The organism is Arthrobacter sp. 2MCAF14, assembly GCF_052115645.1.
Taxonomy (GTDB): Bacteria; Actinomycetota; Actinomycetes; order Actinomycetales; family Micrococcaceae; genus Arthrobacter.
The window spans coordinates 57,672-114,674 of sequence record NZ_JBFRHB010000008.1 but is presented as its reverse complement, the minus strand read 5'-3'; the positions used below and the strand labels follow the sequence as shown (position 1 = coordinate 114,674).

Here is a 57,003-nt window from a genome sequence, read left to right as displayed (position 1 = left end):
ATCAGGGTTGGCAGGTGGTGGGATTGCGAGCAGTGGTGCAGTGCTTCCATGGCGGCGGGGTCGACGTTGGCCCCGGTGACGTCGATTTCCAGGGCCTGGCCTAGCCTGAGTGCGTTGGCCCGCCTCGCGACCGCGTAGAGGGCGTGAAGGCTGCGGGAGGTTAGGTGCCCCTGGGCTGTGATGCGGGTCCGGGCACTGTCGATGTCCATTTTTACGAGAAGCCGGATTTTTTCGGTCATGAGTCCTCCTCCGATCAGGAACCGCGACGCTGCGGCCCGGAACAAGACTAAACGGAGGATGTGATGCAGGCAACACCCGATTTCGCCGGCGCCGCCGACCGCTGTGCACCTTCCATTTGAGCTGTACCGAACGCTCTCCGTCGCATCCTTACACCCGGGCCGCGGCCGTGCTATATTTCTGCTACTTACTGATTGTTTAGTAAGTAGGGAAGGATCGGGGCAGCATGGAGAGACCAGTGGAGCCGGAGATGCGTCCTTCTTCTTCCCGTGTGGACCAGGAGATGCGGGATCGGATCTTGGCCGAAGCGGTAGGCTTGTTCCTGGCCAGGGGCTACAAGGGCGTGTCCATGAAACTGCTTGGCGAGGCCGTCGAGGTCACTTCTGCGGCCTTGTATTATCACTTTCCCAAGGGCAAGGAAGAGCTCTTCACCACGATGATCCAGACGGTTTTCGTGGACCAGGGGGTGGGCGGGATCGATCGGGCCCTTGCCGGGGCACAGGGCTTCCGGGAGCGGTTGACTCTGCTCACCTCGGCGCTGCTCGCTCTCCCTCTGGATGATCGTTTGAGTGTGCTGCTGCGCGATGCCAGGGAGCATCTTAAGGACCCGGAGCACCAACGGGTGATCCTGTCCTTGCTCGACCGGATCAGACGGCGCGTCACAGGTCTCTTTGAAGAGGCGCGCGATGCGGGCGAGATGCGCCCTGATCTGCCGGTCGGCGTTCTGGTCAGCCTCTACATGGGCATGCTGCGGGGGGCCAAGGGCGTGCAGACGTCCGATCGGGCGGTCGCTTTGGTCAGCATCCTCTTGGACGGTATCGCGAAACGGGAGCAATCCCCGGTGCCCTGGAGCGCGCACGGCAGCGGCCTGCTGAACGATCGGGCCTCTCTCGATGCGCCACCGGATCGGGACCGTCCATTCCCGGAAAGGAATGATGTTCCATGAATGCCATTGAGACACAGGGCCTGAGCAAGCACTTCGGCAAACGCGCCGCCGTCGATGGCCTGAGCATGTCCATCCCTGCCGGGTCCATCGCGGGCTTCGTGGGCCCCAACGGGGCAGGGAAGACGACCACTCTCCGCCTGCTCCTGGGACTCGTGCGCCCCGATGCCGGCGGCGCTACTGTCCTGGGCTCGCCCCTGACCGAGCCTGGTCGTTACCTTCCGCGGGTGGGGGCGCTCGTGGAGGCTCCGGCCTTCTACCCGAGTCTGTCTGGTCGGACCAACCTCCAGGTGCTTGCCCGTCTCGGCGGCCATCCCCGTTCCCGCGTGGCCGAAGTACTGGAGATGGTGGACCTCGCCGATCGGGCGCGCGATCGGGTCGGAACCTATTCCCTGGGCATGAAGCAGCGGCTCGGTGTGGCGATGGCACTGCTGCCCGATCCGGAGCTGCTGTTCCTCGACGAGCCGGCCAATGGCCTTGATCCGCTGGGCATCATCGGGATACGTGAGCTGCTGCGCCGCCTGCGTGAGACGGGGAAGACCATCCTGCTCAGCAGCCACCTGCTCGGAGAGCTGGAACAGGTCGCGGACTGGCTGGTGATGCTCCACGAGGGGAAAGCGTTGTTCTGCGGCCCGGCCGGGGACCTGCTGGCCCAGCGCGTCGAGCTCGTGGTCGACGCCGAAGACGCTGCCCGGCGTGAACTGGTGGTCAGGATCGCAGAGGGCGCCGGCTATGCGGTCACCGGGGACGAGCGCGCCGTGCGTATCGCCTGCCCCGCAAGCTTCGCCGAGACCCTGGACCGGCAGGCCAGCGAAGCCGGCGTGACCGATCTGGCCATCCGGGTCAAAGAGGGCAGCCTCGAACAGCTGTTCCTCGCTCTCGTGAAAGGAGACCGTCCATGACCTCCGTCATTCGCGCGTTTCTCAGCGAAGTGCTGAAATTCAGGCGCTGGAGTGTCCTGGCCGGTGCTGGGGCGATGGTGGCGGTGGGTACCTTCATCGCCTACCTGACCTTCCACCAGATCGCCTCCGGAGCCACCGGCAAAGAGATGACGGGCCTCATCGCCGCATTCGACACCCCGCAAGGACTGGTCGCCATCATCGGCCAGGCACGGTCCCTGATCATTGCGATTGCACTCGTTCTGGTCAGCGCCAATCTCGCGGCGGAATGGACCCAGGGGACGCTGCGCAACCTGCTGGTGCGTGCGCCGCACCGCCTGCGGTGGCTGGCGGGAAAGATGCTCGCCGTCGTGCTCTTCGTGCTGGCCTCGATGCTGCTCACCCTGATCGTCAGCGGCGCCTTCGTCCTCATCCTCGCCCGGGGGCAGGGCATCCAGACCCCGGCCTGGACCTCGGCGGAAGGGCTGCGGGTCTTCCTGGAGTTCCTCGGCAACGAGGTGCTCTGCCTGGTCGGGGTCAGCGCCCTGGGCATGCTCATTGCAGTGCTGACCCGTTCGGTGGTTGCCGCCGTGGGGATCTCCCTGGCCTACGTCCTGGTGTTCGAGGGGATCGTTGCCGTGGTCGCGCCGCAGGTGTCTCAATGGTTTCCCGGCCGGGTATTCAACACCATTGTGGGGGCGAGCGTGCCCCTGGTGGGCCCGACGCCTCCCCAAGGCTATCCGGAAGCCCTGGCAGCAGCCCTCCTTTGGATTGTCGGTCTTGTTGTGGCAAGCGCCACCGTGTTCCCGCGCCAGGACGTCAAGGCGTGACAGAAAGAGGGCACGCGATGCCCGAGCAGCAACCTGAACAGAACCCAGGGGTGAGCCAAGAGGAACATTTCTTCCAGGCCGGGGATGACGCTCCCCGTGCGGGAGGTGAGCTCTCCGGCGTCGTCGGCAACGAGCGGCTGACCGCCTTGATAGGTGCTGTGGTGCTGGTGTTGTCGGTGGCCGAGGTCGCCACCGTTCCGACGCTGGGCAGCCTGATGGTGGCGCACTTCTTCGTTGGTGTGCTCCTGGCGGGCCCGGTCGTGGCCAAGACTGCCAGCACCGGCCGGCGATTCGTCCGCTACTACACCCGGGATCCCGCCTACCGCCGCAAGGGTCCGCTCCGGGCGCTGCTGCGCGTGAGAGGGCCGCTGCTCGTGGCCTCGACGTTCACGCTGATAGGCAGCGGTATCGCCTTGGCCGTCACCGGACCTGCCTCCGAAATACTGATCCGGGTGCACATTGTCAGCTTCCTGGTCTGGCTCGCCACCATCGCAGTGCACGTCGTCGCGTACGTGCGGCGGGTACCCGGGCTGCTAGCCCAGGACTGGCGCAGCCGCCCCGGCCGGCAGAAGCGGGAGAACGCTTCCGCACCGGAGACACCGGGACACCAGATGCGGCTGGCGGTCAACGTAGTGGTGCTCGTGCCGGCCGCGATCGCTGCGGTGGTGCTTCTGCCGCCCGCCGCACCGTGGGTCGGGTGGCCTGGTCAGGCCGTTCGGCGCGAATCCCCGGATGTTTCCACGCACCCGGGGATTGGGTGCGGGCATGTAGCACTCTCCGGCGGCGCTTCAGCAAGCGCGGACATCTCCGGAGCCGTCAACCGTCAAGAAGTTGTTCCCGCCCGGCCCTGACGCGAAAACAAGTACACGTTACCCGTGCAATAGCGCCGGCCCGGGTGTTGACTTGAATCGGAATCAGTGTGGACCGGCCCGCCAACCGTTGGCCGGTTATCGGACGGGCCGGCGACGAAGAGAGCGTCCAGTTCCTGGAGCCTGAGCTCTCGACCCCCAGACGTCGCCGGCCCCTATCCTGCCCTGCGGATCGGCCGCTCCATAGCTGGGGCGAAGCGCCAATTTCCGGGGCGCATCGCGCGGCTGCAGAGAAGCACCCGGCGAGGATCGTCAGTTCTATTCAGTCTTCGGAAGGCTCGTCTGCGCCTTCTTGCGCTCGGACCTCTTCTTCGTAGGCGTATGGCCATTGGCGGCGCACCGCGAACTCGTCCCAGCCACCCTGCAGGCGGTTGTGCGCCCGATTTGCGAGGATCTCCAGGGACCGCACAATTTCCCCGGGCGGTAGCTCGGGCCTGCCGGCGAAGTACCCCAGCAATATATTCACGGCCGTCGCTTCCTGCGGTGTCATTCGAGCCATACGGTAACCGTAGAACGGGGGACCTGCTCAGGAAGCCTTCGTGGCCCCGGTTCGACCTTTTCTTCGACCGCCCGTTAGCCGATCCTCAACCGGATGACCGTGAGAAGCTGGGCGAATGATTCCGGAGCACACGATCCTCCCCGTCCGTGCCGGCACCGAGTCCGATTTCGATGAGGCATTCCGGGCCTGATCAGCGAGCAGCCGGGCTTCTGCGGTCTTTCGTTTTCACGCTCGAATCGAGTCCCCAAACCTGTACCTTCTCCTCGTTGAGTGGGATGCGGTCGAAGCCCATACTGACGGCTTCCGTGGATCCGCGGACTATGAGCGGTGGAAGGAGCTTCGGCACCATTTCCACGACCCCGTTCCCGGTCGTTGAGCACTTCACAACGGTGGGGTAGCCGATCCGCTTACGGGCATCAGGGGTGACATTTAGCGTCGCGAAACGCCGCCACTTAGCGCTGCGAATCACATCTGCAGACCCTCGAATTACATCCAGTCCCACCACTCTTTTTGTCGTGCCGCTTCTGCTATAGTCGCGCTACCATGAACACGCACGTGCAAAAACCTAAAACGTGGGCACGGGTTACTCGCTGGATTCACCACTATCGTATGGCGGCGTTCAGTCTTGCTGCAGGCGTGGTCATCGTCATTGCCGGTATCGTCGTGACGATCCTCCTGCAGGAGAGCCACGGTACCCACAACCCGGCGGCACAACTACAGGAGAGCCCCGGTACCCCTAACCCGGCGGCACAAAAGTACTATTCGCCGCTCACGGGTGAACAAGTCGCCGATGAAGCGGCGACGAAGCAGGCCGTCACCGCGATCATGATCGAGAATAGTCCGGATGCGCGTCCGCAATCAGGCATCAAGGACGCCGGTGTGGTCTACGAAGCAATCGCCGAGGGCGGCATCACCCGCTTCCTGACGTTGCATCAACAGGACAAACCCCAATTAATCGGCCCGGTGCGGAGCCTCCGCATCTATTTCCTTGATTGGCTCGCACCATATAACGCCAGCGTGGCGCACGTTGGCGGCAGCGCGGACGCTCTCGCTGAGGTGCGAAACGGCAGCTACCGCGACATCGACCAGTTCTTCAACGCCGACAGCTACTGGCGCTCGGCCGATCGCAACGCCCCGCACAACGTCTACACGAGTTTCGAAAAGCTTGATGCCCTTAACCACGCAAAAGGGTACAACGGATCGCGTTTTACGGGCTTTACCCGCATGGACGGCAAACCAAGCGAAGCGCCGACTGCAACAGCAATCACCATCGACTTCGGCGACGATCCGCTCTACAACACCACCTACGCCTACGATCGGACGACAAACACCTACGCCCGATCACTGGCCGGAACACGCCACCTCGACCGTGAAAAAGGGCAGCTGACACCAAGCGTCGTCATCGCCATGCAAATCGATATGAAACTGGCCCAACCAGATAACGGCCTCGAAGACATTACGACAACGGGGACCGGCAAAGCGACAATTTTTCAAAACGGGACCGCCGAGGCCGTCACCTGGCACAAAGCCGACCGGGCAGCCCAAATCAGCTTCACCGACGCCGCCGGAAGAGACGCACCATTAGTGCGCGGCCAAACCTGGATAGCCGCCATCCCCAACACTGGCGGGAGCGTCTCGTGGCAGTAAACAGCCAGCGGTCCACCGGTCGCAGCCAGGTAGCCGCTGAGGCCTGGGCACCTTGTGGGTTTGCCAGTCCCTGAGAGGGGCCTGTCTGTTCCCGACATGTGTTGTCGCCCGTAGGCATCGGTCCGCCAACGGGGCAACGGACACCCAAAATTTCCGGATCACGATCGCCGTATTTCCGCGGCCGCCCGATTCCCGCAAGTCCCGCCTGAGAAAATGCCCGGTGTGACGGGGGGATAAACGGTCCGTTCAAGACCATGACCGGACTCATCATCGGATATGCGCGATATGTGGGCATGGGACACGTCCAGCCCGGTGGGTGTCTCGCGGTTTCGTCGCGCGGAAATTGAGCTGAGACTTGACCGTCAAACGAAGTCAACGATCACACCTTAGCGCTACTTTTCTGCGGTATGGGTGGTTGGGTCCCCAAGTGGAACTATGGGGGATCCGCGCGTACGTCCCGGGGCGCGCACCGCGGTCGGGGCCCTTGATAGGGTCTCTTCTGCACGTTGACGGTCCCCTGTGCCGGGGGTAGTCTCGGCGCCAAGCTGACGCGCATTGGTTCGCGGTACGCGTAGCCGACCGGGACGGGGAATTGGCCATGCATCAGGCGTATCGGGTTATCTGTCACATCATTGCTGTTTGTGTCGTCATTCAGGCGGCCGCCATTGCGTGGGCGACGTTCGCGATGGGCCAATACGTACAAGACGGCAGGCCCATCACTGACAGCACAGACTTCGCGGGCTTCGACGTGCACCAGGTCGTGGGACAGTTCATCATCCCGCCGTTGGCCATCGTGCTGCTACTCATTGCGCTGATCGCCAAACTCGGCGTCAAGTGGGCGGCGTGGCTGCTACTGGCCGTCGTGATTCAGGTCGGCCTTGCCTTTGCGTCCTTCGCCGTACCCGGTCTGGGAATCCTGCACGGCATCGTCGCCTTCGCGGTTCTGGGGCTGGCCGAAGTTGCAGCCCGTGCCGTCGGCGCACGATCCGCTCCCGCCCGTGCAGCACAGGCTGGCCCCGTGAGGTAGGTTCACCTGCTGATGCGGCGCGCCGGGTAACTACCATTCTCGCTGGCCGGTGGGCCAGTCGTTTGGGCAAGGATATGAATACCCGTAGCCAGCCGCCTGGTCGGCTGTGAGTGGTTTCCGCATAGGCTGTAGCTATCGGTCGTACGCGAGCCCGGGTCTCACGCCCCCGCCCGGCAGGCGCCCGGGTCGACCGAAGTCCTGTTCTTCCAGTTCCCTGAGCCGTCGAGGTGAGGTCCGTGGCCAGCCCAAGCTGCACGGGCCGTCGTCTGGCGGCCGCTGCCCTCGCTTCATCGCTCGTACTTGCCGCATGCACGCCGGGGAGCGGGGTGACGGGCACCCCCACGATGCCCGGCGCAGGGGACTCCTATTACCCCGGCCTCGGCAACACCGGATACACGGCCGACCACTACGGGCTGAACCTGGACATCGACCCCGCACGCGGCTCGATCTCGGGGACTGCCACGATCGATGCCCACGCCACCGCCGACCTGCCGCGCTTCTCCCTCGACCTCGTGGGCCTCGACGTGCACGGGGTCAGCGTCGACGGGCAGGTCGCCACGCCGAGCCGGCAAGGGGACAAGCTCGTCGTCGTCCCGGCCCACCCACTGTCCTCGGGGGCGCACTTCTCCGTCGCGGTGACGTACAGCGGAACCCCGCAGCCCATCCCGGATCCGAGCGGCAACCGTACCGGGGCGGACAAGGTGGGCTGGCATCACGACGGCGACGAGGTCTACGTGGCGAGCGAGGTGTCCGGGGCGCGGACGTGGTATCCGGTGAACGACACTCCCCGGAACAAGGCCACCTATTCGTTCAGCCTCACCGTCCCCGCCGGCTTCACCGCGGTGGCGAACGGGACGCCGCGCGGCCAGACACCGCACGGATCGACCACGACTTTCGCGTGGGAGTCCACCGCGCCGATGGCAAGCTACCTCGCGGCCGTCGATGTGGGGCGCTTCGATCAGATCACCGCGACGGGACCGCACGGCCTGCCCATCACGGTCTACGCGCCGGCGGACCTCTCTGCCGCCGCCCGCGCCCGGTTCGCGCAACTGCCGGACATGATCGCGTACTTCGAAACCCTGCTGGGCCCGTACCCGTTCGACACCGCGGGCGCCGTCGTGGTCAGCACGAACTTCCGCTGGTCCCTGGAGACCCAGACACGCCCCGTCTACGGGAGCCAGGTGCTCACGATGAACACAGAGACCGCCGCGGAAGGCATCTCGCACGAGCTCGCCCACCAATGGTTCGGCGACTCCAGGACCCCCAGCAACTGGAGCGGCATCTGGCTCAACGAGGGCTTCGCGACGTACCTGAGCTGGGTGTGGCTCGAACATACCGCGCAGCGCGATTACCTCACGGGGCTCATGGAGAGCCAGTACGGCTACGAGCTCAACGCTCCCAACTACGCGACGCTCCTGAACCACACCGACCTGCCGCCGGATCAGATCCTGCCGGTCCTGCGCCGCCTGTTCCAACCCGGCGGCCACCCCGTGCCGGACGCGCAGATCCTCTCCGCCATGGGGCTGAACTCCCCAAGCGGGTTGACGTCCGCGAAGGCCCTCGGGCTGCTCGGGGTGAAACCCGGATCTGCGGATGTCGCGGGTTATCTTGAGGACGGTCGGTCTTCCGCGCCGGTATCGCCGCCCGCGACGGACCTCTTCACCGGCGGCGTGTACAACCGCGGGGCCATGACGCTCCAAGCGCTGCGGGTTCGGGTGGGCGATGCAACGTTCTTCCGGATCCTCAGCACATATGCGGCGGAGCACCGCTACGGGAACGCCACGACCGACGACTTCATCCACACCGCTGAGATCGTCAGCCACACGGCCCTGGACAGCTTCTTCCAAACCTGGCTCCGCGATCCGGCCGCACCGCCAATGCCTGCTCTCCTACCCACGCAGTGAGGCCCGCGGCGGAGGCATTCCGTCCTGTACTCGTCCGACAACGCCGGATTTCCGCACCGAACTGAGTCCAGCGGCCTCGCTGTTCCCTCAATGCTGAGGCCGGCCGGAAGGCCCCCCGGCCGGCACCAGGCCGCCTGCGCCCAGCGCCCCGCCACTTACGGCCAACAGAATCACGCCATATACCCCTGACAATCACAAAAAACGACAGAGCGACCCCCTCCCGTTCCTGTCCGGTGTCTTGGAAAACAATCCTTTGCTCAGACGCCCTTCAATGAAAACCGGCAGTCTCGCTTCTCTTTGGAGTAGCGTGCTGTTTCTATCCAACTGGGAGGGTACGTACGTCCGACTTTTTCCGACCTCAACGGAAGAGGTCAAGCACGAACTTGAAAAACTCCGCAGGCAGGCCCAGCGTGAGGTACTCGAAGCGCAGGCCGAAAAGCTTGAAACCCAAGAGCTCCTCTCGATTGCCCAGGCCGAGATTCAAGCCTATGATTTCGCGTTGCAGGAGCATCCAGTCCGGAATCTGCTCGAGAGTCCCCGACGAGCAGCAGGTGTACAGGTGGAAGAAAGCCGGCGGCGCATGGCCGCACCGGAGCAAAGTTGATCGATGCGAATGCGAAGAAGGAAGCCTTCCTTGCCGCGCACGCAAGGCTCTGAACCCTGCCTGGGCGGGAATTATGTCGGCGCGCCGTACGTTGCATGTCCGACCACCCGAGTAAGGAAAGGGATGCACCCTAGTGGCAACTGATTACGACGAGCTGCGCACCGAGGTCCAGGAATCACAGAACGACTCCCTCGAGACCCTCAAGTCAGCCAACGCACCCGACCCGCAAAGCGTGGTCCGCGAACTGGACGCGTCCGATGATATGGACACTACAGGGATCCCCGGCGGAGAATTCATCGCCGAGGAACTCGTCGTCCAGGTCGTTCCACAACTTAAGGACGAATTCACCTGCTACTCCTGCTTCCTTGTCCGGCACCGCTCCCAGATGGCACGCGAACAAGACGGCCACGCCTACTGCATCGAATGCGAGGGCTGATCCCCAAGGGGCACTCAAGCAGCACTCGGCTGAGCGGTGGAACGGACGCAGAAGCTCGCGGGCTGATGCCTCCCGCCCGAGCCTCAGCCTTTCTCGACGCAAACCGGGGGCGTTACTCAAATGGGTCCGGACATGGCAAGAGACCGGCCGGCGCACGGGCGGCTAGTCTCCTGATGGACCGTTTAGAGCGGCTGGCTGTTTTCCGCCTGGGGTCCCTTGGGTCCTCGGGTGATCCGTCCCGTGGACCGAGGCACCCGGCCCTCCGCCTCGCACCCTGAACACGGGCCACGACGGCGGAGGCTCATCCACAGGAACGGAGACCCAGCCATGACCGCAACCCTGGTCCACCCCACGCGGGTCGCCCCGACCGTCACCACCACGGCGACACTCGGCGCCGAAAAGCCCGGCACCGATAAGACCCGGGAGTTGGGTCGGGATTTGCACGGGTCTTGGTCAGCGTCACCACCAGCACCGTCATGGTTGCGGCCATCGCGACGCTCCTGTTCCTCGCCGTCGGCCCCCGCATCCTCGGCTACCAGACGTCCACGATGCTCGCGGGCTCGATGTCGCCGCTGATCAACCCGGGCGACGTGGTAGTCACCGTCCCCGTCCCGGTGAAGGACCTGAAGGTCGGGGATCATCATCGACCACATTCCGGTGGAGGACCAACAGGTCGAGACCCTCGGGGTGCACTTCGTTTTGAGGTGTGGCCTGTCCCCGTCTAGCCGGGGGAGTCCGTTCATGCGACTGTGGTGAAGTGAATTCCGGACTTGTTGACGCATCCGGGTGGGAAATGTCCCGCATAGACCCGGCTTGTCGACGGCTCTCGCGCGCCCTGGCCGGCTCGATCCTGCTGTCGGCCGCGTTTTGTCTTTACATCTTCTTCGCCAAGGAAACACGCTCCCTGTATGTGCACGAACCGTGGCAGGACGATCCCTACGATGCACTGATCTCGTTCGAGTTCGTGGTGCTTCCCGTTCTTACCGTTCTGTGCGCCTGTCGGTTCCTCGTCTGCGCAAGGCATGCCGCGGTGCCAGGCCGCCGCATCATGGACCTCATACGGGCGTGCTACCTGCTGAACGGCATCGTCGCGGTGACCGTCGCAGCGGAATGGGTGAGCGTGCTCCTTGGCACACACGCAGCCGACTGGACGCCGGTGACGGCCGGCGTGCTCGCTGTCCTGGCCGCGTTCAGCACCGCAATCCTGCTCATCCTTATCCTCCTGACGGTGGCCCGCATGGGGATCCGCACCCGGGTTCCATCCGCGGGACAACCGGACTGGCTCGCCGACGGTCTGCTCTTTCTCGAACTGATCGCCAGGGCATTCGGTCCGCCGGGCAAACCGGTGCGGGTCGTCATTGTCTGGACCAACCGCATCTCCTCCCGTTGGATCCGGCGTTACCCGCTGACTTTCCTCGCAGGCGTCTCGGCCGTCTTGGCGATCCTTGGCGGCGCCGTCCAGATCATCCAAGAAGGTTACGGGCCGGGTTTCGCAACCTACTTTCCCGCTGTCAACGGGGCCAGCTATTACGCGTTCTTCGCTATCGCCAACGCCTACCTCGGCCTGATCGCCACGGAACCCATAGCACACCATCCCGGACGGTTGGCGGCGATCACGGCGGCAGCCAGCATCCCTCCGGCCGTGGCCTTCCGGCAGTTCCTCGGCTGGATCGTCGGTGCCACCGGGGACCACGCAACAGCACCTCAGCTCTACCTCCTCACGGCACTCGTCGCAGCAACGACAGCCGCAGTGTCCGTGGTCATCGGCCTCATCGTCCGCCGGCTCGTACCAACTCAAGGTTCCTGACCGCCGGTAGAAGATCACTTTGCAGCTAGCAGGACAGCGCGGCCCCCGGATTGGTTCCGGTAACCTCTGATTAGCCCACACCACATGCCGCGTTTGGGCCGAAGCCAAAGACAGAGAGGCCACCGGTGTCATCTTTCCTGACCGGATCCGGAGACAGGGTCCCTGATACCACCCGGGCAGCGTTGAGCCCGGGTACGGGCAGGATGCACCGTGCCTGATCTCATGATGATGTTCGCAGGTCCGCGGTCTCCAATGACTCTGGCCCGCATGGTCGCTTCGTTGGGATTTCGGGATCCGGCATGGTCGGCGGGACCGCATTTTGTCGGACTCAAAATCGGCTTGGTCCTTGTGGCCGTAATTGTGATCCTCCGTGTCCGCCGGCGCGTTATGGTCCGGCTGCGGGGCTTGGGATGGTTGCGGGGCTGGGGGTGGCGGCGGATGGCGATCGCCTGCGGTGCAGCCGCCGTGCTGTTCTATGTAGCGTGGATCTTCTATCTGAGCGGCACGATGCCCTCAGTGACCGTCGCCTACAACTGGAATATGGCCTGGCTCGCACTGGACGGGTTCGAAGGTCTCACAGCGCTTCTAACAGCCGTGTTCCTGTTCAAAGGCAGTACCTACGCGGCGCTGAGCGCCGCCGCCTTCTCCACCAGCCTGTGCATCGATGCCCTTTTCGACGTCACGACCGCCGCCCAGGGGCCGCCGCTTCTCACGGCGATCCTGGAAGCTGTCCTCGTTGAACTTCCCTTCGCGGCCATCTCCGCTGTCCTTGCCGTGAAACTCCTCACCGCAGCCCCCCGCCCGTCAAGGGCATCTCAGGGATGAGGGTTGGCTGAGAGGACCGGAGACACTCGCGAAGCAACGCTGCTGGCCAGGAAACCGTAGCGTAGCCAGTAACTGCTGAGAGCAACCTTGGCCGCATCGTACGGGAGCGCGGGTTCGGGGGAGAAGGCTTCACCGTATGCCAAGCCGTCCTCTGCCAGGTGCATGGGTCAGGGGCCCTCTGCCCTGCCGGGGCGTTCCAGCGTTCGTCATTCCTTGCTGGCGCGAATGCGGCAAGGACCCCAAGCGCTCCGGGGTGCCTCCAAGCCGTCGTCTTCCAGGATCGGGGCGGCCTGCACGATGACCAGCGGGCAGGCACGGCCGATGGTGCGGATGATGGTGTCAAGGATTGTGTAGCCCAGGGTGGATCCGCGGAACGCGGGCTTGATCAAGATGCCGGAGACATACATGAGGTCGGGGCCTTCGCCGTCGTAAAGGCCAGCGTCGCCCATCACGTCCGGGCTCTCGTTGATCAGAATCTCCGCGAGGTTGGCCAAGTCCTGGTCGACAGCGTCGAGGGTGGTAAAAGAGGTCGGTCGCCGATGACGCGCCCCCTCGGGTTGTGAGCTCAAGCGGCCGGAGCGCGGGATGGCGGGACTGCGATGCTGTCTCCATGACATCGTTGCTCGAGACCATGGCCCGTTACGAGATGACGGCGTCGCGGGCCTTCCCTGGCGCCGGGCCCTAGTCTAATGTTCCATTCAGTCGTATTGGTGTGGGGGTGGGAACAATGACGGCGGCCGAAGTCGGGACAGTTGCATTGCGGCGCCCCATCGGCGCGGATGGCCTTCCGGGGCGAACCGCAACAGCGGTCGCGACGAGCCTTCTGATAGCTTGTCTGAGCTCTTGCGCCTACTCGCCGCAATCCGGGACAAGCCCGGCCGCACCGGCTGGCACCCCCTCGACAGCAGCCCAGCTCCAGAAGGTCATGGGTCCGAAGCCCGGAGGTACCGTAGTTGATGGTTCAGGAGGTATCGCCGGCCCCTCAGCCGCGTTCGAAGTCGGGTATAACTCCCTCGACAGGGGGAACTACTCTGTGACCGCCGCATGCGTAGGCGCACCGCAGGCCTTGCTGACTCTCTCCCAGCAAGGCTCGAGCAACAGCTCGAAGATGAATGTTTCCTTTCCGTGCGGGAGTCCGCACGGAGAGCAGATTTACCTCGTCGTCGGGCCCGTCTCTGCTCGGGTCACCCTTCCAGAGGGCACCTTTGGATCTACGGGCGCCCGGGCGGGGATCAGGATCACGAAGCACTCACCCTGAAAGATTCATCGGAATGGATCCTGTGTGCACTGAGGGGCCGGTTAACGGGCAACCGTGGTTGCTTCAGAGGTCCGCTGGCGTGCTCCGACGACTCATCCGCGTCCTGTCGCCAGCCTGAAGATTTCGGTTTCGACTTGCGCTCTCGTTCGACCGTACGGCTTTCCCCAGCTTGCGAGCAGGTCCAGGTATTCGCCGTAGGAATCGGTGCTTTTCTTTTCGAGGGGAACTCCGGCTGGGTCCTCGAGCCACCCGACGATCCTGTCGTCGAAGATCGGGGCGGCGTTCGGGTCCTCAGGGCCGTCGACGGCTGAGGTGAAGTGCAGCCACTTGGTGAAGTAGGAGGACCTGAGGTGGAGGATGCGGCCCTCGTTGTTCATTAACCGGAAGGCCTCCAGGGCCCCGTCTGCGCGCACAGACCTGGCCCCTGCTTCCAGCCGGTCTGCGACAGCGGGATCCACCGGTTCCGAGACCGCGTCGGCGCTCTTGGCGTTGGTCTGGGTGAGTATCCACCGGGTCCGCAGCGCACCCATGCCGGCGGTGGTGCCCCATCCCCAGACCATCGCCGCGATGAATGCGGGGAGGACCCGGCCGGCGTTCAGCTCGGTTGAGACCGCATCAAGGGTTGATTGCCGGCTCACCCGCTCGGGAAGACGGTGCAGGAGCGACAGAACGTCCGGAAGGTCGTGCATTTGGTCCAGCCGCGGCTGCTTGGTCCAAGGGAAGGGGCTCTGCGGCCGGGCTTCGCCGTCGAGTGCTTCCGCCAGTACGGCGGGGATGTGCGTTGTCATGGGCCAATCTTCACCCAGCGCAGGTACATTTTCCCGGCACACTGGGGCATGTCGCTGGCAAAGAAGTCAGCGAAACCCGCCGTTTTCAGCCCAAATGGGCCGTGACTTTCCCGGTGAGGGAAGGCGAGCGGACACTTTTGTGATTGAGCTTGAGGTCTACGCCATGGAGTCGGCAACCGTGCGTCCGGCTCTAACAATTTTGGAGTCCGTCTGACTGCCGCGGGACTGGCCCGGGTCCGGTTTTCTTGGGGAACGGCTGCGCAATGCCTCGGTCGTGGAGCTCGACGGCGATCACGCCCACCAGGCGCAAACGGAGCACCCGGCACTGAGTTTCGGCCGTGGACGCCGTGGATCGCCGGGATGGCTACGAGATCGTCGGGAGCTGAATTCCCTTACGGTCGGCCAGCTCCCTGAGCTTCTCCTCCTCGTCTATCGCGACTGCCACGTACGCGTGGATTCCATCGTCGTCCTTGCGCAGCGTGTACTCGTAGTCACTGTCGGTCAAGAGTTCATCGTCTGCGAAGAAATGCCACCGCACGCGCACCCGGATGATCCGTTTCGTCACATCGATACGCTCGATGATGGTGTGCTCAATGCGCGTGAGTCCGAACGACTTGTACAGCGGATAGGCCTGGGCGAGCCCCTGGGCCATCTCCTCACGGGAACGGAGTGTCCCAACAAATCTGTCGGTGATCATCGTTGCCGGTGTACCCCACTGGGCCGCCGATCGCACGGCATCGTATGAGGTCAGCGCGTCCTGGTACTCGGCCAGGAATGCTTCAACATCATAGCTATTCCGCGGAGCCATAATCCGACGCTAGTTGAACGACAGCTCACCGACAAGCCACCGGACAGACCAGACATACGGGAAGCGTCCTGTTGTCTGGTTGCCGGGACCATCAAGGGTGTCTACTGGGGTTGTCGGTGACCAGAGAACGGCGCTACGGTTTGGCCATGGCACGCATGGCCAAGCCTGAGGACATCGATGCGATCTGCGGCGCACTGCCCCAGGTCGAGTTCGGCTTCTCCTGGGGTGACCGACCGACATACAAGGTACCGCAGGGCCCTAAAGGGCGCGGCTTCGTGCTGTACCGTGCACCCCACCAGACCGCCATAGACCCGGACACGGGACAGCCGTACGCGGACCTTCTCGTGATCGTCGTCGCGGACGCCCACGTCAAGGCCGCCCTTGTCGAAGACCCATCCGTGCCTTTCTTCACGATCCCCCATTTCGACGGCTACAACGCCGTCCTTGTGCAGGAGTCCCGTCTGGGCGAGATGGACCGCGACCACCTCGAGGAGATCCTCCTCGAGGCCTGGGCCGCGCGGGCACCGAAAAGGCTGGTCAGAGAGTTCTTCGCGGCCCGATGACCGATCCTCTCCCGGTCTGAGGAACGCCCTGGTTGGTCCCGGGCCAGGTGTAGTCGCCGGTGAGGTTGATGTGTTCCCAGCCCGGGGTGAGAGGAACCGTAGGAGTTCCGGTCGATGTCAGCGCCGTCGCTGGTCAGGGTGGTGATGGTGCGGTCCGGTGTTCCAGAGAATGATGGGCGTCACCGAGGCTGGAGTGAGGGCGCATCATGGCCGCGACGGTAGAACGGGAGGACAGGGCCTGGTTTTGCTTGTTCTGCGCTGTGCGGATGAGGCGCCCGATGATTCGGTCGTGCAGATCGATGATTTCGTCGGTGACCTTGCTTTCTACGGCTATGGCAATGTGGGTGCGTATCGGCGCGAGGGTTCGGGCAAGGGGGAGCGGCCGCAGGTGAGTAGCCCCGGCGCATCGCGCGAAGGGCTGCTCGGCCGGGCCGACGCGGCGGGAGGCGCTAGGCCACCCGGTAGTGCATGTGCGTGACGCCGGGTGCGTCGATTACACGCGTCAGCTCCAGTTCGGCGTGTTCTGCGCCGAACAGTCGCCGTCCCCCGCCTAGCAGCACCGGGATCAGATGGATCTCCAGCTCATCGAGCAGGCCCTCGCGGAGAAGGGACTGGGCGAGCCCGGCCCCGTGCACCATCACGTCCCGGTCGCCGGCGACTGCCTTGGCCTCGCGGACCGCCGTGGCCGGGTCGTGCACGTAGTGGACCCAGCCGCTCTGCGGCTCGGGCAAGGGGCCACGGGTGGGCACGAAGATGGGCACGCCGTGGTGGTCGCCGCCCCAGTGGCCGGCGTAGTCAAAGGTCTTGCGGCCGACGAGGACCGCGCCGGTCGCCATTGACTCGGCGAGGACCTGCCCGCTGAGCCCCGGCGGGTCGAAGTGGGGATAGTCGGAGACGGGCTCGCCCAGCCACTCGTGAAGTCGGAGGCCGCCGGTTCCGAGCCCGTTGCCGGGGCCATCGTCGGGACCTGCGATGTAGCCGTCGAGGGACATCGACATGTACAGGATGGCCTTGGTCATGGTGATTCTCCAGCGGTGTTCTGTCAGTGATGCCGGGTGGGAAGGTAGATGAGTTCTTGGGTGCGGCCGTCGAACGTGCGACTCTCGATCAGCTCCAGGTCGAAGTCGGCCGCACCCTGGAAGATCGGCTCCTGTCCGGTATGACCGGAGATCACCGGGAAGATCGTCACCTGGAGCCGGTCGACGAGGCCGGCGGCCATCAGCGCCCGGTTCATCGACAGGCTGCCATGCGAGCGAAGCGGCACCTCGGACTCCTCTTTGAGTCGGGCGACGACGTCCACGGCGTCACCGCTCACGACGGTCGCGTCCGGCCAGTCGAGGGGGCCTTCCAGCGTCGTCGACACTATCGTTGCCGGCAGGCTCCTCATCCGGGTGACCCATGGGTCACGCACCTCGGACTCCGCCGTGCTCGAAGCCAGCATCTGCGCGAACGCCCGGTAGGTGTTTGCCCCGAAGACCATCCGCTGCTCCGCGCCGTACAAGGCGAGGCGGTGATCGAGCAGCTCGGGGCCTTGTTTGCCCCAGTAACCACCCCAGTCGCCGTGGGCGTTGTACGAGCCGAAGCCGTCGAGGGTGGTGAACACGTCCCAGGTGTAGCTGGCAGTCATGATGGTCTCCTGATTCTCACTTGGTGGGGTCGGGCGCGTACCGGGGGAGTCCGGCGGGCCGGTACGTCTGCAGGATGATTCCCTTCGGGAACGCCCGCGTCGCTGCCAGTTCGAGCGCCAGATCGGGGCCGTGTTCGGGGAACAGCCGCGCCCCCTGGCCGACGATCACGGGGCACACGAGCAGGGTGAGCTCGTCGACGAGGTCGTTTGCCAGCAGCCAGCGGGCGAGTGCGCCGCTGCCGTGCACCTGCAGTTCGCCCCCGGGCGCGGTCTTGAGCTCGCGGATCGCGCTGGCGAGGTCCCCGGAGTGCACGGTCGTGTTCGCCCAGGCCGGGTCGGTAAGGGTGGTGGATGCAACGTACTTGGGCCTGGTGTTCAAGGCCGTGGAGATCGGGTTGTCGCCCTGGTCCGAGCCCCAGGTGCCGGTTCCCCAGGACCAGGCGAACATCTCGTACGTGCGTCGGCCGAACAAGAACGCGTCGGCGCTCTGGTAGTAGTCGCCGACGTAGGCCAGCGACTCGTCGTCGAACAGCGGCCTGGCCCAGCCGCCTCTCTCCATGTCCGGGTCGAAGTCGGCATGACGTCCGCCGTTGGACTGGTAGACGCCGTCGACGGACACCTGGATTGTTGACCTTCAGCTCCATGGCAGTGGTTCCTCGTCTCATGGTGGCGGTCGCGTTGGGATGCGCGCCGGCTGATTGCTCGATATGTACCTTAACTCGATATGTACCTTAAGAAGTGAAGCACGCTTGACCTTAACTGGGTATGGATGGAGCCGTGGCTGACTTTGCCGCCAAGTAGGCGCTCGTCCTCCAGACGCTCCCGGCCTGATGTGCACCCCTGGGCCAGGAGTCGGTGCGGACTCTGACTGTCCTCAGGCCGTGCTTATGCATCGCGGGGGAGAGAGGGTGCATTGATACTCTGGGTGTGCTCAAACTGTCAGAAGGGGGACGGCGAAATGGGTCTTAGGAGTCTTTTTCAGCGAAGAGCTGCAATTGCGGCACCCGTGGTTCCTGTTGTTGAGGCGGCCGCCCCTGTCCCGGATGCGCCCGTGTCACCGGAGCTCCTGGAGGAACTGCGGGTAGCGTTGGCAGAACTCACTGAGGCTGCCAAAGCCTCGAAAGTGACAACTTCCACGTCTGCGCTCGGACGGGCCGGCCCTGGACGGAAGACGCGGCGGTGGTCAGAGCCGTAGCGGCCACGATCCGTGAATTCCCGGAGACGTACAGCCAGCAGACGACATAGGAGCCTGCTGTGCCTGGAGTGCAGCGGAAGCTCGAAGAGCCAGGATCCGGCCGGGATTTGGCAGGATGGACCCCGCACGGAAGCCATCGCATGGTCGGGCTCACCTGATGAGGGGTGGTTCTTGTTATGGTGTCTGGCCCGAGTAAAAGAGTCGGGACCGGCGACGGGCTGGGAGAGTGGCATGGGGGACACCATCCGCCTCGGCCGCCGCCGGCCTGATTTCATGTTTCGACGACGGATCAGAACGGCCGCGCGGCCCTGGATCGTGGTTGGCCGGGACTTCACTTACATCGGCGACGTCAATCCAGCGCGTCGGCAAGGGCATAACGTCCGAAATCGCTTAGTTGCGCGTCTCATCAGGTGCTTCCGGCGCGGAATTGCTGGCCAGCTCACTACTTAGATCCCGGATGAGGCCGCTCGCGGCAACCTCACGTGTCTGAGAAACTCCCGCCGCCGCGGCTTGTTTCGTCGGATACCTCACGGACAAGGCGATAATTTCTCCGTTACCGCCACGAAGCCTTAGTTGATATCCGCCCTCCGGGGCGTTTATGAGTTCGAAGTAACCGGCCATTATTTGTGATCAGACCCCGCGTAAAAAACTAGGAAACGCATCACGCCCCCGGGTGATTGACAATATTTGTCATTGAACATAACAACCCTATCACTTTGTCCTAAAGATCGGAGGTCCGCATTCAGGACGCCGGCAACGGTCATCCGCAGCTGCAGAGGAGAGACTGAGTGGACCTACCGGAAATTGATCAAGAGGGGAGGCGGCGATCCGTGAACTACGCAGAGCCGTGTAAGTCTAGCTCAGCAATCAGGGAGATTCTGCCTAGGACGACCCACCTCCTAAATCAACAATCACTCGTATGACCATGAGAACTTCGTGGCACCAAAGTTGTTATAGGAGGTGGGTACCAAAATACCCGGAATTACGTGGGTTCTGGCCTATTTGTGGTCATCTTCGTGGCACGATAACGACCCATCTCATTAGTAACGTTGGTGGCTCATTTTTCGCCGTGACGGACGTGGGGGAGTGTGAAGCGGGGGAGTGGAAAGGTAGTGGCCGACTTGCCGTCAAACATGCGCATTGAAGCAACGCCTTCCCGAGCCCGGCCGAGCTGCTGCCCGGGCTCACGGTGGGCGACATGCGAACGGAAGCGCGGACCTCGAAGCTGCAGTGAACGTCAGCAAGCATGCTCAGCCGGACACCGCGGTCTCCAACTGCAGCTGCGGGTATGGCCGAACGCTGAAGGACCGTCTCGCGAGGCGTTGTAGCTTAGCTTCGTACGTTCGAGTAGAGAAGCATATCCCGGCGCTCACCGCCGATTTCCTGAGACCCCCGGGTCTATGTCCTTAACCGTGTATGCGTGAAGGCATACGAGTGGACGACTTGCCGTCAAACGTGTGCTCGGCATTCCTCGCGCTGAAGCAGCCCCTGCCCGAGCTGCTGCCCGGGCTCGACGGCTGGAACGCTGGAAGCCTCGTTTCCGTTTGCGCCGGGATTACCGCTGGGGGCTCCTGGCCGTGTGCTCGCGATCAGCCTTCTAAGCAATGTTGGCCGCCCCTTTAGTCTGTCTGTGAGGGCTGTTGCTCCATTGATGCAATGAGGCGGTGGCTGAATTCTTGGGCCAGTTGGAGGTGCTCGGGTTTCATGGTGCAGGATCTCAGGACAGTCGTGTAGTCACTATCGACTACGACCCATGGATGGTTCCTCGCAAGCCACTTGCTGTTGACTCGGTACAGTGCCAAGTGCCAGCCGTCCCGGGCCATGGCCTCGAACGCATCTTCTGTTGCCGCAGATATTTGCCCGGTTGTAGGACGTCGAGGGAAGGCGCAAACGATGTCAAGTTCGGGTTCGACCACGAGTTCGGCACCGTCGGCGGCTCTGATGATGTCAGCTATTTGCAGCGCGGCCTTTCGGCCGTCGGCGATAATCGATCCCATTCCCTCGCGTGACAATCCCAGAGCTTCAACCGTGGTCCAAAATGCTGCCGCCGACGCTCCCGCTCTGGAGCACTCCAGACTGATCTCACCAAGATGAAGGTCAGAAGAAGTGAAGTAGGTGTAGGGGGAATTGTGCGAGTAGAGCTTGCCGACAGATGGGTCAGCGAAGAGCACAGATCCGCATCCGTACGGTTGAAGTCCGTGCTTATGTGGATCTACGACGATTGAATCCGCCCGGCGTATGGCCAGGAAGGGGGCAGGATCAACCAGCGGTTCGGGACCAGTTGACAGGAGGGTGTGAAATCCTCCGTACGCTGCATCGATATGTAACCGGGCTCCGAATTCGGCTGCCAGGTCCGCGGCCTCATGGACTTGGTCCAGTGCACCAAGACCGGTCGTGCCCAGAGTCACGACAACGGTGCCGACCCCGCCTCGCGCAAGCCTTGTCCGCAGATCCGCCATCGAAAGACGGCCCCGGTCGTCTTCCGGAACGGTCTCATGCGGGGTTCCGAGCAACCGGCACATGCGCTCGTGGGTGTAGTGGGCGTTCGTTCCGGACAGGATGACTTTACCTGGATGCAATTCCCTGGCAACCCACAGCGCCTCAAGGTTAGCGATGGTGCCGGACGATGTCAGGTGGCCCAGATGTTCCTCATAACCGAACATCGCTGCAAGTTTGGCCACGACTTCCTTTTCAAGGACCGCGGTGGCCGGGCCCCCGTCCAGAGCATGATTATTCGGATTGATCAATGCTGTGATTGCCTGCGCAACCCAAGCCACAGGGTGCGGGGGTTTAAGGAGTTGTCCGATATATTTCGCATCACCGTACGGATACATGTTGGCCAGTCGTCCAACCAGGGAAGACAGTGCAGCTGAGCCTGATGAGTCAATGGTTGGTCCTCCGGCCCACAAAGTGGCGTACGCCTCCAGGTCTTTGGCGTGGTGCCTTAGATCTGCGATCACGTCGTCGTCCAACCGGACGTCTTGTGCCCTCATTAGTATCTCCTATCGTTCTAACTGGTCCGGGGAGTCGGGTAGTGCAGCAACAGCTTGCGCCCAGCAGTTCGGCTAGTGCCCGAGGCTTCGGTTTCGGTGAGTCCCGCAGCCCACTCGAAGAGTTTCAAGGCTGATTGGGCGGTATTTAGTTAGAAGTCTAGGCGATTGTCGGAAACCGCGCTAGGTCGCGATGATTGACTCATGGAAATGCTCTGGAAAGGGGTCGGCGTGTACATACTCAGGGGATTGGGCCGACTTCAGGGCTGGAACTAGGGTTCTCACGGCGATCGAGACCAAGGATAAATCCGACCTCCAACCGTTGGAGGAGGGAAACATGCCTTGTATATTTGTTAGAAGTCTAATAAGATTATGGGAAAAGCAGGCGTTCGATGCTTCAGAGGACTCACTGGCCAACTGGCGGGGGCGGTAGAACAACATCGTGGACGCCAGCAAGAGAGACAACGAGGGACACCGCGTTGCAGAAGTGCGCAACCTCGGGGCTACACAGGAGCATGAATCACCAAAGGAGCTTCGATCCAAACGATGAGCGTGTTGACAACCCGACGGAATGTAAAACTGAGTGGCATGGCATTCGAAAAGCTCGCAAACGACTCCACAAGAGAAATGTTTCCCGAGTACGACGACGCCGCCATGGCACTTTGCTTCAACCTGATACGTCTGGCTAACAGGATCATGACCGACCTCGAAGTCCGCGTCCACCGTCCCGAAGGCCTCAGTTTTTCTGCTTTCAGGCTTCTATTCGCAATTCGAGCTGTTGGAGCAGGGTATCCCAACGAGCTGGCAAGGCTGTCGAGCGTTTCAACGGCTTCTATGTCGAGCTTGCTCAACACCTTGGAGAAGTACGGGCTGGTGACCCGGGAGGCAGACACCTCAGATAGGCGCAAAACACTTGTTCGGCTCACTCCACTCGGGGAGGCACGCGTAACAGAACTCGCGCGCAAGAACAGTCTGCGTGAAAGCGATTGGGCAGATGGCCTCACAAGGACCGAGGCAACCATCCTTACTGAACTGTTGCGGAAGCTTTTACAACACCACCCGCCTCGTTCCTAGGTCTTTAGGGCGCCTTGAATCCGGGTAGCCCCTGATTTTCCCCGCGGATACCCCGAACGTTCAGCTGGTTTGAAGCTGGACGAGTACCGCGTTCGACCACAGGCATGAAGCGGGGCATTTCCATGAGGTTCGTTCCGAGGTTCGTTTGCTCCATGCCCGCCGCCCGACGTTTTCAATTCAGGGCCCGTCCCGTGAATTCACGCAACAAGTAGCAGTAACCAGAGGGATCCCTGGAGAGTCCGCAACGCCTTGGCAAGTGCGGATAGTCACATTTCAGATAGCAGGCGTCCAGTTCTGAGGAGCTTCGACGCTAACCGCTTACCACGAAATGAGGAATCGGTGCAGTTTCACCATCACGGTTACGTATCCGGGGACCCGAGGGTCCAGCTGGCAGCAGGAGGCGGCATTAACAGGCCGGCTGAGCTTCCGGACGAGGTCGATGTGTTGATTGTCGGCACCGGGCCTGCCGGCATGCTCGCGGCCGCGCAATTGTCCCAGTTCCCAAGTGTCGCCACGCGCATCGTGGAGCGTCGCCCCGGGAGGCTTGCCATTGGCCAGGCCGACGGCATCCAGACCCGCACAGTCGAGACCTTTCAGGCCTTCGGGTTTGCCGAGAGGATCATCGCCGAGGCGTACCGGATCACAGAGACGGCGTTCTGGAAGCCGGACCCCGCGGACGCCTCGCGCATCATCCGCAGTGCCCGCACCCCGGATGACCCCGCCGAAATCAGCGAGTTCCCCCACCTCGTCGTTAACCAAGCCCGTGTACTGGACTACTTCGCGGAGTTCATGGCCAACTCGCCCACCCGAATGTCACCCGACTATGGCTTTGAGTTCCGTTCCCTGAGCGTCGCGGACGAGGGGGAGTACCCCGTCACCGTGACCCTTCTCCACACCTCCGGCCCCAATGAGGGGCAGGAGCGCATTGTCCGGGCCAAATACGTTGTCGGTGCGGACGGCGCACGCAGCAAGGTGCGGGAGTCGATTGGCTGCACCCTTGCCGGAGACCAGGCCAACCATGCCTGGGGTGTCATGGATGCCCTGGCGGTCACCGACTTCCCGGATATCCGCGTCAAGTGCGCCATCCAGTCGGGTACAGGCGGCAGCATCCTGCTGATCCCGCGCGAAGGCGGCCACCTCTTCAGGATGTACGTTGACCTGGGCGAGGTGGACCCCAACAACAAGGGCGCAGTGCGCAGCACTTCCATCGAGGAAATCATCCGCAAGGCGAACGAGATCCTGCACCCCTACACCCTTGATGTCCGCAACGTCGCGTGGCACAGCGTGTACGAGGTAGGCCACCGCCTCACCGACCGATTCGACGACGTCCTCCCGGAGCAGCGCGGCACCCGAACGCCTCGCGTGTTCATCACCGGCGACGCGTGCCACACCCACAGCGCCAAGGCCGGCCAGGGCATGAACGTCTCCATGCAGGACGGCTTCAACCTCGCTTGGAAACTCGGGCACGTCCTCGAGGGCCGCAGCCCGGAAAGCCTGCTGTCCACCTACTCCGCAGAGCGACAAGCGGTGGCGAAGAACCTCATCGACTTCGACAAAGAGTGGTCCACGCTCATGGCGAAGAAGCCCAAGGAATTCGAAGACCCCTCCGAGCTCGAGAACTTCTACGTGCGCACCGCCGAATTCCCCGCCGGCTTCATGACCCAGTACGCCCCCTCAGTGCTCGTTGCTGCCTCTGAACACCAGCACCTGGCAACCGGCTTCACCATCGGCAAGCGCTTCAAGTCCGCCCCCGTCGTGCGGGTCGCCGACACCAACCCGGTACACCTCGGCCACCACGCCACGGCCGACGGCCGGTGGCGCATCTACATCTTTGCCGACTCTGCGACGCCCCAAACGCCTCAAACGGGAACCGCTTCGCCCACCGAACAGTTCGCCGACTGGATCGCAAACTCACCGGAATCGCCGGTCGCCGCCACCCCGGAGGGCGCCGACCCCCACGCATGGTTCGACGTCAAAGTGATTTACCAGCAGGACCACACAAGCGTCGACATCAGCGGCGTTCCGGCAGTGTTGAAACCCCAGGTCGGCCCGTTCCAGCTCACGGACTACGAGAAGGTCTACGCTACAGACCCGGCGGCGGACATCTTCGACCTGCGGGGTCTCGACCGCGGCGGCGTCGTCGTGATCGTGCGCCCGGACCAGTACGTGGCAAACGTCCTGCCGCTCACGGCAACGGCCGAGCTCACCGCGTTCTTTGCACCCCTCCTGCAGCCACGGCGGCCCGAGGAGCCTTCATCCTCCGCGCTGTCTGGCGTGCCCACCGCTCACTCAGCCACCACACCCTCAGTCCTGGTGAACAACTAACACAATGAAGTCTTGATGTCACCGTCTCAGACCAGGCTTGCGCACCCTCGACGCCAGGGCACGAGCCAGGCGTACCGCAGGGTGGTTGCCGGAGCCACGATCGGCACCGCCAGCACTGCGGAAATTCCGGTCTCCGCCTGACAAGGCCTTTCAGGCTCCACGCCGCAAATCTGCACCACATTCGATCCCCAGGATTTCCCAAGGGGTACACCGCCCACACCAACTGGAGAACCATGAGCATGTCCACCCACAGTTCGAAGGCGAACCAACGTCGCGTAGCCTTCGCCACCGTCATCGGCACCACCGTTGAATGGTACGACTTCTTCATCTACGCCACGGCCGCCGGCTTGGTGTTCGCACAATTGTTCTTCGAGCCAGCCGGCGCCTCCATCGGTCTGCTGCTGTCGTTCGCCTCCGTCGGCATCAGCTTCCTCTTCCGGCCGCTCGGCGCCTTCCTGGCCGGCCACTACGGCGATAAAATCGGCCGCCGCGCCATGCTCGTGCTGACCCTGATCCTCATGGGCGCGGCAACCACCCTGATCGGCTTCCTGCCGACCTACGCGACCGCCGGCGTTATCGCCCCGGTCATGCTCCTGCTGCTGAGGATCCTGCAAGGCATCTCCGCCGGCGGTGAATGGGGCGGCGCCGTCCTGATGGCAGCGAAACACGCACCCCGTAACCGCCGCGGACGGGCCGGGGCATTCCACCAGCTGGGCGTCCCGCTGGGGCTGCTGCTGGCCTCCGGCATCACGGCGCTCATGACCGGTGTAATTTCCCCCGGAGCCGCCTTCCTCGAGGGGGGATGGCGCGTTCCCTTCCTGCTGAGCATCGTCCTCATTGCCGTGGGCTACTTCGTACGCCGCGCCGTGGACGAATCCCCCGTTTTCCAGGAAATCGCCGCGGCCAAGAAACAGCCCAGGATACCGATCGTTGAGCTGTTCCGGCGCCACGGACTGCTCGTGATCGTCGCTGCCCTGATCTTCGCAGGCAACAACGCTGCAGGGTACATGGCAACCGGTGGCTTCATTCCCAGCTACGCGTCCAGCCCCGCTGTGGGTCACGGACGCACTGACGTGCTCGTCGCAGTCACTTACGGTTCTGCCGTCTGGCTCGTCTTCACCTACCTCGCCGGATACCTCTCGGACGGTATCGGCCGTAAGCGGACGTATTTCATAGGATTCGGCGCCCAGCTGTTGGCTTGCTTCCCGCTCTTTTGGCTGATCAACACAGGGTCCCTGGCGATGCTCTACCTGGCGCTGACCATCTTTAGCTTCGGTCTGGGACTGGCGTACGGCCCGCAGGCTGCCCGGTACTCGGAAATGTTCCCTGCCTCGGTGCGGTTCTCCGGCGTCTCTATCTCCTACGCTCTGGGCGCGATCCTCGGCGGCGCTTTTGCCCCGACCATTGCCACAGCCCTGGTGCAGGCCACAGGCGGAACCGAGGCCGTTTCCCTGTACCTGGTCGGGATGACGCTTGTCTCCCTTGTGGCCGTCTCCTTGGTGCGGGACCGCTCAGGTATGGACCTTTCCATCCGGAATCAGGCCGAGCAGGAAGTTGGGGCGCTCGTCTTTGACCGGCGAACCGCCGACGTCTCACATGAGCCCGTCCGCAGCAACTGATCACGCGGCTCTGGGGGCCGGGACTTGCCGAGAGCGCCCGGCCCCGGCCGGTCTGGATTCGAAGAAGGTCCGGCGGGTTGGCCCACACGCCGCCGGGCTTTGCTGTCGCTACTGCTACGCCCAGATGTATTCCTCGGAAATCGCACCGTCCTTCCACTTGGCCACGGTCACCATGCGGCCCCCGCCTTCGAACTCGCCGATCACGCAGGTCCACTCACCGGACCCGAAAGCGATCGGGTGGGAGGTGATCTGCGGCGGCATTCCACCCGCAGATTCGACATACGCCTTCATGGCGTCGATGTGTTCCTGGATGCCATGGGTAGGTCCCTGGCCCTTCCAGTCCCCCAGTACATCGTCGGTGTGGTGATGGGCGAACACGCCGTGCCAGTCGGCGTTGTTCCAGCCTGTGAAATCGAGATCATCCATGCCTTTGAGATTCGCAGCTACCTGATCATCGGTCATGGGAGTCTTCTTTCCTAGGGTTGCCGGAGATAGTTAATTGAGTGCGCTGCGCGACCGCGGCGCCTGCTGCTGCGCGGCAATCACCCGCGTCCGGATGCCCTGAGAGTATCCGGGTGTCGCGCAAAGCAAAAGAGGTCGGCCCGCCCCGGTTGGTCCACAACCGCCGCGAATGCCGGGTTTCGTCTAACCGCCGACGGGCCGGCCATTCCATCGCGGTAAAGGTTCCTCTTAGGGACATGTCCCGCGGCCTTGTCTGCGCTCAAGCCGCCCAGCCCATACGGACTGACACCTTTGATGAGACAGCCGAAGCCACCGTTGCCTCATTCAACCTGTCAGTCCTCCCGTCGCGACTGATCACTATGTTGAGACACTTTCCTCGAAGAGTCCGGACTAACGCGGTTTGTAGACATCGGGGCGGTGTTCGATCCGGTGGACGTACAGGACGTGCGACGTCATTGAGACAGCACGCTCAACCCTCGTCATCGGATTCAGCTAAAACCGCCAAACGCAGCGAAGGCACCTACTCCGGACAGCAGAATGGGTAAGGTACAGCAAAAGTGAGCAAGCCATAACAGGCGCCGCCGTGGTTGCAGAGCGAGTATAGGGCGGGCCCGACCGCTAAAGGTCCTGGCGCGTATAGCCCATTTATCCGCGGGTGTTCGCCGACCGGTCCCGAGGAAAATTTCCGATCCTGGCCGGGTCCAAGCGTTTTGCGGTCAGTCGTGATGCGGGTCGTCCAGACTGGGGAAGTCTATGCCGTCCATTTCCGTAAGTCGGCGGCCGATGCCATCGGCGGCGTGCAGGAGGGGTTCGGCGAAGCGTTCCAAATCTGCATCCAGGTGGTAGTTGACGAGTGCCACGGCGGCCTGCACGACGCCCTGGACCAGGACGGGTGCGGCGATGGACATCGAGCCCGCAACGTATTCCTCTGCGCTCATGGCATACCCCCGCTGACGAATCTCCTCCAGTTGCCGACTCAACTGCCCGGATTCAACTAATGTATGCGAGGTGTAGGAAGGCAGCGGCTGTGCCAGGATACTGTGCTGGAATTGAGGCTCGCTGAAGGCCAACAGCGCCTTCCCAAGTCCGGTTCCGTGCAATGGCATCCGCGCACCGATGCGACTTTGCTGGGGCACCGATTCCTCGTTCGTCAGCTTCTCGATGTATAGGGCCGTGGAGCCGTCGGGGATGGCAAATTGCACTGTTTCGCCAGTTTTGTACTGGAGGTTTAGCAGGAATGGTAGGGCCGTTTCCCTCAGCCGTCCGTGTAGCGGGGTGAGCAACCCCATTTCCCACAATCGTTTCCCAAGCCGGTAGGGGCCCTTGGGTGAACGCTCGACGAACTGTCCAGCCTCAAGCTCACCCAACAGCCGGAACACGGTCGCCACCGGCAGGCCGGTGCTGCGTGATATCTCGCTGATGGTGAGGGACGGTGTGGCAATGGTGAACTGCCCCAGTATCAGCAGTGCCCTTGCCACGACGGATTTGGGGGGCGGATCGACGTAGGTCGTGGTCATGAAATCATCCTGCCATTCAGTACGGCTGTCAGCGACCGGGTCGTTTCCTGCAGATCCGCCAACCGTTTGCGTTGTTGGGGCCAGCGGGAAGGGTGGGGGATTTCCTCAAGCATTGCATCCTCGTTGAAGTAGCTGAGCATCCGGACGTTGGAGGAGGTGCCGCGCGCTTGGCGACAGCAACAGGGCGGCGTCGGGGTCGATCACGGCGGGGATGTGCGCGAGGATGCCATGCGCCAACATCCGCGTGCCGACGCCATAGCGGCCATCGGCCCTACGGGTCCATGCAGGCAGTGAATCTCGCGTCATGGCGTTCCTTTCGTGAACCGTTCAAGCAATCCCTTTTCACTGGGTGAAAAAAGGTGTCGTGATACTGGTCACTATGGTGCATGCTCGATGGTACGTCCCATCAATGACTCAGCCTGGAAAAGCACTGAGAAGAACAACAGGCTACAAAGACGAAATCGGCGGCCCGCGTTGCTGGGCTTCACGTTTGCCGCCTCGAAAGGATCCGAAACATGGCTGAGAACGCCCGTCCCTCCTGGGACGACCTCGTACAATTGATCACGGAAGTCGACGGTTCCGACTTTGACAACGTCGCGATCGAATACGACGACATCTCGGTGCGCATGTCCCGCGGCGAGCTGCCCGCCACCGCGGTCGCGCAGTTAGCTCCGGCCGCGTCCGCCACGTCCCCGCAACTCACTGCGTCGAAGCCGGCCCACCCGGAGCCGGCTCTCCCCGCTGTGGCACCGCCGGCATCGTCCACTCCCGCTGCACCTCACGGCACCGCGGTAACCTCTCCCATGATGGGAATCTTCTTCCGAAGCCCGTCGCCGGGTGCCCCGCCGTTCGTGTCGGTGGGAGACACCGTCAGGACCGATTCGATCATAGGAATCATCGAGGTCATGAAGTTGATGAACCCTGTTCATGCGGGGATTGCGGGCACCATCTCCGCCATTGCGGTCGAAGATGCCCAGGCTGTGGAGTTCGGGCAGGACCTGCTGTATATCGTCCCGGAGGGGTCATGAGCCAGGAGAGCACCTCCGCCACCGTTCCCACCGTGCTGGTGGCGAACCGTGGTGAGATCGCCGTCCGCGTCATCGAGGCCGCCCATCGCATCGGGGCTCGGGCCGTATTGGCGGTCAGTATGGCGGACCGCGATTCCCTCGGGGCAACGCTGGCCGACGAGACCGTGGTTATCGGCCCGGCTCAGGCCTCTCAGTCATACCTGCGTCCGGAACTGATTGCGCAGGCCGCACTTCAGACGGGTGCCGACGTGGTGCACCCGGGTTACGGCTTCCTGAGTGAACAGCCGGAGCTGATGGAATTGCTGGAATCTGAAGGGATCGCCTTCGCCGGCCCCCGCGCGGAAACGCTGCGGGCTGTGGGCGATAAGTCCAGTGCGCGCAAGGTGGCAGTGGCCGCCGGGATGCCCGTGGCCGTGGCAGCATCAGTCGATGACCCTCATGACCAGCACCATCTCCGCACCCTGGGTGAGGAGGTTGGCTATCCGTTGCTCATCAAGGCCGTCCATGGAGGAGGCGGGCGCGGCATCCGCCTTGCCCCCGACGCCGACACCCTCCTGGCTTTGGCGCCGCAGGCCGCCGCCGAGGCCGTTGCGGCCTTTGGCAACGGTGAGCTCTACGTGGAGCGCTACTACGGATCTGCCCGCCACGTGGAGGTACAGGTATTCGGCGACGGCGAGGGCGGCGCCCTCATCTTCGGCGACCGCGATTGTTCCGTGCAGCGACGCCACCAGAAACTCGTCGAGGAATGCCCGGCCCCGGGCCTGTCCGACGAACGACGCCGGATCCTCCACGATTCCTCCCGGGCCCTGGTCCGCGCATTGCGGTACCGTGGTGCCGGCACGGTCGAGTTCATGGTGGACACCCAGTCCGAGGACGTGATCTTCCTTGAGATGAACGCCCGTATCCAGGTCGAGCACCCCGTCACCGAAGAGGCGTTCGGCGTCGACCTGGTGGCGGCACAGCTACGGCTGGCCCTGGGCCGCGATCCGGAACTTCCTGAGGTCCCGCCGGTTCCCGCCGCCACAGTGATCGAGGTCCGCATCAACGCCGAGGACCCGTTTCAGGACTTCCGTCCGGCGCCCGGACGCATCAGCACAGTCACCTGGCCGCGTGGCCCCGGAATCAGGGTCGATACCCACCTGCGGGATCAGTACTCATTCCCGCCCTTCTACGACTCTCTGATGGGCAAGCTCATTGTGCGGGCCCACGACCGCCAGGCGGCGGTGGAGGCCCTCGCCTCGGCCGTGGCACGCACCTGCATCGCAGGTGTCACCACCACGCTGCCCATGCACGAATATGTCCTGAACCATCCGGACTTCCGTGCCGGGGGCGTACCCACCACCTGGTTCGGGCCCGTGTGGGAACAACACATCCAGGAAGTGACGAAATCCGATGACTGAACAACCGACCGGACAGACAATCAAGGAATTGCCCGCCCGCGAGCCTGTGCGCTTCGTGGACACCTCGCTGCGGGACGGCAACCAGTCCCTCTGGGGGGCCACCGGCCTGACCACGGGCATGGTCGAGGCCGTCGGCCCGGACCTTGCCCTGATTGGCCTGGAGGCCATCGACTTCACAAGCTCCACCAACCTCCTGATGGGGTCCAAGACGCACCATGAGGACCCGTGGGAGCGAATCTCGCGGATGCATGCCGTTGCCGGCGGCACCCCGTTGTCGGCGATCACGACGGGAATGCGGTTCATGTCATGGGACCGCGCCTCGGAGACCGTCATGCGCCTGTCACTGCGCCTCATGGCCAAGCACGGCCTGGCACGGTTGCAGATCGCGGACCCGATGAACGACTTCGCTGCCGTGCGGACCATCGCCAGGTGGGCCAAGGAAGAGGGCATCACCAATGTCGTGGCAGCCACGACGTTTACCGAGTCGCCCATCCACACGGACGACACCTATGTGCAGGCCGCTCGCGAGTTCAGCTCCGACCCGAACATCGACGCCATCTACCTCAAGGATCCGGGCGGACTGCTGAGCTTCGAGCGTGTTGGCCACCTGGTGCCGGCCCTCCGCGACGCGGTTGTGGGCAAGCCCCTCGAACTGCACAGCCACTGCACCACCGGCGAGGCCCCGCAGGTCTACATGCTCGCCGCCCAGTTCGGCGTGGACGTGCTTCACACCGGCATCGGCGCCCTGGCCAACGGCACCGCACAGCCCGAGATGCTGTCCGTGATGGACAACCTCGACGCCCTCGGCATTCCCTACCAAGCCGACCGCGCCGCCGTCGAACGCGCTGCAGCCACCATCGGAAGGATCGCTGCGGCCCAGAAGCTGCCCCCCGGCCAGATCATGCCCTTCGATCTCGCGCCGCACGCCCACCAGGTCCCCGGTGGCATGATGGGCACACTCAAGCGTCAGCTCAAGGAACTGAAGATCGAGGATGACCTGCCCGCGGTGATCGCCGAGACCGGTGCAGTGCGTGCGGAACTTGGTTACCCGATCATGGTGACCCCGTTCAGCCAGTTCGTCGGCAGCCAGGCCCTCATGAACGTGTTGGCCGCCAAGTCCGGCCAGGAACGGTACGCCCGCATTCCGGACGAGGTTGTCCGCTTCGTTCTGGGGCACTTCGGCACTCCCGTCGGGGAAATCGACCCGATGATCCGGGAGAAGGTCCACGCCCTGCCGCGGGCGAAGGAGCTGCTGATGGATCCGGCCCACGACCGTCCGCTTGAGGACCTTCGCGCCGACCAGCAGCAAAAGCTCGGCCGGAATGTCGAGGACGAAGAACTTCTCCTGCGCCTTGTCATGGCCCCGGATCTCCTCGACTCCGTCCGCGCCGCGGGACCCGCGCCCGCCTGGGACGGAACCGGGGCAAAGGCAGGCGCCACCGGCCCGGTGCAGAGCCTTGGCGACGTCATCCGGGCCGTCAACGCCTTGCCGAACTGGCGGTCCCTCCACCTCCGCCGGGGAAACGAGCAAGTCCGGCTGCAACGCCGTGACGATGCAGGCGCCCGCCGGGCCGCTGGGGGATCGAAATGACCTTGAGAGCAACCACAGGAACCGGCACCAGCATGGACACGACCCGCAAGGAGACCACCCTGACGCCCGGCCTTGCGGCCCGTCTGGCCGATGTGCGTGGTGTCATGTTCGACATCGACGGCTGTCTGCTGCTCGCGGACCAGCCCAGCGGCTACGGGGGCACGGTCCTGCCCGGCGCACGGCACGTGATCGACACGGTCAAGGCCACCGGGCGCAGGTTCGTCTGCTTCACCAACGGTTCCTTCCAAACCCCGTCAGCCATCGCCACCACCCTGAGGGATCTCGGACTCGACGTCGCGGACGAGCAGGTCTTGACCCCCGCCGTCGTCGCGGCCGAGACCATGGCCACCCGCTACCCGGGCGCCCGCGTCCTCGTCTTCGGCGGCGAGGGTGTCACCGAACCTTTCGCCGCACGCGGGGTGGAAATGGTGGACGTTGACGAGGCGATCGCCGGCCGGGCCGGCGACGTGACGGCCGTCGTGGTCGGCTGGGACATCGAGTTCGGCCGGGAGAAAATCGTAGCCGCCGCCGAGGCCGTGCTGGCCGGCGCCGAGCTTTACACCACCTCTGCGGCACCGACCTTCGCCTCCCATGAACGCCTCAATGTCGGTGTCTCCGGATTCATCGCCGCCGGGCTGACCCACGTCACCGGCCGGCCATACAAGGTCCTCGGGAAGCCCTCCTCGGAGGCCTTCAACGCCATCTGCTCGCGGACCGGCGCGCAGCCCGGACAGGTGCTCGTGGTCGGCGACGACCTACGGATGGAAGCCGGGATGGCCCGGGAACACGGGGCCATGGGCGTCCTGATGACCACGGGCACCAACTCCCGCGAGGATGCCGGCAGGGCCACCGCCGACCGCAAGCCCGATATCATCCTCGACTCGCTCGAGGAGCTGGCTGACCTGCTGCAGGAGAACCGGGATGTGCGGGACGCCCCGGCCGCAAAGGAGACCCCATGACCTCCAAAAGCCTCGCAGCCGCCACAGGGCGCCCGGCTGTTACCTGGCAGCCCACACGCGAACAGCTCGATGGTGCACGACTGTCCGGATTCATGCGCTGGGTCGAGGACCGGCACCAGGTATCCCTGAAAAACTACCGTGAGGTGTGGACCTGGTCTGTTACCGAGCTTTCGGATTTTTGGGACGCCGTACGGGAGTACTTCGGCATTGTAGGCCAGGGCTTTGAAGGTCCGGCACTCGTGGAGGAAAGGATGCCGGGGGCTGTGTGGTACCCCAACGCGCGGTTGAACTTCGCCGAGAACCTCCTGCGCCATGCAAAGGATCCGCAACTTCAGGATGTGCCCGCGATCGTGGACGTGGATGAAGACGACTCCCGGCGGGACATCACATGGGCCCAGCTCACCGGGCGCGTCGGAGCCCTGGCGGAACACCTGCGGGAGATCGGCGTCCAGCCAGGTGACCGGGTCGCCGCGGTACTCCCCAACCTCCCCGAGGCCATCATCGGTCTGCTCGCCTCAGCCGCGGTCGGGGCGGTGTGGACCATCAATTCCCCCGACCTTTCCGCCCAGGCCACCCTGGACCGCCTTGCACAGCTGGAACCGAAGGTCCTCATCGGCGCGGACGGTTACCGGTTCAACGGCAAGAAGTTCGACCGCCTGGAGCACTTCGCCGCGGTTCTGGCCGGGCTGCCCACCGTGGAGCACGCGATCCTGGTGAAGAAGCTGAACCCGGAACTGCCCGCTGCAGAGGTGGGCTTCGAGCACCGGGACTTCGAGGGCCTGACCCGGACCCCGGTGGAACCGCAATATCTTCGGGTCCCGTTCGACCACCCCCTCTGGGTCCTGTTCTCTTCCGGCACGACCGGAGCGCCGAAGGGCATCATCCACGGCCACGGCGGCATGACCCTGGAAGCATCCAAGGGGTGCGGGCTCAACCAGGACATGGGTCCGGGTGATCTCTACTACGTCGCCGCCAACACCTCCTGGATGGTCTGGAACACGCTCGTCAACAACCTCATGGTGGGTGCATCCGTGGTCACCTACGCAGGGTCCCCGACATACGGCCGCGCGGACCGGCAATTCCAGATCCTCGCCGGCACCGGGTCCACCATGTTCGCGACCGGCGCCGCCTACCTGAACCTCGCCCAGAAGGCCGGGACCCACCCGGGTCGGGACTGGGACTTGTCCAGGCTCCGCGCGATCCTTTCCACCGGTTCTCCGCTGCCGGAGAACACGTGGCAATGGGTCCACGACGAGGTCAAGGCCGATGTCCACCTTGGATCGGACACCGGCGGAACGGACATCTGCTCCGGCTTCATCGGATCCAACCCCCTTGACCCCGTCTATCTGGGCCACCTCCAGGGCCCGCTGCTCGGTGTGGCCGTCCAGGCGTGGAATGAACAGGGCACACAGGTGGTCGGAGAGGTCGGCGAGCTCGTTGTCTGCCAGCCCATGCCGTCCATGCCGGTCGCGTTTTGGGGCGACGCTGACGGCTCCCGGTACCGGAATTCCTATTTCGAGACGTTTCCCGGGGCCTGGACCCAGGGCGACTGGATCACCGAGTCGCAGTGGGGCGGCTTCGTGGTCCATGGCCGTTCCGATGCCACCCTCAACCGGCAAGGCGTGCGCCTTGGCAGTGCCGACATCTACGCTGCCGTACAACAGGTTCCGGAGGTCGCGGATTCACTGGTGATCGGAGTCGAAGAACCGGATGGCGGTTACTACATGCCGCTCTTCGTCGTCCTCAAGGACGGCGCGGCCCTGACGCAGGAGCTGTCGGACCGGATCGGGAAGACCATCAGGTCCCTCACCAGCGCCCGTCACGTTCCGGACACCGTGATCGAGGTTCCGGGCTTGCCCGTGACGCACGCGGGGAAGAAGATTGAGATCCCGATCAAGCGGCTTTTCCTCGGCCACGCCACGGAAGATGTCATCAACCTCGGTTCCCTGTCCAACCCCGATACCCTCGGCTGGTTCGTCCAGCAGGCCCGCGCGTACCGGTCACGGAACGCCGCCGGGATTTAGGAGAGACATCGATGTCCGGAGGAAACCGAGAAGCAGGCCGTTCGGTCACGGACAAAGTTCTGTCCGTGCTGACGGCGTTCGAATCCCAACACCGTCCGCTGGCGCTGACCGAGATCGCCGCGATCGCCGGCATCCCGGTCAGCACCGCCCACCGTCTGGTCGGCGAGCTCACCGAGTGGCAGCTCATCTCGCGAACCGCCAACGGCCGGTACCAGCTGGGACTGCGGGTCTGGGAATTGGCCCAGAACGTCGGCCGCCAACTCCGGGACACCGCCAAGCCCTTCGTCCAGGAGCTGTTTTCCCTGACGCAGGAGACCTCGCACATTGCCATCAGGGACGGGAACGAGGTCCTCTACATTGAGCGGATATATGACACCCGCCGTGTCCCGCAATCCACCCGTGTCGGCGGCCGCCTGCCCATGCACAACACCGCCGTCGGCAAGGTCCTGCTCGCCTACGAGGAGCCGTGGGTCCGCAGCGCCTACCTGGACCTTGACCTGGTAAGGGCAACGGAACGGACGATCACGGACGCCCGCGCCCTTGCAGCGGAGCTGGACCGCACGAGGGGGCGCGGGTTTGCCACAACCTACGGCGAACAGAGCGTCGACACCTGCTCCATCGCGGTTCCAGTCTTCCATACCGGGCGTATCGGTGCTGCCCTCGGGATCGTCGTCCCGATCGCGCGCTCCGACTCTCTGGTCAGGCACCTTCCTGTCCTGAAGGCCATCAGTGCCCGGATCGAGTCTGCCACCGCCCGGATCCCGTTGGAGAGCCTGCTCAGGGCCCATCAGGTCGGGGGAGACCCCGCGCCACCCGAGGTGTGACTCGGCGTATCACTGAGAAAACAACCCGTTTCCACTGAGCGAAAAACCGAGGGTACGCAATGGCCAAGCGTGCCTACGATGATCCCCAAGCCCTTTGAGTGATCCGGCTCACAGTTTGTACGGTGGCCAGCCAGAAGCGGCGCGCTTAGCGCGCCGGTACCGGCGGCCACGGACAGGAGAGAACATGACCAGCGAGTCAACGAGCACCACTGCAGCATCCACGGGCAGGTGCCCCTACTGGCACGGCGAGGCTGGCGCCACCGGGGACAACCACGGATATAAGCCGTTCGTGCAGAAGAATCCCTTCCCCGCCTACGCCGAACTACGTCGGGAGGCCCCGGTCTTCTTCGACGAACGGATCAAGCTGTGGGTCGTGGCGCGGTACGACGACGCCAAGGCCGTGTTCGAGGATTGGGAGACCTTCTCCTCCGAGAACGCCCAGGCACCGATCCGCGAACGTGGCCCCCAGGCCAGGAAGATCATGGAGGAAGGTGGCTTCACCGCCTACTCCGGCCTGTCGGCACGCATCCCCCCGGAACACACCCGGATCCGCGCCATTGCCCAGAAGGCGTTCACTCCGCGCCGTTACAAGGTTCTGGAACCGTTCATCCGCGAAAACGTGGTGTCCAGGCTGGAGGCCATGCTGGCCCGCGAGGACCGCGCGGGGGACATGTTCATGGATCTGGCCTACGAGATCCCAACCATCACCATCCTCACGCTGATCGGCGCCGACCTGTCCATGCTGGACACGTACAAGCGCTGGAGCGATTCCCGGGCGGCCATGACGTGGGGCAATCTCAGCAACGAGGAACAGGTGCCACACGCCCGTAACCTCGTCGAATACTGGCAGGAGTGCCAGCGCCTGGTGGCCGAGGCCAAGGAAAATGGCGGTGACAACCTCACGGCCGACATCGTGAGGGCCCAGAACGAGGGGGCGGAGATCTCCGACCACGAGATCGCCTCGCTGTTGTATTCGTTGCTGTTCGCCGGGCACGAGACCACCACTACGCTCATCGCCAACTGCTTCCGTGTGCTCCCGACCTACCGGGACCAGTGGGAGGCACTTGCCGATGACCCGACGAAGATCCCGAGTGCCGTGGATGAGGTCCTGCGTTACGCCGGATCCATCGTCGCCTGGCGCCGCATGGCCACCCGTGACGCGGAGATCGCCGGCCAGAAGATCAAGAAGGGCGAGGGTGTACTGCTTCTCCAAGGCTCGGCCAACCGGGACGAAAGCCGTTTCGAGAACGGCGAAGACTTTGACATCACCCGGGGCAACGCCCGCGAACACCTCTCCTTTGGGTTCGGCATCCACTACTGCCTGGGCAACATGCTCGCAAAGTTGCAAGCAAAGATCTGCCTTGAGGAAGCACTCCGGATGGTTCCCTCCCTGCAGGTGGCAGAAGGCGCCGATATCGCCTTCCGTGAGAATCTTTCCTTCCGCGTTCCTGAGACCGTCCCGGTCACCTGGAACGCCTGAACCCGTCGGGAACACCATGTCACCTGAACTGAGCCCCTATATCCAGACCTTCGACGACGGCCGCGCACCAGTGCTCGAGACCCTCGGCGGCAAAGGCGCTTCCCTGGTCTCCATGACAGCAGCAGAGATGCCCGTGCCTCCCGGGTTCGTGGTCACCACCAAGGCCTTTGACGCCTTTGTGGAAGGAGCCGGGATCGCCGAGCAGATCACCAGGCTGTTGGGCGACCTCGACGCCGATAACATCACCGAAGTGAACCGGGTCTCCGCGGCCATCCGCGAGGACCTGTGCAGCCGACCGGTTCCCGAACCGGTCCGGAACGCCGTGATGGAGGCCTACGCGGCCCTGATGGAGCGGTGCGGCGCGGAGATACCGGTAGCGGTCCGGTCCTCCGCCACTGCCGAGGACCTTCCGGACGCTTCCTTTGCCGGACAGCAGGACACCTACCTGTGGCTGACCGGCCTGTCCGCGGTCACCGAACACATCCGCAAATGCTGGGCTTCGCTCTATACTTCGCGGGCCATCACCTATCGTCTGAAGAACAACATCCCCAACGAGGGCCTCTCCATGGCGGTCGTCATCCAGAAGATGGTCAACGCCCGCGTGGCCGGGGTTGCCATCACGATGAACCCGGCCAATGGCGACCGTTCCAAGATCACCATCGACTCCTCCTGGGGCGTCGGGGAGATGGTTGTCTCCGGCCAGGTCACCCCCGACAACATCGTGCTGGACAAGATCACGCTCCAGGTGGTCTCCGAGTACATCGGGGACAAACACGCCGAACTTGTCCCCGACGCCGCCTCCGGCGCCCTGGTTGAACGCGGGGTCCCCGCGGAACGGGCCGAGATCCGGTCGCTGACCGATGACGAGCTCAAGGCCGTGGCCCAAATGGCCAAGCGCGCAGAAAAGCACTACAAATGCCCCCAGGACATTGAATGGGCCCTGGACGCCGACCTGCCGGACGGGGAGAACCTGCTGTTGCTGCAGTCCCGGCCGGAGACGGTGCATTCCCAAGGAACGTCAGGCCAAAAGTCGGCCGGTTCCGGCTTGTCCGAAGGGTCCAAGCGGGAAGGCAAGACGACGACGCCGTCGTCGGGCTTCGACCTCAGCTCGATCACCAGTTCATTGATCGGCCCCGGGAAATAACCTCGGGCCAATCGGCCAACCCCTCGTATCCCCGGCCCTCGCCGGGCCCACCTCAGTTGGAGCACACATGATCAAGAAGTCCTTCCCGAAGCCGTCCGAGCTGCCGGTTCCCGCCGGCGCCGAAGGCTGGGAAAAGCTCTACCCCTACTATCTCGTCTTCCAAGACAAGCTGAAGGCCGTGGAGGATGAGAAGTTCTGGTTCTGCGACTCCCAGCACTGGCCCACTGTCTTCAAACCCTTCGAGACCGTCGGCACCGAATTCGCCTCAAAGTGCCTGGGCCAGTACAACTCCAGACACCTGATGATCCCGACGGCCAACGGGATCGACTTCCGCATCCACCTGGGATACCTGTATTTTTCCCCGCTCCCGGTTCCGGAGAACCAGATCGCGGGCCGCGTGCCTGAGTTCCAGGCCCGTGTCGGCCACTACTTCCAGAACTGGGACACCCTGCTGACGCAGTGGAAGACCAAAGTCCTGGGCACGATCGAGGAAATGGAAGCCCTGGAGTTCAACCCGCTGCCGGACATGGTGCCCATGGAGGACATACTCTCCGGCAAGGGCAAGGACGGCTCCGAGGTCCTGCTGGAAAACTACGACCGGCTGCTCCAGCTCTGCTACCAGAACTGGCAGTACCACTTCGAGTTCCTGAACCTGGGCTACATCGCCTACCTGGACTTCTTCAACTACTGCAAGGAAATCTTCCCGGACATCCCCGACCAGTCAATCGCCATGATGGTCCAGGGCGTGGACATGGAACTGTTCCGCCCGGATGACGAGCTCAAGGACCTTGCCACGCTGGCCGTTGAACTGGGCCTTCAGTCCCACTTCAACGATTCCGACAACGTCGAGGCCACCTTGGCCACGATCGGTGCTGCCCAAGGCGGCCAACAGTGGTTGGAGCGTTGGGCCCAGGCCCAGGACCCGTGGTTCAACTTCACCGTGGGTAACGGCTTCTACGGGCACGATAAGTACTGGAATGAATTCCTCAATATCCCGCTTGGTTACATCGCCGACTACGTCGGCAGGCTCGACCAGGGACAGACGATCATGCGTCCGAAGCAGGAGTTGATCGCCGAGAAGGAACGGGTTGTCGAGGAGTACCGCGAACTGCTGGATGGTGAGCAGCTGGCCACCTTTGATGCCAAGCGCGGTCTGGCCGCCACGGCCTACCCGTACGTGGAGAACCACAACTTCTACATCGAGCACTGGACCATGGGCGTCTTCTGGCGCAAGATCCGCCAGCTCTCCCGCGTGCTGCAAGGCTACGGCTTCTGGGAGAATGAGAACGACCTGCTGTACCTGGGCCGCAACGAGGTCCGGGACGTGCTCTTCGATCTCGTGTCCTCGTGGGGAGTCGGCAATCCGGAGGGCCCCGTGGGTACGCATATCTGGCCGGAAATTATCGCCGAACGCACCTTGCTGGTCGATGCGCTCAAGTCGGCCCGACCGGCCCCGGCGCTGAACACCCCGCCGCAGGCCATCACCGAACCGTTCACCCGCATGCTCTGGGGCATCACCACCGAACAGGTGGAGTCCTGGCTGGGCGTGGGCGAGGAAGGCTCCGAAGGTGTGCTCAAGGGCATGGCAGCGTCCCCGGGCGTCGTCGAGGGCCTGGCCCGCGTCATTATGGACGCTGACGACCTCGCCGAAATCCAGCAGGATGAGATCCTCGTCGCTCCGGTCACAGCCCCGTCCTGGGGTCCCATCTTCGGGAAGATCAAGGCCACGGTCACGGACATCGGCGGCATGATGAGCCACGCCGCGATCGTCTGCCGCGAATACGGACTCCCGGCCGTCACCGGAACCGGCAGTGCCTCCACCACCATCAAAAACGGCCAGCGCCTGCGCGTGGACGGCAACAAGGGCACCGTCATGATCCTTGACGGAGACAACGCCGCCGTCCTGGTCCAGGGCCCCGGCGCCCACAGCCACCACGACAGCGCAGCCAACGAGGAGAGCGCCGCCCATGTCTGAGACGAATTCCTCCACCACGACCCAGCCTGGGACGGCAACGCCAAACACGCCCCGTACCGTGCTGGTTACCGGAGCCGCCGGCGGCCTGGGGAGGGCCATTGCCGAGGGCTTCGCCGCCGTGGGTGACCGGGTCGCCATCGCGGACATCAACCTCGATGGTGCAAGGTCCACGGCCGAGGCCATCCGCGGGACCGGGGCTGAGGCCCGCGCCTTTCGGGTCGACGTCACCGACCTGGCCTCCGTCACCCAACTGGCAGCCGAGGTGGCGGAGTTCGGAAACGGGAGCATCGACGTCGTGGTCAACAACGCTGCCATCTACGCCACCATAAAGCGCTCCCCGTTCGAGGAGATCGACCCGGCCGCGTGGGACCTGGTCATGGGCGTCAACCTCAAGGGTCCCTGGCTCGTGACCAGGGCAGCCAGCCCGTATCTGCCGGACGGCGGGCGCGTGGTGAACCTGGCCAGCGCGACGATCTTCTCCGGCTCCGCCGAATGGGCCCACTATGTGGCGTCCAAGGGCGGGGTTGTGGCGCTGTCACGTGTGCTCGCCAAGGAACTTGGGGGCCGGAACATCACCGTGAACGCGCTGGCACCCGGCTTCACCTTGACCGAGGCCAGCTACGGCCACATGGAGAACGCCGAGACCTACGGCGTTGACCGCGGGGCCATCAAGAGGGCCAGCCAGCCCCAGGACATGGTGGGCGCTGCCCTGTTCCTGGCATCCCCGGGTGCCGGATACATCACGGGGCAAACCCTCGTGGTGGACGGCGGACGCCAGTTCATCTAGCGCCGCCGAGGCGCGCCGGGCCGGCCAGCCGGCTCGCCAGCCATCGATTCGAGGAGTAACACATGCCCACCATTCACTACACGGACTATGACGGAAAGACCGTCGATATCAACGCCAAGGCAGGTGACTCCGTCATGGAGACCGCCGTTCGAAACGGCGTGCCGGGAATCGTCGCCGAATGCGGCGGCTCCCTCTCCTGCGCCACATGTCACGTCTTCGTACGGGAGGACCAGCTGGGGAACCTGCCTGCGATGGGAGAGATGGAAGACGAAATGCTCTACGGGACCTCGGTGGACCGCGAAGAGAACTCCCGGCTCTCCTGCCAGATCAAGGTGACCGAGGACATGGACCTGAATGTCACCACCCCCCAAACCCAAACCTGAGAAACCCGGCCGTCTTCACCCGCCTTTCACCCACTTCCCTGACCACCTTGTCCCGGCCGGCTGGCCGGCCGGCTCAACCAGGAGCGATACATGAGTACCCCGACCACCCGGAGCGAAACGGGACTGCTGATCATCGGCGCGAGCCAGGCCGGTGTGCAGCTGGCCATCTCGTTACGCGGCACCGGCTTCAACGAGCACATCACCTTGCTGGGCGAAGAGAACCACCGGCCCTACCAGCGGCCCGCCCTGTCCAAGGAGTTCCTCCAAGACAAGGTGGACAAGGAAAACCTCATCTTCCGGTCCCAGGAGTACTGGGACGAGCACAACATCGAGCTTGTCAAGGGCGCCCGGATCGAGAGGGTCATCAAGTCCCGGGACGGTGCGGGGCAGGAAGACGGATCCGGCGTCGCCATCGCCACGGACGGCACCGAATACCCGTTCCGCCGGCTGGCCCTGGCCGTCGGCGCCCGTGCCCGGAAGATTGATGTCCCGGGTGCCGACCTGGACGGGGTCCTCTACCTGCGCAGCGCCGACGATGCCCTCGACCTCAAGGCTCGCCTTGGCGGCTTCGAGGACGCGGTGGTCATCGGCGGGGGATTCATCGGCCTTGAAGCGGCCTGCTCGCTGCACGGACTGGGCCACAAGGTCACGGTACTTGAATACGGTCCGCGTCTGGTGGGCCGCGCCGTCGGCGAAGACACCTCCGAGTATTTCCTGCAATCCCACCACAACCGGGGAATCGACATCCAGCTCAATTCCCGGATGACACGGTTCGTGGACGATGGCCACGGCAAGGTCGCCGGCGTTCAGCTGGAGGACGGCTCCGTGGTGAGGGCCCAGCTGGTCCTCATCGGCATCGGGGTCATCCCCAACACGGAACTGGCCGAGCAGATGGGCTTGGAGATTGACAACGGCGTTGTGGTGGACCGGCATGCCATAGCCTCCGACAGGACCACGGTGGTGGTCGGGGACGTGGCCAACATGCCGAACCCGCTGCCGGGCGCACCAGAGGGTGAACGCATCCGCCTCGAAAGCGTCAACAACGCGATCGAACACGCCAAGGTCGCCGCCTATTCGCTTACCGGGCGGCAGGAGGAGTACGCCGGCATTCCATGGTTCTGGTCCAACCAGGCCGACCTGAAGCTGCAGATCGCCGGGCTCACCCTCGGATACGACTCCACCGTTGTCCGCCATGACCAGGAGAAGGGAAAGTTCTCCGTCCTCTACTACCGGGGCAACCAGATCATCGCCGCCGACTGCGTCAACGCGCCATTGGATTTCATGGCCGTACGCAACGCGCTCGGCAAGAACCAGAATATTCCCGCCGATGCCGCCGCGGACGCGTCCGTCCCGCTAAAATCGATCACCGTAGACCGGGCGATGACGGCATGAGCAACACCGAAACCGGGCTCAGGGACATTCCGGAGAATATCACCGTCCGGATGTCCGTCGACCAGGAGACCCACGCCCGGGATCCGCGCAGTGTGGCCTTCGCCAATGCGTTCCCGCTGCGGCCTCTGCCGCCGATGGGCCCGGTCAACACCGACCCCATCGCCACCACCCCCTCCACCGGTCACGATGAGTTGTGGTCGGCCATTGTCCCGGAGACCCGCTCCCGGGCCAACGACCTGCATTTGCCGATTGTTGCCGCGTACGCCGCGCGGCTGTGCGATGCCTACCCTGAGGCGGACCGTGAACTCGTCATGGTTGCCACCATCCTGCATGACACCGGTTGGGCCCACGTGGACCAATCCCGCATCGTCTCCGAGGGATTCCGCGGCAGCGGTGACTGGCGGCAGGCCATCATCCGGTACGAACACGAAGTCGAAGGGATGAAGGTGGCCCGCCGCGTCCTGCCCGGGCTCGGGTACGAGGACGCCTTCATCGAGCGGGTCTGCGAAATCATCGACGGCCACGACACCCGGAAGGTAGCGTTCTCCATCGAGGATGCCCTCGTCCGCGACTCCGACAGGCTCTGGCGCTTCGACCAGGCCGGGATCGCCATGTCCATGGAATGGTTCGGCACCGATGTCGCCAGCTACATGGCCAGGCTTGAACTGGAAATCATTCCCGAGCTCATCAGCGAGGCCGGTGTCCGGATGGCCCGGGCCGACATGGACCGCAACAATGCCCTTCTGCGTACCGAGGTGATCCGATGAACGTTGCAGCACAGGATGCAGGCAGCCGCCGGGCGGCGCTGGATCTGCCGTATACGCACGTGAACGACTTCTACATCAACGGGGAGTGGCGGACGGCTACGGACGCGAGCCGTAACCCGGTTACGGACCCTGCCACGGGGGAGCAGTGGGGCTCCGTTCCGGCGGCCACCGCCGAAGAACTGGACGTCGCCGTCGGCTCTGCCCGAGCGGCGTTGGCCGGGTGGGGTGGACTGAGCGGCGCAGAGCGTGCGGCGTATCTGTTGCGCATCGCTGACGAGATCGAGTCCAGGGCTGAGCCCCTGGCCCTGACCAACACGCGGGAAAACGGCTCGCCCATCACCGAGACGCGCAGAGCAGCCGCCAACGCCGCGGGCATCTTCCGTTACTTCGCATCTTTGGCGGGCTGGCTGGACCGCGATGACGTCCGGCACTTCCCGCCAGGCGGCGCCGAAACCGTCGTGGAGCGGGACCCCATCGGTGTATGCGGATTGATAGCGCCATGGAACTTCCCGATCAACCTGGTGGTCATCAAGCTGGCCCCGGCGCTGCTCGCCGGCTGCACCACGGTCATCAAGCCCGCTTCCCCCACTCCCTTGTCCCTTCGCCTCATCATTGATGCGGTGCACGCGGCCGGTGTCCCCGCCGGTGTCGTGAACCTGCTGACCGGTTCTGGCCGCCTCGGGGACGCGCTGGTGCGCCATCCCGGTGTGAACAAGATCGCGTTCACCGGATCAACGCCGGTGGGCCGGAAGATCGCGGCGGCCTGCGGTGAACTGCTCCGGCCCGTGACCCTGGAGCTGGGCGGCAAATCCTCGGCGATCATCCTGCCGGACGCCGACCTGGACGCCATGTCCTTCGTGCTGATTCAGTCGTGCATGCGCAACACCGGACAGACGTGCTACATCTCGACCCGTATCATCGCGCCCGCCTCCAGATACGAGGAGGTGGTGCGTATGGTGTCGGAAACGATCTCCGCCGGCCGGCAGGGGGACCCGTTGGATGACTCGACGGTTTTCGGGCCGGTCGCCACTCGGTCCCAATTCGAAACGGTGATCGAATATGTGGAGTCGGCCCATGCCGAGGGCGCCCGCGTAGTGGCTGGAGGCGTCGCGGCCGACGGCGGTTCGCTGGGGGCCGGCCTCGAGGGCGGCGTCTTTGTCCAACCGACGGTCTTCGCCGATGTCACCCCGGACATGCGGATCTCCAGGGAAGAGATCTTTGGTCCCGTCATCTCCATCCTGAAGTACGACGACGCCGGCGGCTCAGTCGACATGGCGGTGGCCCTGGCTAATAACACCGAGTTCGGGCTCGGCGGAATCGTGTTCGGCGTCGACGAGGCGCGGGCGATGGAGGTGGCCCGGCGCGTGGATTCCGGCTCAGTGGGGATCAACTTCTTCGGGTCTAACCATGCGGCCCCGTTCGGCGGCCGGAACGACTCTGGCCTGGGCGTGGAGTATGGCGTTGAGGGGCTTAGTGCATACCTGAGCTTGAAGTCGATCCACCGCCGGGTGGCTGGCTGAGCAGGCCTCAAGTCTCCCGCAGGTAGGTCCGGCCGTTATCGATCCAGGTGCGGTTGCATTCCACGACCTGGCGGACGACCACCATCACCGCTTCGAGCGTGGGGTAGGGACTCGATAGGTCCGTCGCGGCGTTGCTCTCACCCACCGCCCCTCCGGGATCGGGCGCAACACTGCGGCCGACGTTCATTATGGTTGGCTGGGGGTCAAAACCGTTCACGGGCAAGAAGGTGGATGCTGAAGACCTCACTGGTGTCGCGCGTTGTGGCCGTGATCCCGTCACCGACAATATCGAGGAAAAGGATGGCCCTTTCGCCCACCTTGGGTTTCCCGATGCCCAGCAGGGGATCTCCTGGGTGTCCATCCTGAGAACCGAGACGCCCGCCGACCGGTATGCGGCTTCTGGGTCTTGGTTCGCTGGCAGGCGCGTGAGGCTTGGGAGTGGTCTAGGGCGATCCGGTCGAGGGAGCCTGTCGATGTGCGGAAGTCAAACGTTCCGGTGTCTGTGTCCGTCAGTTCCCCGATCCGCGCCATGGCCTGATTCTACGTTCGAAGGGCACGCAGCAGTCCCGGACGTGATCCCACGCGGAGGCTGACCAGACCGGCAGCCCAGAGAATTCGTGGATCGCCTGTACGTGTCGCGCCTTGAGAGTGTCGACGGGAGTCGAAGCGAGGTACCACATTGGTACGATGGTCGGTATGGCAATGAATCTCCGCGTTCCCGAAGACCTTGATCGCAGGCTTGAGCAGCTCGCCGCTGAAGAGCATACGTCCAAGTCCGCGCTTCTGCTTCAGGGGGCGGAGCTGGTTTTGCAGCGGCATGCCCGCCGCCGCGAAATCAGCGCGGGCCTGGATTTTGTCATGAGTCATGACGCTGAGCTGCTCACTCGTCTTGAGGATGCGTGACCGCGTACCTGGACATTGAGGACGCACTTCAGGTTGTTGACCGGTACGGATTCCACATCCGCGACGTCGGGCTGCTTGCCGCGGCTTTGGCCCGGCCGGCAACAACGGTCATGGGCGCCGAAGCCTATCCGGACCTGGCCATGAAAGCGGCGGCACTCCTTGAGTTTGTTGCGAGGTTTCACCCGCTCCTCGATGGCAACAAACGTACGGCGTGGACACTCATGGTCTTGCTGTTGTGGATCAACGGCTACCGCCACGACTTCACTACCAATGAAGGCTTCGACCTTGTTGTCAGGGTCGCTGCCGGCAGCATTGAATGGCAGGATTCCGCGGCGGTGATTTCAGGGCATTTGGTCCGACGTTAGGCCTGCAGCGGCGGTCCAGAAGCCAAAAGACGAGGTGTGCACAATGTGCACACTCTTGCCGGCGGACTCAGCCGTACCGGTGCCGGACTGGCTCGGATTCGGTATGTTTTCGGGACTTCCCAGTGTTTCCGCGGCCCGGAACCCGGTTCGAGTCCCACCTTGGGCACGTGTTTCTAAGGGTCAGGGGGGCCTTTGGCCCTCTGACTGTGCACAAATCAGCTTTTTATGGGCCTTTCGGGGGCCATTTTTGTTGGTGGCCGTGGTTGTGGCCGGGTGCCTCCTACCTTCGGTTGGGCGAGGGTTCTGTGTTCTTTCTCTCTCATAGTTGGGCCGGGGTTCGGCTACATGACTTGTGACGAGTTTCTGTGCACTGGCTTCGTCGTTCAGTCGCCGCAAAGGCGTTTGGTGCCGCCGGTCGGGGCCTCCGGGCCGCCCACTTCCACCCCGAGCAACTGCCTTACCTGACCGCGTGGGGCAGCCTAGCGACTGTCACGATCTAGAGCTCTGTCGCCGGGCGAGAGCCCGTTCGTGGACCTCATTGTCGTAGTCGAGGGCGCGTAGGTCTCTTTGGATCAGGAGATAGGCTCCAGACCCGATTCCGGGGTGATGATGCGCACGCCGTTGTCCCGGAATGCTGCTTCAAGCTCCTTGGGAGGGTGGGTGTCGGTGACGAAGTAGTCTGCGCTATCGAGCAAGCCGATTTGGGCGAAGAGCTGCTTGTCGAACTTCGACGAGTCTGCCAGCACGGCAACCCGGGTGGCGCGGGTCATCATCTCGCTCATCATGGCGGCTTCCCCGACATTGCTTGTGGTGTAGCCACCCTGCACCGACACTGCACCGATGGCAATGAGCGCCAAGTCGCAGCGTATGTCCAGATCGGCCCCGCCTGTTGCGATCCGCAGGCTCGTCGGCCCGGTCGTTGCGAGAGTTGTGGAGCGAACGGAGCCGCCGAAGATGTACAGTTCTCGCCAGACTGCCGGGTCCAGTTCCGCCGGCACGAGTAGGTTGTTCGTGGCGATGGTCAGGTCCCGGTGCCTGTGGAGTGCACGAGCAACCGAAAGCATCGTGGTCCCGCCATTCATGATGATCCCGGTGTCGTCCCTTACGAGTTGAGCTGCAAGGGCGCCGATCTTTTCCTTCTCTGTGGCTTGCAGGCCAAGGCGCAGATCCACGGCCTTCTCAACTCGGGAACTCATGGCCACGCTGACAGCGCCTCCGTAGGTGCGCACAAGAAGGCCCTCGCCGTCCAGTTGGTCGAGGTCGCGGCGCACGGTGTCGATCGAGACACCGAAACGATCGGCCAGCGAACCCACGGTCACCTGGCCGACTTCCGTGACGTATGCGACGAGCTGCGCCTTCCTGCCCGCTGGATGTCGGCGCGAACGCCCTTCGTCTATGGTCATGCTGTCTAACTCGCTCACGCTGCGATGCTAGCACCGGAACTGACTCTCCCGAAGCAAATACAGCAAAGAACTGCAGAAGTGTTGCACATCGGGGAAATCAACCGCTCGTGAGCGCGTTTACATTGATTCTTCAGACCATGATGCTGTTCTTGTCATCTTTAGTCAGACTCTTTGCACTTCTATGCTTGCGTTTGCGTCATTCACAGGACTAGTGTGTCCTATATCACGCAATGTATGCGCATGATCAAGCAATTACACGAAGGAGTGGACATGAGCATGAGGAGAGGCCGCCGCCCGCGGTTGCTCGCAGCGTTAGGCGTAACCGCCGTTGCAGCGCTCACAATGTCAGGTTGCAGTGGCTCGCCGTCCGGTGGTGCCAGTGCCACCGGCGATGTCACCCTCGAGTTCGCCCAGTGGTGGGAGCCTGAGCTCCCGCAAGGATCCCTGGCCAACCTCATTGACCAATTCCAGAAGGCGAACCCACACATCAAGGTGAAGCTCCTTAGCTCACCCTTTTCCGCAGACCAGCAGCAGATGGTTGCCGACGCAGCCTCGGGCCAGTTGCCCGACGTCCTGGGCCTCGACGGTGCGTGGGTGAGCGACTTCGCCAAGCAGGGAGCGATCGCCGACCTCTCCCCGCTGCTGAAAGCTGACAATTTCTCCGAAGACCAGCTGGCAAGCGAGGTCAAGGTCGGCGGCAAGGCCTACATGATCCCTGCGGTCAACTTCGTCTACCCCTTGTTCGTTAACAACGACCTGCTCAAGCAGGCCGGCGTGAACAAGGTGCCGACCACCCGCAGTGAATTCCTCGACGCAGCCAAGAAGATCAGTGCCCTCGGCGGCAACGTCAAGGGCTGGGCCCTGCCCCTCGACACCGCAGTCCCCAACGGCGTCCAGAACGACGTCATGTCCTGGGTCTGGGCATCTGGTGGCAGCATGCTCAAAGACGGGGAGCCAGACGTCACCAACGCCCAGGTCAAGAGCGGAGTTGACTACGTCAAGAGCCTCTACGACGCGAACGTCCTCGCCCCCGGCGCCCTGACCATGAAGGAACAGGACAAGGTCGAGAAGTTCACCAACGGCCAGGTCGGCATGGTGATCGACTCGCTCGCCCACATCAACCTCATCAAGAAGAACAACCCTAAACTCAACTTCACGGTGGCAGCGGTCCCGTCCGAGGATAGCTACACCGGCAAACGCGGCATCCCGTACGCGTCGTGGGGTGTTGGCATTTCGAACAAGTCCGAGCACAAGGCGGAGGCGGCCAAGCTCGTCGAGTTCCTCATGAGCAAGGACACAAACGCTCAACTGAGCAACCTCGCAAACGGGTTCCCGGGCAACAAGACGGCGACGCCTGACTTCAGCAAGAGCGATCCGCTGTTCAAGACGGCCTTCGACATCTACCAGGCCGGTTACCCGGCGAATGAGTTCACCGGCCTGCCAAAGGCCGACCAGCTGCAGCGCACCTTCGACGAGCAGCTGCAGCGGACCCTCACCGGCAGCCAGAGCGTCGATCAGACGCTCAGCACCGTCCAGTCCTCATGGAAATCCATCTTCTGACGTCGAAGATTCGACGGGGTCGTGCCGTCAAGCTGGCGGCACGACCCCACAAAGGAGTTCTAGACATGCATCTGTCCTCTACTAACCTCGGGGGACCCGGCACGGTACGACCCGCCGTCGGCCTGCGGTCGAGTAAGCGGAACGGCTCTGCGGTGCGTGCACGCAAGCTCGCCCCGTTCGGCTTCGTCTCGCCGACGCTGGCCCTGATCACGCTGCTGACTGTGGTGCCGATTGTGATGGTCGTCGGCTATTCCTTGATGGATAGTGCGATCATCGCGCCCAACCCGGTGTTCGTTGGATTTGCCAACTATGTGAAGGTGCTCAGCGATCCTGCTTTCCTTGTGGCGCTCGGCAACACCTTCCTCTTCATCACGTTCAGCACCGTCGTGCACTTGGTGCTCGGTCTCGTCTTTGCGTTGCTGCTCAACACCTCGCTGCTCGGCAACGTCACCAAGGCAATCTTCCGGGTGGTCTACATCCTTCCGTGGTTGTTCACCATCGCGGTGATCGCCGTCGTCTGGCGTCTCATGCTCGACCCCTCCGGTGTGGTGAACTACGTTCTCGGCACGTTTGGCATTCAAGGCGCGAACTGGCTGTCCACACCCGAAACGGCACTGGGCTCCGTGACCTTCATCAACATCTGGTCCGGGTACCCGTTCTTCATGATCAGCCTCCTGGCCGCCCTGCAGGGCGTGCCAACCGTGCTACACGAGGCTGCACGCGTCGACGGGGCGGGATGGTGGCAGCGATTCGCGTACGTGACACTGCCCCATATCCGTCCGGTGATTATCAGCATGGCGGTGCTCGATCTCATCTGGACGTCACAGCAGTTCGCTTTGATCTGGATGACCACGGGCGGGGGCCCGCTCAACGCCACGGAGGTGCTGAGCACCTACACCTACAAGCAGGCCTTCAGCAACTTCGATTTCTCGACGGCCTCGGCGGCCGCGGTCATCGTGCTGCTGCTCACGATGGTCCTCGCCTTCTTCTACGTGCGGCATCAAACGGTGCGTGATTGAGATGAGCAACTTGACACTTCGGGGACGCAGAGACGAAAAGATCGACGCCCCTCTCGGGCGGCGGGCGGGAAAGAAGACCCTGCTCAAGGTCGGAGCCTTCGCCGCCCTGGTGATCGGGGCACTATATGCGGGGCTGCCCGTGTTGTGGATGCTTTCCACCTCGTTCAAAGCGAACGGAGAGGTCTTCGCCCTCCCACCGAAACTGATCACGTCCGGCTTCTCGCTGGATGCCTACACAGCGATCCTCACCGACCCCTCGCGGTTGCGGTTCTTCCTGAACAGCTACATCGTCGCCATATCGGTAACCCTGCTGACCTTGGTGACCGCAATCCTCGCCGCGTACGGTTTCAGCCGCTACGAGTTCCCAGGCAAGCGGCTGATCAATGTCGTGATCGTCTCCGTGCAAGCCGTTCCGCCGATCACACTAGTGATCCCATATTTCGGCCTGATGGTTGCACTCGGCCTCTACAACACCTATCCGGGCCTGATTCTGACCCACATGGTGTTCACGCTCCCTTACGCGATCATCATGATGACCGCGTACTTCAACACGCTGCCTCGCGAACTCGATGAAGCAGCCAAGGTGGACGGCGCGAACGCCTGGACCGCCCTGTGGCGGGTGCTCGTTCCGATCTCGATCCCGGGAATCGTGGCAGTCGGGGTGTACACATTCATGATCTCGTGGAATGAGTTCCTCTTTGCACTGACCTTGACCCGCACAGACGCCATGCGGACCGTGCCGATCGGCATTCAACTGCTGATGGGCCAGCATTCCTTTGAGTGGAACCAGATGATGGCAATGAGCATCCTGGGGTCGATCCCGGTGCTACTGCTCTTCCTTCTGTTCCAGCGGAGCTTCATCGGCGGACTCACCTCCGGCGCCGTCAAAGACTGACGCCTCGAAAAACCTAACACCCAAACAAAAAGGAGAAACCAATGCTCGTCGACGGAAAGACCATTCTAGACATTGCGAACCAGAACAACTTTGCCATCCCGGCCTTCAACATCAGCGACTGGGCGATGTTTCTCGGCGTCATGGACATCAGCGAGGAGAAGGAAGCTCCCGTCATCATCGCCATCCACCCGGATGAGGTCGCGCATATCACGACCGACCTCATCGCCGCGATCCGTGCGCGCGCTCACCGGTCGAGCGTGCCGGTCGCGATCCACTGGGACCACGGCGGCACGTACGAGCAGATCATTACGGCGATCCAGTCCGGCTTCACCTCGGTCATGATCGACGCGTCGATGCTGCCGTTCGAGGACAACGTCGCTCTCACCCGCAAGGTTGTGGAGGCGGCCCACGCCGTCGGCATTCAGGTCGAGGGCGAGCTCGGCACGATCGGCGCGAACGACAGCTACGGCGAGTCCGGGGCAGCCGAGATCATCTACACCAACGTCGACGACGCGGTGCGTTTTGTCGAGGAGACCGGTGTCGACAGCCTCGCGATCGCGATCGGGACGTCGCACGGCCTGTACCCAGCCGAAAAGAACCCCGAGCTGCGCCACGACCTGCTCGAACAGATCAAGGCGGCGGTGGGCATCCCGCTCGTGCTGCACGGCGGATCCGGCAACCCCGATGCGGAGTTGGCCCGTGCAGTCTCGCTTGGCATCAATAAGATCAACATCTCCAGCGACATCAAGGTCAGCTACCACAACCGCATGCGCGAGATCCTCGGCACGGACGAGCGTCTGCGTGAGCCAAACAGCATCCAGCCCCCCTGCATCGACGCGATGAAGGCCACTGCTGCCCAAAAGATCGACCTGTTCAACGCAGCCGGCAAGGCAAAGCTGTACTGACATGACGTCGCGCCTAGTACTCGGACTCGGCGGCAGTGTTGACTACGAAATCGCATGGTCGTCCAAAGTTATCGAGGACCTCGTCGAGAGCTACGGCATCCGTGCCGAGGAGCTCGGGAACACGAAGCCGATCGTTGACGAGCGGAGTCTGGTGCTGTCCCTGCTCGGGTACTTCCGGCGGGGCGTCGGGGGAGAGCGGCATGTTGCCTCCCCCGAGGCCCTGGAGACTTTCGCCTCGCGGTTTCACCGCAAGGTGACGCTGGGAGGAACCGGAGTTCGGGCCGGACTCGCCCTCGCGGGTCTCGGCATGACATCGACCCTCCACCTGGTCAGCGTGAACGAACACTTCAGACGACTGCTTCCAGCGGAGTGTTCGTGGATTACAAGCGCCGAGCACGACTCTATCGAGCCGCACGTGATCGTGCAGTGGGAGGAGGGGGCACGGGTCCGGGTCCCTGGGACGGAGCTCGTCGCCCCCTTCCCCAACCGCCTCATCTATGTCAACGACCCGCCGAACGCCGAAATGCGCCTCAGCCCGGACCTGTCGGGGGTGCTCGCCGAGGCGAACGTCGTCCTACTGTCCGGTCTGAACGCCATACAGGACGAGGCGGTGCTGGCTGCCCGGCTCACGGAACTGCGATCAACGCTGGACGCGCTGCCCGAAGACGCCTTCGTGTACTACGAGGATGCGGGATTCCACAGGCCTGCCTTGAGCGCCCTCGTGCGCGCCGCGCTGCTCGACCGAATCGATGTCTACGGAATGAACGAGGACGAGATGCAAGCCCACCTGGGCCACGGGGTCGATCTACTAGACCCGGTCGCGGTGCGGGAAGCATTGGGGGACCTCGCTGTCGTCATTCCGGCCAGGACGCTCGTTGTCCACACGAAGTACTGGGCGCTGGCTGCCGGAAAGCACGCCGAGCGGTACGCCCCTGCGCTCTTCGGAGGGATAACCATGGCAAGCACCCGCTACCGCTGCGGCGACGACTTCACCGTGGAGCAATACGCAGGAACCGCGGACTTGCCGCTCAACGAAGCGGGCGCGGCTCTGTCTGCCGCGATCTCAGGTACAGGCCTTCACGCCGTTGCCGCCCGGGCGATATCGATCCCCATACCTACAACCGTCGGGCTCGGGGACTCGTTCGTCGGTGGATTCCTTGGCAACATCGCTACAGAAGGAGCGTCAGTGTGGACTTGATCGTTCTGCCATCCAACCGCCCACCAGACCGCTTCTACCGCGGAGGCCGCCAGATCACTGACTTCCGTGGAGAACTGCCGGCCGCGAGCCATGAACCGGAGGATTGGATTGGCTCCACGACCTCCGTGTTCGGCGAGCCAGGTGTGGGCATCACGACGCTTCCGGACGGCGTCCCGATGCCCACTGCGATCGAAAGGGACCCGCAGGGATGGCTGGGGCCCGAGCACCTAGCTGCCTTCGGGCCGGATACCCGTTTGCTCGTCAAGCTGCTCGACGCCGGCCAACGTCTGCCCGTACACGCCCATCCCGACGGAAACTTCGCAGCCAGGAACTTAGGCCACGCCCACGGCAAAGCCGAGGCGTGGTACATCCTCCGAGGAGGCACAGTCCACCTTGGCCTCCATCGAGATGTGGAAGGCTCGGAATTGCGCGACCTCGTCGAGAGCCAGGATTCCGAGAGCCTGCTGAATATTCTGAACCCCATCGACGTCGAACCAGGTGACGTCATATTCGTCCCCCCAGGTCAGTTGCATGCGATCGGCCAAGGCGTCTTCCTCCTCGAAGTGCAGGAACCGGAAGACCTGTCGATCCTCCTCGAATGGAGAGATTTTGACCTCGACGGCCCGGCAGAGGGGCATCTGGGGCTCGGCTTCGATCTGGCGCTCGAAGCGGTGACCCGCCGACACCTCGATGATGAGGAGCTCGACAAATTGGTTAACCGGGCCCCGAATGCAGGATCAGCGCTGCCCCGAGTGGCGGATCCATACTTCCGCATCGAGCGAATCCTCGTCGACGGGTGGCAGGAGATCGCCCCGGGCTTCATGGTCCTGATCGCGGTGCAGGGAGACCTCGTCATTGCCGCGGAGGCGATGCCTGCCGGACGCACAGCGATGGCTCCCCACTCCATCGGATCGGTCGCGGTCAGCGGCCACGGAGAGCTGCTGGTATGCCGACCCCCGAGGCCAGAGGACCGAGTGTGACGCTGGTTGCGGAGGTGTCTCGGGGCGTTCAGTTGCGCACGAGGGTCCTCAGTAGCTTGAGTGCGACGGAGATCGAATGGATGTCCACCGGACCGGGCTGGGTGACTTCGGCGAAGGTGTCCTTGATTCGTGCGAGCTGTTCTTGGTGTCCGCGTTCCCACTCCACGATCCGTTCCGTGGAATCGGCTCGCACGGGACCGCTGCTGCGTGTTGTCTTGAGAACTGAGACGGTCATGTCGGCCACGGCGGAATAGACATCGTCCCGCAGGGCTGCCCTGGCGAGGGTCTCCCATCGGTTCTGCACAGGAAGGTCGGTGATCCTCAGAAGCAGCTTCAGGGCCCCGATGCGCTGGAATACGGTGGAATAGAGATCAGCAATGCGCTCTATGGGCTCATCGATCTGCTCCGCAATGAGTGAGACGTCCAACAAAGTGAAGCTCAGGACTGCCTCAAACGCGCGTCCCGCAATGTCCGGCGGGATACCGATTGCCTCCCAGTGGGTCAGAAGGTCCTGCCCGAGGTCGATGTCGTCGCCGCGCAAATAGACCGCGGTTCGGTTCCGACGGAGGTTCATGGCCGGCATGATCCTGCCGAGCGCCTGCTCCACTTGCTGGTCACGATGGTCATGGGTCATATACCAGCGCGTCCCGCGGTCCAGCATCCGCCGCACATACAGGGCCACTTCCGCCGCATGTTGGGCCGGAACAGCTGAGGGAAGCCCGGCCATCCAGTCCGCGATCCAGTGAAGGTCAAAGGCCTCGCGCACTGCCACGAAGGCCCTTGCGAGAGCGGCCGCGCTTCCGGTGGTTTCCTCGATGGCCCTAAAAGCGAAGGTAATTCCTCCGACGTCGATCATGTCGTTGGCGAGCACGGTGCAGATGATCTGTCGGCGCAGGGGGTGCGTTTGGAGTTCGGTTCCGAAGCGGTCCACGATCTGCGGGGGGAAGTAGCTGCGAAGGACCCGGTCGAACCACCGGTCGTCTGCGATGTCGCTGTTGTTCAGTTCCTTGGCGAGTGCGATTTTGGCGTAGGCGGCCAGTATGGACAGCTCGGGGGACGTCAGCCCTTTGCCGGCCTGAAGCCGTGCATGGAGCTGGTCCGTGGTGGGCAACGCCTCACGCCCCCGGTCCAGGTCGGTGGCTTTCTCCAGCCAGTCCATGGTCCGTTCGAAGCCCGGGCTCCAGTTGACGTCGAAGCCCGGGCTCCAGTTGAGGACAAGGGCACGATCGTTGACGAGCAGTACGTTCTGGTCACGGCTGTTCTTCAGCACCAGGCGTGCCACGTCGTCGCTGAGGGAGTGCAGGAAGGCGGCGCGTTCGCTGGCTTGCATCTTGCCTGCCGCAATCATGCGGTCGATGAAGATCTTGATGTTGACCTCATGGTCGGAGCAGTCCACGCCCGCAGAGTCGTCGATCGCGTCAGTATTCAGCAGGACACCGTTCAGCGCTGCCTCCACGCGTCCTTGTCGGGTCATTCCGAGGTTGCCGCCCTCGACAACTGTCCGTGTCCTGAGTTCGTTGCCGTTGATCCGGATCGCATCGTTGGCTTTGTCGCCGACCTCGGTGTTGGTTTCCGCGGAGGCCTTGACGTAGGTTCCGATCCCGCCGTTGTAGATCAGGTCCACCGGCGCGCGCAGGATGGCCTGGATGAGTTCTGGCGGATTCATCGCCGTCGCGCGCTGTGGAAGCGCCAGCGCTTCCCGCACCTGCGGCGTGATGGCGATTGACTTGGCGGTGCGCGGGTGCACCCCGCCGCCGGTGCTGATGAGC

Annotated in this window: 56 protein-coding genes and 1 pseudogene (2 of these 57 running past the window's edge); 39 read left to right on the top strand and 18 right to left on the bottom strand. The window is 63.5% G+C overall.

What is annotated here, in order from left to right; translation table 11 throughout:
- Positions 1-239, bottom strand: partial view of a hypothetical protein gene (locus AB4074_RS08560; RefSeq protein ID WP_441413003.1) — the 5' portion only. It extends 67 nt beyond the left edge of the window; only the first 239 of its 306 coding nucleotides appear in the window; the start codon lies at positions 237-239; the stop codon falls past the left edge of the window.
- A 224-nt stretch (positions 240-463) separates the two neighbouring features.
- Between AB4074_RS08560 and AB4074_RS08555 the strand changes: the two genes are divergently transcribed.
- Genes AB4074_RS08555 through AB4074_RS08540 form a run of 4 tightly spaced genes read left to right on the top strand, consistent with a single transcriptional unit; the run spans position 464 to position 3,739 of the window.
- Positions 464-1,183, top strand: a complete 720-nt coding sequence (locus AB4074_RS08555) for a TetR/AcrR family transcriptional regulator (RefSeq protein WP_441413002.1) — start codon at positions 464-466, stop codon at positions 1,181-1,183.
- Positions 1,180-2,082: an ATP-binding cassette domain-containing protein gene (locus tag AB4074_RS08550; protein ID WP_441413001.1), complete on the top strand. Its 903-nt coding sequence runs from the start codon at positions 1,180-1,182 to the stop codon at positions 2,080-2,082. The genes AB4074_RS08555 and AB4074_RS08550 overlap by 4 nt, the downstream gene beginning before the upstream one ends.
- Positions 2,079-2,888 carry an ABC transporter permease gene (locus AB4074_RS08545; RefSeq protein ID WP_441413000.1) on the top strand — a complete coding sequence of 270 codons (810 nt, stop codon included), beginning with the start codon at positions 2,079-2,081 and terminating at the stop codon, positions 2,886-2,888. The genes AB4074_RS08550 and AB4074_RS08545 overlap by 4 nt, the downstream gene beginning before the upstream one ends.
- A gap of 50 nt (positions 2,889-2,938) precedes the next feature.
- Positions 2,939-3,739, top strand: coding sequence for a hypothetical protein (locus tag AB4074_RS08540; protein ID WP_441412999.1), 801 nt, complete (start codon positions 2,939-2,941; stop codon positions 3,737-3,739).
- A 280-nt stretch (positions 3,740-4,019) separates the two neighbouring features.
- Here AB4074_RS08540 and AB4074_RS08535 read toward each other — a convergent pair whose 3' ends face one another.
- A complete protein-coding gene (locus tag AB4074_RS08535) occupies positions 4,020-4,256 on the bottom strand; it encodes a hypothetical protein (protein WP_172465705.1) in 237 nt (78 codons plus the stop codon).
- Between the two features lie 543 nt (positions 4,257-4,799).
- Here AB4074_RS08535 and AB4074_RS08530 point away from each other — a divergent pair.
- The 8 genes from AB4074_RS08530 to AB4074_RS08495 all read left to right on the top strand — a co-directional run bounded on the left by AB4074_RS08530 (position 4,800) and on the right by AB4074_RS08495 (position 12,506).
- The gene (locus AB4074_RS08530) at positions 4,800-5,903 is read left to right on the top strand and encodes a DUF3048 domain-containing protein (protein WP_441412998.1); all 1,104 of its coding nucleotides are present in this window, start codon (positions 4,800-4,802) and stop codon (positions 5,901-5,903) included.
- 598 nt (positions 5,904-6,501) lie between these two features.
- Positions 6,502-6,930, top strand: a complete 429-nt coding sequence (locus AB4074_RS08525) for a hypothetical protein (protein ID WP_441412997.1) — start codon at positions 6,502-6,504, stop codon at positions 6,928-6,930.
- A 236-nt stretch (positions 6,931-7,166) separates the two neighbouring features.
- A complete protein-coding gene (locus AB4074_RS08520) occupies positions 7,167-8,834 on the top strand; it encodes a M1 family metallopeptidase (RefSeq protein ID WP_441412996.1) in 1,668 nt (555 codons plus the stop codon).
- 307 nt (positions 8,835-9,141) lie between these two features.
- Complete coding sequence (locus tag AB4074_RS08515) at positions 9,142-9,438, top strand: hypothetical protein (protein ID WP_441412995.1); 297 nt, start codon at positions 9,142-9,144, stop codon at positions 9,436-9,438.
- Between the two features lie 133 nt (positions 9,439-9,571).
- Entirely contained in the window at positions 9,572-9,874 is a 303-nt protein-coding gene (locus tag AB4074_RS08510) for a DUF4193 domain-containing protein (protein WP_441412994.1), read from the top strand.
- A gap of 449 nt (positions 9,875-10,323) precedes the next feature.
- Positions 10,324-10,599 (top strand): hypothetical protein, encoded by a 276-nt coding sequence (locus AB4074_RS08505; RefSeq protein WP_441412993.1) that lies wholly within the window; start codon positions 10,324-10,326, stop codon positions 10,597-10,599.
- A 32-nt stretch (positions 10,600-10,631) separates the two neighbouring features.
- Positions 10,632-11,681, top strand: a complete 1,050-nt coding sequence (locus AB4074_RS08500; RefSeq protein ID WP_441412992.1) for a hypothetical protein — start codon at positions 10,632-10,634, stop codon at positions 11,679-11,681.
- A gap of 210 nt (positions 11,682-11,891) precedes the next feature.
- Positions 11,892-12,506 carry a hypothetical protein gene (locus AB4074_RS08495; protein WP_441412991.1) on the top strand — a complete coding sequence of 205 codons (615 nt, stop codon included), beginning with the start codon at positions 11,892-11,894 and terminating at the stop codon, positions 12,504-12,506.
- Here AB4074_RS08495 and AB4074_RS08490 read toward each other — a convergent pair.
- The 4 genes from AB4074_RS08490 to AB4074_RS08475 form a co-directional block, all read right to left on the bottom strand.
- Entirely contained in the window at positions 12,497-12,670 is a 174-nt protein-coding gene (locus AB4074_RS08490; RefSeq protein ID WP_441412990.1) for a hypothetical protein, read from the bottom strand. The two genes, AB4074_RS08495 and AB4074_RS08490, sit on opposite strands and share 10 nt — an antisense overlap.
- Positions 12,671-12,712: 42 nt before the next feature.
- Positions 12,713-13,000, bottom strand: coding sequence for a hypothetical protein (locus AB4074_RS08485; RefSeq protein WP_441412989.1), 288 nt, complete (start codon positions 12,998-13,000; stop codon positions 12,713-12,715).
- Between the two features lie 856 nt (positions 13,001-13,856).
- On the bottom strand, positions 13,857-14,552 hold the full coding sequence (locus AB4074_RS08480) for an 8-oxoguanine DNA glycosylase OGG fold protein (RefSeq protein ID WP_441412988.1): 696 nt from the start codon (positions 14,550-14,552) through the stop codon (positions 13,857-13,859).
- 364 nt (positions 14,553-14,916) lie between these two features.
- Entirely contained in the window at positions 14,917-15,360 is a 444-nt protein-coding gene (locus tag AB4074_RS08475) for a hypothetical protein (protein WP_441412987.1), read from the bottom strand.
- Positions 15,361-15,506: 146 nt separating this feature from the next.
- On the opposite strand from AB4074_RS08475, the gene AB4074_RS08470 reads away from it, so the two are divergent.
- On the top strand, positions 15,507-15,923 hold the full coding sequence (locus AB4074_RS08470; RefSeq protein ID WP_441412986.1) for an MmcQ/YjbR family DNA-binding protein: 417 nt from the start codon (positions 15,507-15,509) through the stop codon (positions 15,921-15,923).
- 175 nt (positions 15,924-16,098) lie between these two features.
- On the opposite strand, the pseudogene AB4074_RS08465 reads toward AB4074_RS08470, so the two are convergent.
- The 6 genes and pseudogenes from AB4074_RS08465 to AB4074_RS08440 all read right to left on the bottom strand — a co-directional run.
- Positions 16,099-16,289, bottom strand: a pseudogene (locus AB4074_RS08465) (hypothetical protein); the annotation flags it as partial.
- Positions 16,290-16,372: 83 nt separating this feature from the next.
- Positions 16,373-16,942 (bottom strand): dihydrofolate reductase family protein, encoded by a 570-nt coding sequence (locus AB4074_RS08460; protein WP_441412985.1) that lies wholly within the window; start codon positions 16,940-16,942, stop codon positions 16,373-16,375.
- 23 nt (positions 16,943-16,965) lie between these two features.
- Positions 16,966-17,550 carry a dihydrofolate reductase family protein gene (locus tag AB4074_RS08455; RefSeq protein ID WP_441412984.1) on the bottom strand — a complete coding sequence of 195 codons (585 nt, stop codon included), beginning with the start codon at positions 17,548-17,550 and terminating at the stop codon, positions 16,966-16,968.
- A 16-nt stretch (positions 17,551-17,566) separates the two neighbouring features.
- A complete protein-coding gene (locus AB4074_RS08450; protein ID WP_441412983.1) occupies positions 17,567-18,169 on the bottom strand; it encodes a dihydrofolate reductase family protein in 603 nt (200 codons plus the stop codon).
- Positions 18,170-19,135: 966 nt separating this feature from the next.
- The gene (locus tag AB4074_RS08445) at positions 19,136-19,366 is read right to left on the bottom strand and encodes a YegP family protein (protein ID WP_441412982.1); all 231 of its coding nucleotides are present in this window, start codon (positions 19,364-19,366) and stop codon (positions 19,136-19,138) included.
- A 998-nt stretch (positions 19,367-20,364) separates the two neighbouring features.
- Positions 20,365-21,738: a pyridoxal phosphate-dependent decarboxylase family protein gene (locus AB4074_RS08440; protein WP_441412981.1), complete on the bottom strand. Its 1,374-nt coding sequence runs from the start codon at positions 21,736-21,738 to the stop codon at positions 20,365-20,367.
- Positions 21,739-22,323: 585 nt separating this feature from the next.
- Here AB4074_RS08440 and AB4074_RS08435 point away from each other — a divergent pair.
- From AB4074_RS08435 to AB4074_RS08420, 4 genes are all read left to right on the top strand, one after another.
- The gene (locus AB4074_RS08435) at positions 22,324-22,809 is read left to right on the top strand and encodes a MarR family winged helix-turn-helix transcriptional regulator (RefSeq protein WP_441412980.1); all 486 of its coding nucleotides are present in this window, start codon (positions 22,324-22,326) and stop codon (positions 22,807-22,809) included.
- 339 nt (positions 22,810-23,148) lie between these two features.
- A complete protein-coding gene (locus tag AB4074_RS08430) occupies positions 23,149-25,134 on the top strand; it encodes an FAD-binding monooxygenase (protein WP_441412979.1) in 1,986 nt (661 codons plus the stop codon).
- A 15-nt stretch (positions 25,135-25,149) separates the two neighbouring features.
- Positions 25,150-25,275, top strand: coding sequence for a hypothetical protein (locus AB4074_RS08425; RefSeq protein WP_441412978.1), 126 nt, complete (start codon positions 25,150-25,152; stop codon positions 25,273-25,275).
- 92 nt (positions 25,276-25,367) lie between these two features.
- On the top strand, positions 25,368-26,753 hold the full coding sequence (locus AB4074_RS08420) for an MFS transporter (protein ID WP_441412977.1): 1,386 nt from the start codon (positions 25,368-25,370) through the stop codon (positions 26,751-26,753).
- Positions 26,754-26,867: 114 nt separating this feature from the next.
- Here the strand turns inward: AB4074_RS08420 and AB4074_RS08415 are convergent, their stop codons facing one another.
- From AB4074_RS08415 to AB4074_RS08405, 3 genes are all read right to left on the bottom strand, one after another.
- Positions 26,868-27,215 carry a hypothetical protein gene (locus AB4074_RS08415; RefSeq protein ID WP_441412976.1) on the bottom strand — a complete coding sequence of 116 codons (348 nt, stop codon included), beginning with the start codon at positions 27,213-27,215 and terminating at the stop codon, positions 26,868-26,870.
- A 716-nt stretch (positions 27,216-27,931) separates the two neighbouring features.
- On the bottom strand, positions 27,932-28,732 hold the full coding sequence (locus AB4074_RS08410) for an IclR family transcriptional regulator (RefSeq protein WP_441412975.1): 801 nt from the start codon (positions 28,730-28,732) through the stop codon (positions 27,932-27,934).
- A gap of 105 nt (positions 28,733-28,837) precedes the next feature.
- Positions 28,838-29,038, bottom strand: coding sequence for a hypothetical protein (locus AB4074_RS08405; RefSeq protein WP_441412974.1), 201 nt, complete (start codon positions 29,036-29,038; stop codon positions 28,838-28,840).
- A 209-nt stretch (positions 29,039-29,247) separates the two neighbouring features.
- Between AB4074_RS08405 and accB the strand changes: the two genes are divergently transcribed.
- The 14 genes from accB to AB4074_RS08335 all read left to right on the top strand — a co-directional run bounded on the left by accB (position 29,248) and on the right by AB4074_RS08335 (position 46,006).
- Positions 29,248-29,760, top strand: coding sequence for an acetyl-CoA carboxylase biotin carboxyl carrier protein (gene accB / locus AB4074_RS08400; RefSeq protein ID WP_441412973.1), 513 nt, complete (start codon positions 29,248-29,250; stop codon positions 29,758-29,760).
- Positions 29,757-31,160 (top strand): acetyl-CoA carboxylase biotin carboxylase subunit, encoded by a 1,404-nt coding sequence (locus AB4074_RS08395; RefSeq protein WP_441412972.1) that lies wholly within the window; start codon positions 29,757-29,759, stop codon positions 31,158-31,160. The genes accB and AB4074_RS08395 overlap by 4 nt, the downstream gene beginning before the upstream one ends.
- Entirely contained in the window at positions 31,153-32,751 is a 1,599-nt protein-coding gene (locus AB4074_RS08390; RefSeq protein ID WP_441412971.1) for a hypothetical protein, read from the top strand. The genes AB4074_RS08395 and AB4074_RS08390 overlap by 8 nt, the downstream gene beginning before the upstream one ends.
- Positions 32,748-33,710: an HAD-IIA family hydrolase gene (locus AB4074_RS08385; RefSeq protein WP_441412970.1), complete on the top strand. Its 963-nt coding sequence runs from the start codon at positions 32,748-32,750 to the stop codon at positions 33,708-33,710. Before AB4074_RS08390 ends, AB4074_RS08385 begins: the two co-directional genes overlap by 4 nt.
- Positions 33,707-35,734, top strand: coding sequence for an acetoacetate--CoA ligase (locus AB4074_RS08380; RefSeq protein WP_441412969.1), 2,028 nt, complete (start codon positions 33,707-33,709; stop codon positions 35,732-35,734). Before AB4074_RS08385 ends, AB4074_RS08380 begins: the two co-directional genes overlap by 4 nt.
- Before the next feature lie 11 nt (positions 35,735-35,745).
- Positions 35,746-36,558 (top strand): IclR family transcriptional regulator, encoded by an 813-nt coding sequence (locus AB4074_RS08375; protein WP_441412968.1) that lies wholly within the window; start codon positions 35,746-35,748, stop codon positions 36,556-36,558.
- 184 nt (positions 36,559-36,742) lie between these two features.
- The gene (locus AB4074_RS08370; RefSeq protein WP_441412967.1) at positions 36,743-38,038 is read left to right on the top strand and encodes a cytochrome P450; all 1,296 of its coding nucleotides are present in this window, start codon (positions 36,743-36,745) and stop codon (positions 38,036-38,038) included.
- A gap of 16 nt (positions 38,039-38,054) precedes the next feature.
- Positions 38,055-39,182 carry a PEP/pyruvate-binding domain-containing protein gene (locus tag AB4074_RS08365; RefSeq protein ID WP_441412966.1) on the top strand — a complete coding sequence of 376 codons (1,128 nt, stop codon included), beginning with the start codon at positions 38,055-38,057 and terminating at the stop codon, positions 39,180-39,182.
- A gap of 67 nt (positions 39,183-39,249) precedes the next feature.
- Entirely contained in the window at positions 39,250-41,157 is a 1,908-nt protein-coding gene (locus AB4074_RS08360; RefSeq protein WP_441412965.1) for a PEP-utilizing enzyme, read from the top strand.
- Positions 41,150-41,944: an SDR family NAD(P)-dependent oxidoreductase gene (locus AB4074_RS08355; RefSeq protein WP_441412964.1), complete on the top strand. Its 795-nt coding sequence runs from the start codon at positions 41,150-41,152 to the stop codon at positions 41,942-41,944. Before AB4074_RS08360 ends, AB4074_RS08355 begins: the two co-directional genes overlap by 8 nt.
- Before the next feature lie 62 nt (positions 41,945-42,006).
- Positions 42,007-42,327, top strand: a complete 321-nt coding sequence (locus tag AB4074_RS08350; RefSeq protein WP_441412963.1) for a 2Fe-2S iron-sulfur cluster-binding protein — start codon at positions 42,007-42,009, stop codon at positions 42,325-42,327.
- Positions 42,328-42,417: 90 nt separating this feature from the next.
- Positions 42,418-43,719: an NAD(P)/FAD-dependent oxidoreductase gene (locus AB4074_RS08345; protein WP_441412962.1), complete on the top strand. Its 1,302-nt coding sequence runs from the start codon at positions 42,418-42,420 to the stop codon at positions 43,717-43,719.
- Complete coding sequence (locus AB4074_RS08340) at positions 43,716-44,486, top strand: HD domain-containing protein (protein ID WP_441412961.1); 771 nt, start codon at positions 43,716-43,718, stop codon at positions 44,484-44,486. The genes AB4074_RS08345 and AB4074_RS08340 overlap by 4 nt, the downstream gene beginning before the upstream one ends.
- Positions 44,483-46,006: an aldehyde dehydrogenase family protein gene (locus AB4074_RS08335; RefSeq protein ID WP_441412960.1), complete on the top strand. Its 1,524-nt coding sequence runs from the start codon at positions 44,483-44,485 to the stop codon at positions 46,004-46,006. The genes AB4074_RS08340 and AB4074_RS08335 overlap by 4 nt, the downstream gene beginning before the upstream one ends.
- Positions 46,007-46,013: 7 nt before the next feature.
- Here the strand turns inward: AB4074_RS08335 and AB4074_RS08330 are convergent, their stop codons facing one another.
- Positions 46,014-46,151 (bottom strand): hypothetical protein, encoded by a 138-nt coding sequence (locus AB4074_RS08330; RefSeq protein ID WP_441412959.1) that lies wholly within the window; start codon positions 46,149-46,151, stop codon positions 46,014-46,016.
- 551 nt (positions 46,152-46,702) lie between these two features.
- Here AB4074_RS08330 and AB4074_RS08325 point away from each other — a divergent pair.
- Together AB4074_RS08325 and AB4074_RS08320 are read left to right on the top strand one after the other, a co-directional pair.
- On the top strand, positions 46,703-46,909 hold the full coding sequence (locus AB4074_RS08325) for a ribbon-helix-helix protein, CopG family (RefSeq protein WP_441412958.1): 207 nt from the start codon (positions 46,703-46,705) through the stop codon (positions 46,907-46,909).
- Positions 46,906-47,274, top strand: a complete 369-nt coding sequence (locus AB4074_RS08320; protein WP_441412957.1) for a type II toxin-antitoxin system death-on-curing family toxin — start codon at positions 46,906-46,908, stop codon at positions 47,272-47,274. Before AB4074_RS08325 ends, AB4074_RS08320 begins: the two co-directional genes overlap by 4 nt.
- A 572-nt stretch (positions 47,275-47,846) precedes the next feature.
- Here the strand turns inward: AB4074_RS08320 and AB4074_RS08315 are convergent.
- Positions 47,847-48,695: a DeoR/GlpR family DNA-binding transcription regulator gene (locus tag AB4074_RS08315; RefSeq protein ID WP_441412956.1), complete on the bottom strand. Its 849-nt coding sequence runs from the start codon at positions 48,693-48,695 to the stop codon at positions 47,847-47,849.
- Between the two features lie 252 nt (positions 48,696-48,947).
- On the opposite strand from AB4074_RS08315, the gene AB4074_RS08310 reads away from it, so the two are divergent.
- The 6 genes from AB4074_RS08310 (at position 48,948) to AB4074_RS08285 (ending at position 55,234) form a co-directional block, all read left to right on the top strand.
- A complete protein-coding gene (locus AB4074_RS08310; protein WP_441412955.1) occupies positions 48,948-50,237 on the top strand; it encodes an ABC transporter substrate-binding protein in 1,290 nt (429 codons plus the stop codon).
- A 65-nt stretch (positions 50,238-50,302) separates the two neighbouring features.
- Positions 50,303-51,256, top strand: coding sequence for a carbohydrate ABC transporter permease (locus tag AB4074_RS08305; RefSeq protein WP_441412954.1), 954 nt, complete (start codon positions 50,303-50,305; stop codon positions 51,254-51,256).
- 1 nt (position 51,257) lies between these two features.
- Complete coding sequence (locus AB4074_RS08300; RefSeq protein ID WP_441412953.1) at positions 51,258-52,151, top strand: carbohydrate ABC transporter permease; 894 nt, start codon at positions 51,258-51,260, stop codon at positions 52,149-52,151.
- Between the two features lie 41 nt (positions 52,152-52,192).
- Complete coding sequence (locus AB4074_RS08295; RefSeq protein ID WP_441412952.1) at positions 52,193-53,056, top strand: ketose-bisphosphate aldolase; 864 nt, start codon at positions 52,193-52,195, stop codon at positions 53,054-53,056.
- A gap of 1 nt (position 53,057) precedes the next feature.
- The gene (locus AB4074_RS08290; protein ID WP_441412951.1) at positions 53,058-54,254 is read left to right on the top strand and encodes an ADP-dependent glucokinase/phosphofructokinase; all 1,197 of its coding nucleotides are present in this window, start codon (positions 53,058-53,060) and stop codon (positions 54,252-54,254) included.
- Positions 54,245-55,234: a class I mannose-6-phosphate isomerase gene (locus AB4074_RS08285; RefSeq protein WP_441412950.1), complete on the top strand. Its 990-nt coding sequence runs from the start codon at positions 54,245-54,247 to the stop codon at positions 55,232-55,234. Before AB4074_RS08290 ends, AB4074_RS08285 begins: the two co-directional genes overlap by 10 nt.
- A gap of 28 nt (positions 55,235-55,262) precedes the next feature.
- On the opposite strand, the gene AB4074_RS08280 is transcribed toward AB4074_RS08285, so the two are convergent.
- Positions 55,263-57,003, bottom strand: partial view of an NAD-glutamate dehydrogenase gene (locus tag AB4074_RS08280; RefSeq protein ID WP_441412949.1) — the final stretch only. It continues 3,119 nt past the right edge of the window; the window shows 1,741 of its 4,860 coding nt (coding positions 3,120-4,860); its start codon lies beyond the right edge, outside the window; the stop codon is at positions 55,263-55,265.

Coding starts and splice junctions, on each gene's coding strand:
- AB4074_RS08555 (WP_441413002.1), top strand. CDS start 464: ATGGAGAGACCAGTGGAGCCGGAGATGCGTCCTTCTTCTTCCCGTGTG.
- AB4074_RS08550 (WP_441413001.1), top strand. CDS start 1,180: ATGAATGCCATTGAGACACAGGGCCTGAGCAAGCACTTCGGCAAACGC.
- AB4074_RS08545 (WP_441413000.1), top strand. CDS start 2,079: ATGACCTCCGTCATTCGCGCGTTTCTCAGCGAAGTGCTGAAATTCAGG.
- AB4074_RS08535 (WP_172465705.1), bottom strand. CDS start 4,256: ATGGCTCGAATGACACCGCAGGAAGCGACGGCCGTGAATATATTGCTG.
- AB4074_RS08530 (WP_441412998.1), top strand. CDS start 4,800: ATGAACACGCACGTGCAAAAACCTAAAACGTGGGCACGGGTTACTCGC.
- AB4074_RS08525 (WP_441412997.1), top strand. CDS start 6,502: ATGCATCAGGCGTATCGGGTTATCTGTCACATCATTGCTGTTTGTGTC.
- AB4074_RS08490 (WP_441412990.1), bottom strand. CDS start 12,670: ATGCACCTGGCAGAGGACGGCTTGGCATACGGTGAAGCCTTCTCCCCC.
- AB4074_RS08480 (WP_441412988.1), bottom strand. CDS start 14,552: ATGACAACGCACATCCCCGCCGTACTGGCGGAAGCACTCGACGGCGAA.
- AB4074_RS08475 (WP_441412987.1), bottom strand. CDS start 15,360: ATGGCTCCGCGGAATAGCTATGATGTTGAAGCATTCCTGGCCGAGTAC.
- AB4074_RS08470 (WP_441412986.1), top strand. CDS start 15,507: ATGGCACGCATGGCCAAGCCTGAGGACATCGATGCGATCTGCGGCGCA.
- AB4074_RS08460 (WP_441412985.1), bottom strand. CDS start 16,942: ATGACCAAGGCCATCCTGTACATGTCGATGTCCCTCGACGGCTACATC.
- AB4074_RS08455 (WP_441412984.1), bottom strand. CDS start 17,550: ATGACTGCCAGCTACACCTGGGACGTGTTCACCACCCTCGACGGCTTC.
- AB4074_RS08445 (WP_441412982.1), bottom strand. CDS start 19,366: ATGGCCGGTTACTTCGAACTCATAAACGCCCCGGAGGGCGGATATCAA.
- AB4074_RS08440 (WP_441412981.1), bottom strand. CDS start 21,738: ATGAGGGCACAAGACGTCCGGTTGGACGACGACGTGATCGCAGATCTA.
- AB4074_RS08435 (WP_441412980.1), top strand. CDS start 22,324: ATGGCATTCGAAAAGCTCGCAAACGACTCCACAAGAGAAATGTTTCCC.
- AB4074_RS08425 (WP_441412978.1), top strand. CDS start 25,150: ATGTCACCGTCTCAGACCAGGCTTGCGCACCCTCGACGCCAGGGCACG.
- AB4074_RS08420 (WP_441412977.1), top strand. CDS start 25,368: ATGAGCATGTCCACCCACAGTTCGAAGGCGAACCAACGTCGCGTAGCC.
- AB4074_RS08415 (WP_441412976.1), bottom strand. CDS start 27,215: ATGACCGATGATCAGGTAGCTGCGAATCTCAAAGGCATGGATGATCTC.
- AB4074_RS08410 (WP_441412975.1), bottom strand. CDS start 28,732: ATGACCACGACCTACGTCGATCCGCCCCCCAAATCCGTCGTGGCAAGG.
- AB4074_RS08405 (WP_441412974.1), bottom strand. CDS start 29,038: ATGACGCGAGATTCACTGCCTGCATGGACCCGTAGGGCCGATGGCCGC.
- accB (WP_441412973.1), top strand. CDS start 29,248: ATGGCTGAGAACGCCCGTCCCTCCTGGGACGACCTCGTACAATTGATC.
- AB4074_RS08395 (WP_441412972.1), top strand. CDS start 29,757: ATGAGCCAGGAGAGCACCTCCGCCACCGTTCCCACCGTGCTGGTGGCG.
- AB4074_RS08390 (WP_441412971.1), top strand. CDS start 31,153: ATGACTGAACAACCGACCGGACAGACAATCAAGGAATTGCCCGCCCGC.
- AB4074_RS08385 (WP_441412970.1), top strand. CDS start 32,748: ATGACCTTGAGAGCAACCACAGGAACCGGCACCAGCATGGACACGACC.
- AB4074_RS08380 (WP_441412969.1), top strand. CDS start 33,707: ATGACCTCCAAAAGCCTCGCAGCCGCCACAGGGCGCCCGGCTGTTACC.
- AB4074_RS08375 (WP_441412968.1), top strand. CDS start 35,746: ATGTCCGGAGGAAACCGAGAAGCAGGCCGTTCGGTCACGGACAAAGTT.
- AB4074_RS08370 (WP_441412967.1), top strand. CDS start 36,743: ATGACCAGCGAGTCAACGAGCACCACTGCAGCATCCACGGGCAGGTGC.
- AB4074_RS08365 (WP_441412966.1), top strand. CDS start 38,055: ATGTCACCTGAACTGAGCCCCTATATCCAGACCTTCGACGACGGCCGC.
- AB4074_RS08360 (WP_441412965.1), top strand. CDS start 39,250: ATGATCAAGAAGTCCTTCCCGAAGCCGTCCGAGCTGCCGGTTCCCGCC.
- AB4074_RS08355 (WP_441412964.1), top strand. CDS start 41,150: ATGTCTGAGACGAATTCCTCCACCACGACCCAGCCTGGGACGGCAACG.
- AB4074_RS08350 (WP_441412963.1), top strand. CDS start 42,007: ATGCCCACCATTCACTACACGGACTATGACGGAAAGACCGTCGATATC.
- AB4074_RS08345 (WP_441412962.1), top strand. CDS start 42,418: ATGAGTACCCCGACCACCCGGAGCGAAACGGGACTGCTGATCATCGGC.
- AB4074_RS08340 (WP_441412961.1), top strand. CDS start 43,716: ATGAGCAACACCGAAACCGGGCTCAGGGACATTCCGGAGAATATCACC.
- AB4074_RS08335 (WP_441412960.1), top strand. CDS start 44,483: ATGAACGTTGCAGCACAGGATGCAGGCAGCCGCCGGGCGGCGCTGGAT.
- AB4074_RS08325 (WP_441412958.1), top strand. CDS start 46,703: ATGGCAATGAATCTCCGCGTTCCCGAAGACCTTGATCGCAGGCTTGAG.
- AB4074_RS08310 (WP_441412955.1), top strand. CDS start 48,948: ATGAGCATGAGGAGAGGCCGCCGCCCGCGGTTGCTCGCAGCGTTAGGC.
- AB4074_RS08305 (WP_441412954.1), top strand. CDS start 50,303: ATGCATCTGTCCTCTACTAACCTCGGGGGACCCGGCACGGTACGACCC.
- AB4074_RS08300 (WP_441412953.1), top strand. CDS start 51,258: ATGAGCAACTTGACACTTCGGGGACGCAGAGACGAAAAGATCGACGCC.
- AB4074_RS08295 (WP_441412952.1), top strand. CDS start 52,193: ATGCTCGTCGACGGAAAGACCATTCTAGACATTGCGAACCAGAACAAC.
- AB4074_RS08290 (WP_441412951.1), top strand. CDS start 53,058: ATGACGTCGCGCCTAGTACTCGGACTCGGCGGCAGTGTTGACTACGAA.